This is a genomic window from Pseudomonas sp. D5(2026), from assembly GCF_057766845.1.
Genome location: NZ_CM173421.1, coordinates 4,666,752 through 4,721,059 on the forward strand (window position 1 = coordinate 4,666,752; position 54,308 = coordinate 4,721,059).

At 60.1% G+C, this 54,308-nt stretch carries 58 protein-coding genes and 4 pseudogenes (2 of these 62 cut by a window edge); 20 read left to right on the forward strand and 42 right to left on the reverse strand.

Annotation, left to right across the window (positions count from 1 at the left end):
• Both AC3B5Q_RS21570 and AC3B5Q_RS21575 read right to left on the reverse strand, forming a co-directional pair.
• On the reverse strand, positions 1–602 hold the 5' end (the start) of the coding sequence (locus AC3B5Q_RS21570; protein WP_021784101.1) for an MFS transporter. Its footprint begins 940 nt before the window's first position; the window shows 602 of its 1,542 coding nt (coding positions 1–602); its start codon is at positions 600–602; its stop codon lies off the left edge, out of view.
• A 135-nt stretch (positions 603–737) separates the two neighbouring features.
• Positions 738–1,643 carry a LysR family transcriptional regulator gene (locus AC3B5Q_RS21575; RefSeq protein ID WP_003251728.1) on the reverse strand — a complete coding sequence of 302 codons (906 nt, stop codon included), beginning with the start codon at positions 1,641–1,643 and terminating at the stop codon, positions 738–740.
• Positions 1,644–1,887: 244 nt separating this feature from the next.
• On the opposite strand from AC3B5Q_RS21575, the gene AC3B5Q_RS21580 reads away from it, so the two are divergent.
• Positions 1,888–2,340, forward strand: coding sequence for a universal stress protein (locus AC3B5Q_RS21580; protein ID WP_101196239.1), 453 nt, complete (start codon positions 1,888–1,890; stop codon positions 2,338–2,340).
• A gap of 71 nt (positions 2,341–2,411) precedes the next feature.
• Here AC3B5Q_RS21580 and AC3B5Q_RS21585 read toward each other — a convergent pair whose 3' ends face one another.
• Genes AC3B5Q_RS21585 through AC3B5Q_RS21600 form a run of 4 tightly spaced genes read right to left on the reverse strand, consistent with a single transcriptional unit; the run spans position 2,412 to position 7,176 of the window.
• Positions 2,412–3,272, reverse strand: a complete 861-nt coding sequence (locus AC3B5Q_RS21585) for an efflux RND transporter periplasmic adaptor subunit (RefSeq protein ID WP_021784099.1) — start codon at positions 3,270–3,272, stop codon at positions 2,412–2,414.
• Positions 3,273–3,282: 10 nt separating this feature from the next.
• Positions 3,283–3,483 (reverse strand): DUF1656 domain-containing protein, encoded by a 201-nt coding sequence (locus AC3B5Q_RS21590; RefSeq protein ID WP_003251718.1) that lies wholly within the window; start codon positions 3,481–3,483, stop codon positions 3,283–3,285.
• Entirely contained in the window at positions 3,473–5,650 is a 2,178-nt protein-coding gene (locus AC3B5Q_RS21595; RefSeq protein ID WP_021784098.1) for an FUSC family protein, read from the reverse strand. The genes AC3B5Q_RS21590 and AC3B5Q_RS21595 overlap by 11 nt, the downstream gene beginning before the upstream one ends.
• A complete protein-coding gene (locus AC3B5Q_RS21600) occupies positions 5,647–7,176 on the reverse strand; it encodes an efflux transporter outer membrane subunit (RefSeq protein WP_488392734.1) in 1,530 nt (509 codons plus the stop codon). Before AC3B5Q_RS21600 ends, AC3B5Q_RS21595 begins: the two co-directional genes overlap by 4 nt.
• A gap of 191 nt (positions 7,177–7,367) precedes the next feature.
• Here AC3B5Q_RS21600 and AC3B5Q_RS21605 point away from each other — a divergent pair, with 191 nt between their 5' ends.
• Entirely contained in the window at positions 7,368–8,315 is a 948-nt protein-coding gene (locus AC3B5Q_RS21605; RefSeq protein WP_003251712.1) for a LysR family transcriptional regulator, read from the forward strand.
• Between the two features lie 174 nt (positions 8,316–8,489).
• Positions 8,490–9,464: a 2-hydroxyacid dehydrogenase gene (locus AC3B5Q_RS21610; RefSeq protein WP_021784096.1), complete on the forward strand. Its 975-nt coding sequence runs from the start codon at positions 8,490–8,492 to the stop codon at positions 9,462–9,464.
• A gap of 117 nt (positions 9,465–9,581) precedes the next feature.
• Here the strand turns inward: AC3B5Q_RS21610 and AC3B5Q_RS21615 are convergent, their stop codons facing one another.
• Positions 9,582–10,484 carry a DMT family transporter gene (locus AC3B5Q_RS21615; protein WP_021784095.1) on the reverse strand — a complete coding sequence of 301 codons (903 nt, stop codon included), beginning with the start codon at positions 10,482–10,484 and terminating at the stop codon, positions 9,582–9,584.
• Between the two features lie 185 nt (positions 10,485–10,669).
• Between AC3B5Q_RS21615 and AC3B5Q_RS21620 the strand changes: the two genes are divergently transcribed.
• Positions 10,670–11,545, forward strand: coding sequence for a helix-turn-helix domain-containing protein (locus AC3B5Q_RS21620; RefSeq protein ID WP_021784094.1), 876 nt, complete (start codon positions 10,670–10,672; stop codon positions 11,543–11,545).
• Between the two features lie 30 nt (positions 11,546–11,575).
• Here the strand turns inward: AC3B5Q_RS21620 and AC3B5Q_RS21625 are convergent, their stop codons facing one another.
• The 6 genes from AC3B5Q_RS21625 to AC3B5Q_RS21650 form a co-directional block, all read right to left on the reverse strand.
• Entirely contained in the window at positions 11,576–13,966 is a 2,391-nt protein-coding gene (locus tag AC3B5Q_RS21625) for a TonB-dependent siderophore receptor (RefSeq protein WP_021784093.1), read from the reverse strand.
• A gap of 196 nt (positions 13,967–14,162) precedes the next feature.
• On the reverse strand, positions 14,163–15,143 hold the full coding sequence (locus AC3B5Q_RS21630; protein ID WP_101196241.1) for a FecR family protein: 981 nt from the start codon (positions 15,141–15,143) through the stop codon (positions 14,163–14,165).
• Positions 15,140–15,715 (reverse strand): RNA polymerase sigma factor, encoded by a 576-nt coding sequence (locus AC3B5Q_RS21635; protein ID WP_031322503.1) that lies wholly within the window; start codon positions 15,713–15,715, stop codon positions 15,140–15,142. The genes AC3B5Q_RS21630 and AC3B5Q_RS21635 overlap by 4 nt, the downstream gene beginning before the upstream one ends.
• Before the next feature lie 5 nt (positions 15,716–15,720).
• Entirely contained in the window at positions 15,721–16,047 is a 327-nt protein-coding gene (locus AC3B5Q_RS21640; protein WP_021784090.1) for a DUF3325 domain-containing protein, read from the reverse strand.
• Positions 16,047–17,624: a PepSY-associated TM helix domain-containing protein gene (locus AC3B5Q_RS21645; RefSeq protein WP_135192745.1), complete on the reverse strand. Its 1,578-nt coding sequence runs from the start codon at positions 17,622–17,624 to the stop codon at positions 16,047–16,049. The genes AC3B5Q_RS21640 and AC3B5Q_RS21645 overlap by 1 nt, the downstream gene beginning before the upstream one ends.
• Entirely contained in the window at positions 17,621–17,926 is a 306-nt protein-coding gene (locus AC3B5Q_RS21650) for a DUF3649 domain-containing protein (RefSeq protein WP_488392735.1), read from the reverse strand. Before AC3B5Q_RS21650 ends, AC3B5Q_RS21645 begins: the two co-directional genes overlap by 4 nt.
• Before the next feature lie 256 nt (positions 17,927–18,182).
• Between AC3B5Q_RS21650 and AC3B5Q_RS21655 the strand changes: the two genes are divergently transcribed.
• Positions 18,183–18,530, forward strand: coding sequence for an HPF/RaiA family ribosome-associated protein (locus AC3B5Q_RS21655; RefSeq protein WP_014592331.1), 348 nt, complete (start codon positions 18,183–18,185; stop codon positions 18,528–18,530).
• Between the two features lie 121 nt (positions 18,531–18,651).
• The gene (locus AC3B5Q_RS21660) at positions 18,652–18,942 is read left to right on the forward strand and encodes a DUF3509 domain-containing protein (protein ID WP_101196243.1); all 291 of its coding nucleotides are present in this window, start codon (positions 18,652–18,654) and stop codon (positions 18,940–18,942) included.
• 269 nt (positions 18,943–19,211) lie between these two features.
• On the opposite strand, the gene AC3B5Q_RS21665 is transcribed toward AC3B5Q_RS21660, so the two are convergent.
• The 13 genes and pseudogenes from AC3B5Q_RS21665 to AC3B5Q_RS21725 form a co-directional block, all read right to left on the reverse strand.
• Positions 19,212–19,661, reverse strand: a complete 450-nt coding sequence (locus AC3B5Q_RS21665; protein WP_488392736.1) for a DUF6386 family protein — start codon at positions 19,659–19,661, stop codon at positions 19,212–19,214.
• Positions 19,662–19,804: 143 nt separating this feature from the next.
• Positions 19,805–20,401: a hypothetical protein gene (locus tag AC3B5Q_RS21670; protein WP_021784084.1), complete on the reverse strand. Its 597-nt coding sequence runs from the start codon at positions 20,399–20,401 to the stop codon at positions 19,805–19,807.
• A gap of 252 nt (positions 20,402–20,653) precedes the next feature.
• On the reverse strand, positions 20,654–21,172 hold the full coding sequence (locus AC3B5Q_RS21675; protein WP_103469452.1) for an SMI1/KNR4 family protein: 519 nt from the start codon (positions 21,170–21,172) through the stop codon (positions 20,654–20,656).
• A gap of 378 nt (positions 21,173–21,550) precedes the next feature.
• Complete coding sequence (locus tag AC3B5Q_RS21680; protein WP_488392737.1) at positions 21,551–21,961, reverse strand: hypothetical protein; 411 nt, start codon at positions 21,959–21,961, stop codon at positions 21,551–21,553.
• Complete coding sequence (locus AC3B5Q_RS21685; RefSeq protein WP_488392738.1) at positions 21,958–22,113, reverse strand: hypothetical protein; 156 nt, start codon at positions 22,111–22,113, stop codon at positions 21,958–21,960. The genes AC3B5Q_RS21680 and AC3B5Q_RS21685 overlap by 4 nt, the downstream gene beginning before the upstream one ends.
• Positions 22,113–22,220, reverse strand: a pseudogene (locus AC3B5Q_RS21690) (RHS domain-containing protein); the annotation flags it as partial. The gene AC3B5Q_RS21685 and the pseudogene AC3B5Q_RS21690, both read right to left, overlap by 1 nt.
• Positions 22,221–22,358: 138 nt before the next feature.
• Positions 22,359–22,733, reverse strand: coding sequence for an immunity protein PIM1 family protein (locus tag AC3B5Q_RS21695; RefSeq protein ID WP_274101136.1), 375 nt, complete (start codon positions 22,731–22,733; stop codon positions 22,359–22,361).
• A gap of 758 nt (positions 22,734–23,491) precedes the next feature.
• Entirely contained in the window at positions 23,492–23,860 is a 369-nt protein-coding gene (locus AC3B5Q_RS21700) for a hypothetical protein (protein ID WP_135192690.1), read from the reverse strand.
• A 351-nt stretch (positions 23,861–24,211) separates the two neighbouring features.
• Positions 24,212–24,997, reverse strand: coding sequence for a hypothetical protein (locus AC3B5Q_RS21705; protein WP_101196266.1), 786 nt, complete (start codon positions 24,995–24,997; stop codon positions 24,212–24,214).
• A complete protein-coding gene (locus tag AC3B5Q_RS21710; protein ID WP_135192689.1) occupies positions 24,982–25,185 on the reverse strand; it encodes a hypothetical protein in 204 nt (67 codons plus the stop codon). Before AC3B5Q_RS21710 ends, AC3B5Q_RS21705 begins: the two co-directional genes overlap by 16 nt.
• Before the next feature lie 268 nt (positions 25,186–25,453).
• Positions 25,454–26,089 carry a hypothetical protein gene (locus AC3B5Q_RS21715; protein WP_028697470.1) on the reverse strand — a complete coding sequence of 212 codons (636 nt, stop codon included), beginning with the start codon at positions 26,087–26,089 and terminating at the stop codon, positions 25,454–25,456.
• A gap of 60 nt (positions 26,090–26,149) precedes the next feature.
• Positions 26,150–26,409: pseudogene (locus AC3B5Q_RS21720) on the reverse strand (hypothetical protein); the annotation flags it as partial.
• Positions 26,410–26,972: 563 nt separating this feature from the next.
• Positions 26,973–27,443, reverse strand: a complete 471-nt coding sequence (locus AC3B5Q_RS21725) for a phosphate-starvation-inducible protein PsiE (RefSeq protein WP_003251685.1) — start codon at positions 27,441–27,443, stop codon at positions 26,973–26,975.
• A 449-nt stretch (positions 27,444–27,892) separates the two neighbouring features.
• Here AC3B5Q_RS21725 and AC3B5Q_RS21730 point away from each other — a divergent pair.
• The 3 genes and pseudogenes from AC3B5Q_RS21730 to AC3B5Q_RS21740 all read left to right on the forward strand — a co-directional run bounded on the left by AC3B5Q_RS21730 (position 27,893) and on the right by AC3B5Q_RS21740 (position 29,476).
• Positions 27,893–28,134 (forward strand): annotated as a pseudogene (locus tag AC3B5Q_RS21730) (hypothetical protein).
• Between the two features lie 157 nt (positions 28,135–28,291).
• The gene (locus tag AC3B5Q_RS21735; protein WP_021784266.1) at positions 28,292–28,555 is read left to right on the forward strand and encodes a DUF3077 domain-containing protein; all 264 of its coding nucleotides are present in this window, start codon (positions 28,292–28,294) and stop codon (positions 28,553–28,555) included.
• Positions 28,556–29,212: 657 nt separating this feature from the next.
• Positions 29,213–29,476 (forward strand): YebG family protein, encoded by a 264-nt coding sequence (locus tag AC3B5Q_RS21740; protein WP_021784267.1) that lies wholly within the window; start codon positions 29,213–29,215, stop codon positions 29,474–29,476.
• 57 nt (positions 29,477–29,533) lie between these two features.
• Here AC3B5Q_RS21740 and AC3B5Q_RS21745 read toward each other — a convergent pair whose 3' ends face one another.
• Positions 29,534–30,553, reverse strand: a complete 1,020-nt coding sequence (locus AC3B5Q_RS21745; RefSeq protein ID WP_021784268.1) for a Leu/Phe/Val dehydrogenase — start codon at positions 30,551–30,553, stop codon at positions 29,534–29,536.
• Between the two features lie 124 nt (positions 30,554–30,677).
• Between AC3B5Q_RS21745 and AC3B5Q_RS21750 the strand changes: the two genes are divergently transcribed.
• Positions 30,678–31,484: a SirB1 family protein gene (locus AC3B5Q_RS21750; RefSeq protein WP_021784269.1), complete on the forward strand. Its 807-nt coding sequence runs from the start codon at positions 30,678–30,680 to the stop codon at positions 31,482–31,484.
• On the opposite strand, the gene maiA is transcribed toward AC3B5Q_RS21750, so the two are convergent.
• The 3 genes from maiA to hmgA are packed head-to-tail and all read right to left on the reverse strand — an operon-like array spanning position 31,478 to position 34,720.
• Positions 31,478–32,110, reverse strand: coding sequence for a maleylacetoacetate isomerase (gene maiA / locus AC3B5Q_RS21755; RefSeq protein WP_103463059.1), 633 nt, complete (start codon positions 32,108–32,110; stop codon positions 31,478–31,480). The two genes, AC3B5Q_RS21750 and maiA, sit on opposite strands and share 7 nt — an antisense overlap.
• A gap of 12 nt (positions 32,111–32,122) precedes the next feature.
• Positions 32,123–33,415, reverse strand: a complete 1,293-nt coding sequence (gene fahA / locus AC3B5Q_RS21760) for a fumarylacetoacetase (protein ID WP_021784271.1) — start codon at positions 33,413–33,415, stop codon at positions 32,123–32,125.
• 3 nt (positions 33,416–33,418) lie between these two features.
• Complete coding sequence (hmgA, locus tag AC3B5Q_RS21765) at positions 33,419–34,720, reverse strand: homogentisate 1,2-dioxygenase (RefSeq protein WP_021784272.1); 1,302 nt, start codon at positions 34,718–34,720, stop codon at positions 33,419–33,421.
• A 112-nt stretch (positions 34,721–34,832) separates the two neighbouring features.
• Here hmgA and AC3B5Q_RS21770 point away from each other — a divergent pair, with 112 nt between their 5' ends.
• Positions 34,833–35,666 (forward strand): IclR family transcriptional regulator, encoded by an 834-nt coding sequence (locus tag AC3B5Q_RS21770; RefSeq protein ID WP_021784273.1) that lies wholly within the window; start codon positions 34,833–34,835, stop codon positions 35,664–35,666.
• Here AC3B5Q_RS21770 and AC3B5Q_RS21775 read toward each other — a convergent pair.
• The 4 genes and pseudogenes from AC3B5Q_RS21775 to AC3B5Q_RS21790 all read right to left on the reverse strand — a co-directional run.
• Positions 35,597–36,013 (reverse strand): annotated as a pseudogene (locus tag AC3B5Q_RS21775) (hypothetical protein); the annotation flags it as partial. The gene AC3B5Q_RS21770 and the pseudogene AC3B5Q_RS21775 sit on opposite strands and share 70 nt — an antisense overlap.
• A 515-nt stretch (positions 36,014–36,528) precedes the next feature.
• Complete coding sequence (locus AC3B5Q_RS21780; RefSeq protein ID WP_021784275.1) at positions 36,529–37,434, reverse strand: alpha/beta fold hydrolase; 906 nt, start codon at positions 37,432–37,434, stop codon at positions 36,529–36,531.
• A gap of 176 nt (positions 37,435–37,610) precedes the next feature.
• Entirely contained in the window at positions 37,611–38,297 is a 687-nt protein-coding gene (locus AC3B5Q_RS21785) for an LrgB family protein (protein WP_021784276.1), read from the reverse strand.
• Positions 38,287–38,673, reverse strand: a complete 387-nt coding sequence (locus AC3B5Q_RS21790) for a CidA/LrgA family protein (RefSeq protein WP_021784277.1) — start codon at positions 38,671–38,673, stop codon at positions 38,287–38,289. The genes AC3B5Q_RS21785 and AC3B5Q_RS21790 overlap by 11 nt, the downstream gene beginning before the upstream one ends.
• Positions 38,674–38,770: 97 nt before the next feature.
• Between AC3B5Q_RS21790 and AC3B5Q_RS21795 the strand changes: the two genes are divergently transcribed.
• Positions 38,771–39,652, forward strand: a complete 882-nt coding sequence (locus AC3B5Q_RS21795; protein WP_021784278.1) for a LysR family transcriptional regulator — start codon at positions 38,771–38,773, stop codon at positions 39,650–39,652.
• Between the two features lie 21 nt (positions 39,653–39,673).
• Here AC3B5Q_RS21795 and AC3B5Q_RS21800 read toward each other — a convergent pair whose 3' ends face one another.
• On the reverse strand, positions 39,674–40,129 hold the full coding sequence (locus AC3B5Q_RS21800) for a flavodoxin (RefSeq protein WP_021784279.1): 456 nt from the start codon (positions 40,127–40,129) through the stop codon (positions 39,674–39,676).
• A 115-nt stretch (positions 40,130–40,244) separates the two neighbouring features.
• On the opposite strand from AC3B5Q_RS21800, the gene AC3B5Q_RS21805 reads away from it, so the two are divergent.
• Both AC3B5Q_RS21805 and AC3B5Q_RS21810 read left to right on the forward strand, forming a co-directional pair.
• A complete protein-coding gene (locus AC3B5Q_RS21805; RefSeq protein ID WP_021784280.1) occupies positions 40,245–40,673 on the forward strand; it encodes a PAS domain-containing protein in 429 nt (142 codons plus the stop codon).
• Between the two features lie 59 nt (positions 40,674–40,732).
• Positions 40,733–41,350, forward strand: coding sequence for a hypothetical protein (locus AC3B5Q_RS21810; RefSeq protein WP_021784281.1), 618 nt, complete (start codon positions 40,733–40,735; stop codon positions 41,348–41,350).
• On the opposite strand, the gene AC3B5Q_RS21815 is transcribed toward AC3B5Q_RS21810, so the two are convergent.
• On the reverse strand, positions 41,335–42,270 hold the full coding sequence (locus AC3B5Q_RS21815) for a MerR family transcriptional regulator (RefSeq protein ID WP_021784282.1): 936 nt from the start codon (positions 42,268–42,270) through the stop codon (positions 41,335–41,337). The genes AC3B5Q_RS21810 and AC3B5Q_RS21815 overlap by 16 nt on opposite strands.
• Positions 42,271–42,490: 220 nt before the next feature.
• Here AC3B5Q_RS21815 and AC3B5Q_RS21820 point away from each other — a divergent pair, with 220 nt between their 5' ends.
• The 4 genes from AC3B5Q_RS21820 to AC3B5Q_RS21835 are packed head-to-tail and all read left to right on the forward strand — an operon-like array spanning position 42,491 to position 44,463.
• Positions 42,491–43,051, forward strand: coding sequence for a putative antibiotic biosynthesis monooxygenase (locus tag AC3B5Q_RS21820; RefSeq protein ID WP_274119442.1), 561 nt, complete (start codon positions 42,491–42,493; stop codon positions 43,049–43,051).
• A gap of 33 nt (positions 43,052–43,084) precedes the next feature.
• Positions 43,085–43,822 carry a dihydromonapterin reductase gene (folM, locus tag AC3B5Q_RS21825; RefSeq protein WP_274119443.1) on the forward strand — a complete coding sequence of 246 codons (738 nt, stop codon included), beginning with the start codon at positions 43,085–43,087 and terminating at the stop codon, positions 43,820–43,822.
• A 9-nt stretch (positions 43,823–43,831) separates the two neighbouring features.
• Positions 43,832–44,125, forward strand: a complete 294-nt coding sequence (locus tag AC3B5Q_RS21830; RefSeq protein WP_003251648.1) for a DUF1244 domain-containing protein — start codon at positions 43,832–43,834, stop codon at positions 44,123–44,125.
• The gene (locus tag AC3B5Q_RS21835) at positions 44,122–44,463 is read left to right on the forward strand and encodes a HopJ type III effector protein (protein WP_003251646.1); all 342 of its coding nucleotides are present in this window, start codon (positions 44,122–44,124) and stop codon (positions 44,461–44,463) included. The genes AC3B5Q_RS21830 and AC3B5Q_RS21835 overlap by 4 nt, the downstream gene beginning before the upstream one ends.
• 44 nt (positions 44,464–44,507) lie before the next feature.
• Here AC3B5Q_RS21835 and AC3B5Q_RS21840 read toward each other — a convergent pair whose 3' ends face one another.
• Positions 44,508–45,416 carry an alpha/beta hydrolase family protein gene (locus AC3B5Q_RS21840; RefSeq protein WP_274119444.1) on the reverse strand — a complete coding sequence of 303 codons (909 nt, stop codon included), beginning with the start codon at positions 45,414–45,416 and terminating at the stop codon, positions 44,508–44,510.
• A 143-nt stretch (positions 45,417–45,559) separates the two neighbouring features.
• Positions 45,560–46,771, reverse strand: a complete 1,212-nt coding sequence (fabV, locus tag AC3B5Q_RS21845; RefSeq protein WP_003251642.1) for an enoyl-ACP reductase FabV — start codon at positions 46,769–46,771, stop codon at positions 45,560–45,562.
• Between the two features lie 301 nt (positions 46,772–47,072).
• Here fabV and AC3B5Q_RS21850 point away from each other — a divergent pair, with 301 nt between their 5' ends.
• Positions 47,073–48,251, forward strand: a complete 1,179-nt coding sequence (locus AC3B5Q_RS21850) for an acetyl-CoA C-acetyltransferase (RefSeq protein WP_274119445.1) — start codon at positions 47,073–47,075, stop codon at positions 48,249–48,251.
• 585 nt (positions 48,252–48,836) lie between these two features.
• Here the strand turns inward: AC3B5Q_RS21850 and AC3B5Q_RS21855 are convergent.
• The gene (locus AC3B5Q_RS21855) at positions 48,837–49,661 is read right to left on the reverse strand and encodes a 5-methyltetrahydropteroyltriglutamate--homocysteine methyltransferase (RefSeq protein ID WP_028698126.1); all 825 of its coding nucleotides are present in this window, start codon (positions 49,659–49,661) and stop codon (positions 48,837–48,839) included.
• 230 nt (positions 49,662–49,891) lie between these two features.
• On the opposite strand from AC3B5Q_RS21855, the gene AC3B5Q_RS21860 reads away from it, so the two are divergent.
• Positions 49,892–51,379 (forward strand): methylenetetrahydrofolate reductase C-terminal domain-containing protein, encoded by a 1,488-nt coding sequence (locus AC3B5Q_RS21860; RefSeq protein WP_021784289.1) that lies wholly within the window; start codon positions 49,892–49,894, stop codon positions 51,377–51,379.
• Here the strand turns inward: AC3B5Q_RS21860 and yjiA are convergent.
• From yjiA to AC3B5Q_RS21875, 3 genes are all read right to left on the reverse strand, one after another.
• Positions 51,339–52,316: a GTPase gene (yjiA, locus tag AC3B5Q_RS21865; protein WP_021784290.1), complete on the reverse strand. Its 978-nt coding sequence runs from the start codon at positions 52,314–52,316 to the stop codon at positions 51,339–51,341. The genes AC3B5Q_RS21860 and yjiA overlap by 41 nt on opposite strands.
• 77 nt (positions 52,317–52,393) lie before the next feature.
• Positions 52,394–52,591, reverse strand: a complete 198-nt coding sequence (locus tag AC3B5Q_RS21870; RefSeq protein WP_003251633.1) for a YbdD/YjiX family protein — start codon at positions 52,589–52,591, stop codon at positions 52,394–52,396.
• A 17-nt stretch (positions 52,592–52,608) separates the two neighbouring features.
• Positions 52,609–54,308 carry the 3' portion of a carbon starvation CstA family protein gene (locus AC3B5Q_RS21875; protein WP_021784291.1) on the reverse strand. Its footprint extends 367 nt past the window's final position, so only the last 1,700 of its 2,067 coding nucleotides appear in the window; its start codon lies off the right edge, out of view; it ends in the stop codon at positions 52,609–52,611.

Sequence of the window (54,308 nt, forward strand, 5' to 3'; positions counted from 1 at the left end):
CAGAAAATGGCCAGCAGCGAGGGCAGGATGATCTGCCAGAACGCCCATTGCCAACCGACGTATTCGGTCCATAGCCCCGCCAGTGGCGTGCCGAGGTTGGGGCCAAAGGTGGCGGTCAGGGCGTAGCAGGCCAAGCCATAGACCTTGATGCCTGGCGGCAAAAAGCGCAGGGCCACGCTCATCAGCATCGGCGGTAACGCGCCAGCGGCAAAGCCCTGCAGTATGCGCAGCAACATCAAGCTGTGCAGGTTGGGGGCGAAAGGTTGCAGCAAGCCAAGCACGGCGAACAGGCCGACAGCGCTCATGGTGAAGCGCCGCAGCGAGAAGGTCGTGGCCAGCCACGGCGCGAAAGCCATGGCCGATACCGAAGCGGCGCTGTATGCCGCCAGCAGCCAGGCCCCTTCGTCGGCTCCGATGCCCATGGCGCCGCGGATATCGGCCAGGGAAATCTTGGTTACCGACTCGTTGAGGCCGGCGCAAAGCACAGCCAGCAACACACCGAACAACCCGACCACGACCTGCAGGCCGAACGCAGCCTGCGCGGGGGCAGCCGGCGCGAGGGCGGCGGCAGTGGCGGCAGACGGGACGGACAGGGAACTCATGGACAGACATCTCCGGCAACAAATTTGCGACTGGAGCAAGTCTAAGAAGGTCGAATGCTTACGAAAACTGACTTGTCGGCAGTTTTATATTGCGTCAAACGCAATCGGGTAGCGGATGCGCACGTGCCACACGCCTTAAGGGTCCATCCTGCCGCACGCTTTCAACGTCTGCCGCAGCCAGCGATGGGCCGGGTCATTATCGAACCGCGGGTGCCACGCCTGCATGACGTTGACCTTTTCCAGTGGCACGGGGATCTCGAAAGACCGCAATGGCAGTTTCAGCCGGTTCACACTGTTCAGGATATTGGCGGGTATCGGCAAGATCAGGTCTGAGTCCGGCAGCGAAAACATCGCGGAGTGAAAACTCGTCGTGATCAGGGCCACCCGGCGCTCCACCTTGTAATTGGCCAGCGCCACGTCGATAGGCCCATTGGCGCGGCCACGGCGTGACACGCTGATGTGCGGGTAGGCGGCGAAGCGCTCAGGGGTTATCTCGTCATCGAAAACCGGGTGCCCTTCCCGCGCCAAGCCCACGAAGTAGGTGTTGAACAGGCTCTGAACCTTGATTTCGGGGCCCAGTTCAATGGCTGAGCTGATGATCAAGTCGATTTGCCCATTGCGCAGCACCGCATCATCGTCGCCGCTGCCCTCCGGCACAAAACGCAGCACCGTATGCGGTGCCTGGGCCAGCATCATGCGCAACAACTGAGCCCCATAAAGGGCGATGAACAGGTCATTGGTGCGGATGTTGAAGGCACGGTCCAGGTTCACCAGGTCGACATCGTCGCGACTGCGAAATACCTGCCCGGCCTGCTCCACCAGGCCATGCACCTGCTCGCGCAGGGCCAGTGCACGCGGCGTCGGCACCAGGCCACGGCCGGCCCGCACCAGGATCGGGTCACCCAGTGCTTCACGGATACGCCCCAAGGTCCGGCTCATGGCTGCCGGGCTCAGGTTCATGCGTTGCGCCGCGCCAACCACGCTGCCCTCGTCGAGCAAGGCATCGAGGGCGACAAGCAGGTTCATGTCCGGAAGTTGCATGGCCGTTTTCCGTTACAGCTGTGGGGAATGCGATGGTATCAGGTTGATGGATTGCACCGGACGCAATGCGCTTGTGCGTGGTGCGCCATTTATTCAGGGAAGGATTAGGTCAAAAATGCTGCATGGCAGGTTCGGTCCTTTCGCAGGTAAACCGGCTCCTTGGTTCAGGTGTTGCGTTGGCCTGTAGGAGCGGGTTTACCCGCGAAAAGGCCGCCCAAGCCCCCAAATACATCAAGGATCCCGCATGCCCAGCCCCGTCCTGATCGCCATCGACGCCTCCCCCGCATCCGCCGCCCTGCTTACCCTCGCCCGCCGCTACTGCCGCCCGGGCGAGCACGAACTGCACGTGCTGCTGGCCATCGATTCCACCTTCGCGGTGCACGAGCAACCCGCGCCCTACACCGCCGAGGAACTGGAAGAATACCCCGCCGCCTGCGTGGAACAGCAACATGCCGACCACGCCGTAGCCGAGGCCGTGCGCGAACTGCAGCAAGCCGGCTTCGCCAGCCAGGGCTGCATGGTGGCCGGGCTGCCGGTTGAAGCGATTATCGCCAAAGCGCAGGAACTGCGCTGCGAGCTGATCATCATGGGCCACCGACACCTGTCGCGGCTGGGGCGGTTGCTCGACCCCTCGATCAGCGCGAAGGTGATTGATCGGGTCAAAGTGCCGGTGTTGGTGGGACCGGCGAGTGCATGAACTGAGGGATGTGTCGCCGGTAGGATCGAGCACCGCGCGGGCGGCGCTCGATCAGCCTGGCGACCTGCATCTCAAGGCGAACTCGGCTTCACCACCACAGTACAGGTCGTCCCCGCCGCCAGCAAAAACCCTTCCGGCACGTCATCGATGTGAATGCGCACCGGCACCCGCTGTGCCAGCCGCACCCAGTTGAAGGTCGGGTTCACGTCGGCGATCAGCTCGCGGCTCTGTGGGTTGTCACGGTCGTAGATGCCGCGGGCAATGCTCTCCACATGCCCATTGAGGCGCTCGCCGCTCATCATCTGCAATTCGGCCTGGTCCCCCACCTTCACATGCGGCAGCTTGGTCTCCTCGAAGAACCCGTAAACCCAGAACGAATTCTCGTCGACCACCGCCATCACTGCTTCGCCGGTACGCGCATAGTCGCCCTTGTGGATATTCAGGTTGGTCACGTAGCCGTCCACCGTGGCCACGATGTGGGTGCGCTTGAGGTTCAGTTCGGCAGCAGCCAGTTCGGCCAGGGCCTGCTGGTAGTCAGCCTGGGCGGAGTTGGCGATGTTGCTGGCGTCGTCGCGGTTCTCCTTGGAGATCACCAGGTTGTCCATGTCGGCACGGCGCTTGGCATTGACCTTGCGCATTTCCCAGGTGGCCTTGCGCGAAGCGACCAGCGCCTTGGCCTGGTCGACCGCCAACTGATAGTGCTCAGGGTCGATCTGGATCAGCAGGTCGCCCTTCTTCACCCGCTGGTTGTCCTTGACCGGTACATCCACCACGTAGCCGGGCACGTCGGCAGCGACGTTGATGATGTCGGCACGCACACGGCCATCACGGGTCCATGGCGTGGTCATGTAGTGCAGCCACAACTGGCGACCGATGGCCACGGCAGCGACCAGCACCAGCAGGGTGGCGATCAGGCTGAAGAACTTTTTCATCGAAGGATTCTCACCAGTAGACAGACAGCGCCATGGCGCCGAACAAGCAGACGAACAGGCTCAGGCGCAGCAGCGCCGGGTGCCAGAAGAAGCGGTAGCCATCATGGCTGGCAATGAACCGGTCCAGGCCCCAGGCCAGGCCCAGGGCAAACAGGAACATCAAGGTCATGGTGGGCATGTACACGCCATGGAAGGCGATCTCACGGGGCATGGTGCAGTCCTTTCGCCGGTGCCAGTGGCGACTGTGGGTCCAGCAGGGAAGTACGGATGAAGTGCAGGTAGCTTTGCACGCGGCGCAGCACCGAGGTGTCGAAGTGCCGGGCGAATGGCTCGTCGGTGGCCTGCACGCGGGAGATGGCGTGGTCCACTGCCACCAGTGCGCGTTCGTGGTTGCTGGCGCTGGGCTGCAGGAACAGCCGGGTCAGTGCACGGCCCATGACACGGATTGCCTGGCGCCACGGCTGCGACTCGGCATAGGCCGGGTGCACCGGGGCGCGTGCTTGCTCCTTGCGCAGCTCGATGACGGCGTGGCCGATCTCCAGCACGGTGAACATCCAGCCCATCAGCTGGCTCTGCACCTGCGGCTTGCCGGCCGCCAGGCCATAGGCCTGGTGCAGCAGGTCGCGGGTGCGGCTTTCGAAGGCCGAGCCCAGACCGCGCAGGCGGCCGCTGATGGCGAACAGCACCTGCTCGCGCAACGCCTGCTCAAGGCGGCTCCACAGCCAGCGGCTGTTGGGCGGCAGGATGATCGCCCCGGCGGCGGCACAGACGAACATGCCAATCACCATGCCGATGTAGTCGTTTATGAAGGTGTACGGGTCATAAACGGTGAGGTTGTTCGGCACCGAGCCAATCGCGAAGAACACCAGTAGGCCGATGCCATAACCGGCATAGGCAGGGCGCGACGAAAGAAACGCGCCCAGCATGAACACGGGCGCCAGTACCATGCACAGCAGCGGAAAACCGTCGATCCAGGGGAACACGAAGAAGGTTTCGAAGAAGCCGACAAAAGCGCCGATGGCCGTGCCGCAAGCCATCTGGAACGACATGCGCTTAGGGTTGGGTGACGCTGCCGAAAGGCATACGGTGACCGTGGCGATCAGGGTCATCATGGCACCGCTGGGCCAATCGCTGAGCAGCCAGTAACTGCCCAGCAGCAACAGCACTGCCGAGGCCCGCACACCGGCCGCCAGCGATACTAGCCAGCTGGTCTGCGCCACGTAGGGCTCATCCCACTGCTCGCGTTCGTGCTTGTGCGCGGCCAGCGAGGCATGGGTTTCGGCGTAGCTCAACATCTCGTCTACGAAGCGGTACAGCAGTTCGAACGCGGTATGGAAATCAAGCAGGTCGGACTCGCTGGGGTCCGTTGCCAGGTACTCAGCCCGCAGCCCCCGCACCTGGGCCTGCAGGCCTTCCTTGTAGGCGGCCAGCTCCAGGGTCAGGCGCAGCGCATCGGCGTCAGTCAACGCCCGGCCCACATAGGGCTGCAGCAACTCCACCAAGGTGTTCAGGCCCGGTTCGATGGCACTGACGATCTGCAGCGGGCCACGGGCACGCAGGCGCTCCAGCAAGCGGTGCAAGGCATTGAAGCGCGTGGTGATGGCCATGAACTCGCTGTTCATGCGCACCAGCCGGCCACTGCGACGGCGCATGTGCGGGTCTTCGAAAGCGGTGACGTTGCGCAGGCTCTCAAGGCCTACTGCTTCTGCCACGAAGCGCACGTTGCTGCTCTCGAAGCGGTCCTTTTGGCTATCACCACGCAGGGCCTCCACCACCACCCCGGCAAACACGCCAAAGCGCTGGTACAGGGCGTTACGCATTGCGGCACTGGCCGACTGCGGCAGGATCGCGGCACTGACGAAGGTCGACACCAGAATACCCAGGGCGATTTCCAGCGCCCGCCATACCGCTGCCATGAACGCCTGGTCGGGGTGTTGCAGCACCGGCAGGCCGATCATCGCTGCGGTGTAGCCAGCCAGCACGAAACCATAGGCGCGGAAGGTGCGGTAGCGCATGGCACCGGCTGAGCACAGGCCCACCCACAGGGCCAGGCTGGGCAGAAACAGCTCGGTGTTCTGCGGGAAGATGGCGATCAGCGCCACCATCATCGCCGAGCCGGCCAGGGTGCCCAGCACCCGGTAGAAGCTCTTGGCGAACACATGCCCGCTTTGCGGCTGCATGACGATGAACACGGTGATCATGGCCGTGCGCGGTTGCGGCAGCTCCAGGCGCATGGCCAACCACAAGGTAATGAACGCGGCGGCCAGCACCTTGAAGATGTACACCCAGGTCACGCCGTCGGTGCGCGCCCAGGCAAAGAAGCCCCGGCGCCATTCCAGGCTTTGCAGCCAGCGCACGGGCAAACTGGAAGTGCTCATTCAGCGTTATCCGGCTTCTTGTCGAAAATGGCCAGGGTGGCCGGGGTCTTCGGCGCTGCCTGGCGTTCCTCTTTCGGCGCATCCTGACCGGCCTGCAGGCCACCACCCAGGGCGGTGACCAGCTCGGCATGGGCAATCAGGCGGGCGGCCTGCACCTGCTGCTGCACCTGCTGCTGGCGGAACAGCAAGGTCTGGGCGTTGAGCACGTTCAGATAGTCGGTGAGGCCACGCTGGAACGCGACCATGGCAATGTCATAGGTTTTCTGCGCGGCGGCGACCGATTCTGCCGCGAAGTGCGACTGCTCTTTCATCGACTCGCGACGGATCAACTGGTCGGAGATGTTCTTCAGTGCGCCGACCACCGTCTGGTTGTAGCGCGCCACGGCTACGTCGTAACCGGCCGAGGCCACCCCCAACTGCGAGCGCAGGCGCCCACCGTCAAAGATCGGCAAGCTGATGGCCGGGCCGACGTTGTAGTTGAACTTGCGCCCGGTCAGGAATTCCAGCGGGCCACCGCCGGTGGCCATGAAGCCCAGGCTGCCGACCAGGTCGACGTTGGGGAAGAAGCCGGCGTGAGCGACGTCGATGCCACGCGCCTGGGCAGCCACCTGCCAGCGGCTGGCAACCACATCAGGCCGCTGGCCAACCAGTTCGGCGGGCAGGTTCGAAGGCAGTTTCAGCGGCGCGGCCAAGGCCAGGGCCGGGCGCTGCAACTGCGCGCCTTCCCCCGGGCCCTTGCCGGCCAGTGCGGCCAGCTGGTTGCGGGTCAGGGCAATTTCTTCGTCGAGGCTGTCGAGCTGACGGTGGGTTTCCGGCAGCGGCGCTTCGGCCTGGCTGACTTCGAAATGCGTGCCGATACCGGCATCCAGGCGACGCTTGGCCAGGGCCAGGATCTGCTCCTGCTGTTCCAGTTCGGCCTTGACGATATCGCGCTGGGCAAAATGCAGGCTGAGCTGGATGTAGGCACGCACCACATTGTTCTGCAACTCCAGTTGCGCCTGGCGGGCTTCGGCCACGCTCATGTGCGCCTGGTCCACGGCCTGCTCGCTGGCATTGCGTTCACGGCCCCACAAGTCGAGGGCGTAGCTAAAGCCGATGGCAGCGTTGTTGTCCCAGGTGTTGGCACCGGACAGCGCGCCAGGGCCATAGAACTGATCTTCCGGCCAGTTGTGGCGCTTGAGCGTAGCTTGGCCGTTGGCCTGGAGCTTTTCAGCCGACTCGACCACGCCAGCCATGGCCTTGGCTTCGCGCACCCGCGCTGCGGCCATGGCCAGGCTTGGGCTACCGGCAACGGCCAGGGTAACCCAGCGGTCCAGCTGTGGGTCACCATAAGCGCGCCACCACTGCTGGTCGGGCCAGTGAGCGTCGGTCGCGGCTTCGCGAATGGCCGCGTCGGTGGTCAAGGTATTGGCTTGCAGCGTCTTGCTTTGCGGGGCGATGCCCCAGGTTCCGATACAGCCACTCAAGGTGAGGGCAAGGGCACAGGCACTGAACGCCTTGAGCGTTCTGATGATGCGACGCGGCACAGCTGCGATTTCCCGAGGAAGAAGTGAAGAGGCCGAGCAATTCTAGGGGGCGGCAGCACTGGCGATAAGCGCAGATTCCTGCGAATCTTTGTTACCAAAACGGCGATAATCCGCCTTTGGTCGAAGGCAACTTTTTCTCTTTTCTAGGTTACTTCGTGACACAATTTTGTCCTCTACCTCGAGAGTGACCCATGGACACCCTGCAAAACATGCGTGCTTTCAGTTGCGTAGCCCAATTAGGCAGCTTCACTGCCGCTGCGGCGCAACTGGATACGACCACCGCGAACGTGTCGCGGGCGGTCTCCAACCTGGAAGCCCATCTGCAAACAAGGCTGCTCAACCGTACCACCCGCCGCATTGCACTGACCGAAGCCGGCAAGCGCTACCTGATGCGTTGCGAACAGATTCTTACCTACGTCGAAGAAGCCGAGGCCGAAGCCAGCGACGCCCATGCGCGCCCGGCCGGGCAGTTGAAGGTGCATTCGATGACTGGGGTCGGCCAGCACTTTGTGGTCGATGCCATCGCCCGCTACCGCGAAACGCACCCGGACGTGACCTTCGACCTGACCATGGCCAACCGCGTGCCCGACCTGCTCGACGAGGGTTACGACGTCTCCATCGTGCTGGCCACCGAACTGCCCGACTCAGGGTTCGTTTCGCAGCGCCTGGGCATCACCTACAGCATTGTCTGTGCCTCGCCCGCCTACATCGCCCAGCATGGCGTGGCGCACAAGCCTGCCGACCTACTCAAGCACGCCTGCCTGCGCATGGTCAGCCCGGTCATACCGCTGGAGAAATGGCTGTTCGATGGCCCGGAAGGCCAAGAGATGGTCAACATCACCAGTTCGCCGTTCATGGTGAACACCGCCGATGCCATGAAGACTGCGATCCGCAGTGGCATGGGCGTAGGCGTGCTGCCGATCTATTCGGCTATCGAGGGCCTGCGGGACGGTAGCCTGGTAAGGGTGCTGCCCGAATATCGCCTGCAGGAGCTGAACCTGTATGCCATCTATCCATCGCGGCAGTATCTGGATGCCAAGATCAAGACCTGGGTAGAGTACCTGCGCAACTCGCTGCCAGAGATTCTTGCCGCGCATGAGGCAGACCTGAAAACCCATCAGGTGCTGATCGCCAACTAAAAAGCTGCTGCATTGCGGGGGCGGACAATGGTAGGTTGCTAACCATTGATTTCGCCTGTTCCGCCCCTTTCGCGGGCAAGCCCGCACCTGCAAGGCACCGCGCCCCCTGCAGGTGCGGGCTTGCCCGCGAAGGGGCCAGCACAGCCCAACCCCGCCTTGCAGAGAAGTTGCCCGATGAAAAAGACCGTCCTGGCCTTCAGCCGAATCACCCCGGCCATGGCCGAACGCCTGCAGCAAGACTTCAACGTGATCCTGCCCAACCCCAAGCTCGGCGACATCAGCGCCCAGTTCAACGAAGCCCTGCCCGAAGCCCATGGCCTGATTGGCGTTGGCCGCAAGCTCGGCCGCGTCCAGCTTGAGGGTGCGGCCAGGCTGGAGGTGGTGTCCAGCGTGTCGGTCGGCTATGACAACTACGACCTCGACTACTTCAACGAGCGCGGCATCGCACTGACCAACACGCCTGACGTGCTGACCGAAAGCACCGCCGACCTGGGCTTCTCGCTGATCATGGGCTGCGCCCGCCGCACCGCCGAGCTGGATGCCTGGACCAAGGCCGGCAACTGGCAGGCCACCGTAGGCCCGGCCCACTTCGGCAGTGATGTGCATGGCAAGACCCTGGGTATTGTCGGCATGGGCAACATTGGTGCAGCAGTGGCACGCCGTGGCCGCTTCGGCTTCAACATGCCGATCCTGTACAGCGGCAACAGCCGCAAGACCGCGCTGGAGCAGGAGCTGGGCGCGCAGTTCCGCAGCCTGGATCAGTTGCTGGCCGAAGCCGACTTCGTGGTCATCGTGGTGCCATTGTCCGAAGCCACCCGCAAACTGATCAGCAGCCGAGAGCTGAAGCTGATGAAGCCGAGTGCGTTCCTGATCAACATTGCCCGTGGGCCGGTGGTGGATGAAGCAGCGCTGATCGAGGCGCTACAGGACGGCACCATTCGCGGCGCAGGCCTGGACGTGTACGAGAAAGAACCACTGAGCGATTCGCCGCTGTTCAAGCTGCCCAACGCGCTGACCTTGCCGCACATTGGCTCGGCCACTGCCGAGACCCGTGAGGCCATGGCCAACCGGGCGATCGACAACCTGCGTGCGGCGCTGCTGGGCGAGCGGCCGCGGGACCTGGTGAACCCGCAGGTGTGGAAGAGCTGACCGTTTTGGAGTGCCTGTGCTGGCCTCTTCGCGGGTAAACCCGCTCCTACAAACGGTGTGCACTGCCCTGTAGGAGCGGGTTTACCCGCGAAAGGGCCGGCCCAGGCAACCCATCACCTATTTGGCGACCACAACACCCTCAGCCCCCCTGGCCCGGGGCTTGCGAAACACCAGCACATTCCCCGCCATCACCGCCACCAAGCCGAGCAAGGCCGGCGCCGTCCACTGGTAACCCTCTGCCACCGCCGACACATTCAACGCCACCAAGGGGAACAGTACCGTGCAGTAAGCTGCCCGCTCCGGCCCCATACGCCCGACTAGGGTCAGGTAGGCAGTGAAGGCAATCACCGACCCCGGCACCACCAGGTACAGCAGCGAACCGATGTAGCGCGCATTCCACTCCATGCTGAACGGCACGCCGCTGACCACACAGAACACCGCCAGCATCACCGCCCCATAGACCATGCCCCAGGCATTGGTAGTCATCGGCTTGAGCCCGGCCTTCTGCTGCATGCTCGACAGCATGTTGCCGGCCGAGAAGCACAGCGTGCCCAACAGGGCCAAGCCAAGGCCGTACAGGGTTTCGCGGCTGGCTGCGTGATGCGAGAGCTCCGGCCAGAACAGCAGGCCCAGGCCAAGCAGGCCCAAGGCACCACCGGCAAGTACATTGGTGGCGATTTTCTGGCCGAAGAAAATTCGGGCGTTAAGCGCGTTCCACAGTGTGGCGGTTGAGAACACCACCGCGATCAGGCCGCTGGCGATCCACTGGCTGGCGCTGAGGAAGCAGATGAAGTTGACGCAGAACAGGCACAGGCCCTGGGCCAGGCAGATCTGGTGGCCCCGGCGGTTCATGGGTTGCAGCCGACGGGTCAACAACAGGAAAGCAAACAGGATCAGGCCAGCCAGGGCGAAGCGGTAGACGATCGACACCGGGATCGCGACCACGCCTAGCTGGAGTTTCAGGGCGATCCAGGTGGTGCCCCAGATCAGGACGGTGAGCAGATAGAGTGACAGGTTCATGGCAGCAGTTCCTTGGGCCTTTGGAAATCGGTGCCCGGCGCTTCGCGGGTAAACCCGCTCCTACAGGGATCACCAGTGTTCTTTCGATCGGCCTCTGGCTGCTTGCATAAACTTGCGCTTTTCTTGCACCGGCAGATGTCACTCGCTCCAGTGCACAGTAGGATGGTTGGCAAGAGGACCCGCCAATGACGCCACTCAACCAGTTGCAAGTGTTCAACGCCATGCATGCCTCGCCCCACGCCAGGCTGGAGCTGAGCGCGCACCTGGGCGACGGCCTGGCGGCGGCGTTGTGGAGCAACCGTGACGATGCCCGCGACTACCAGGCACCCAGCCATCACACCCTGTCGTGCTACATCGCCGACGGCACCGGCACTTTCCGCCGCCAGCGCCCGGCCGACAAAGGTGCACCCGACAAGCTGTGCGTGATGCCGGCCGGGCAGGAATCGAACTGGGTCGTCAATGGCGCGATCCGCCTGGCGCACCTGTATGTCAGCGAGGCGCAGTTCGCCTTGGGCTGTGTGCGCCTGCTCGACCGGGAACCGCGCGAACTGCAACTGCAGGAAGCAACCTTTCTGGACGACCCGCAGCAGGCTGCACGCTTTCGTCAATTGATCCAGCTGGATTGGGGCGAACCCGGCGAGCGCCTGCAGGCCAGCAGCCTGGCGCACGAGATCGTTGACCATGCGCTGCTCAGCCAGGTCGGGTTGCGCCACGGCCTGCGCCTGAAAGGCGGGCTGGCGCCAAACCTGCGCCGGCAACTGGCAGACTACATCGAGGCACACCTGGACCAGCCCATCACCCTGGGCGAGCTGGCGCTGCGCTGCAACTTGTCCGAATACCACTTCGCGCGCATGTTCCGCGCCAGCTTTGGGCTCCCGCCGCACCAGTATCTGCTGGCACGGCGGCTGCACCGGGCATGCCAGCTGTTGCGGCTGGGCGTGTTACCCCTGGGGGAGATTGCCTTGTTGTGCGGGTTTGCCAGTGCCAGCCATTTCAGCAACCGGTTTCGGCAGGCCCTGGGTGCAACACCTGGCGAATACCGCAGCGCCTTTGTCATCTGAAACCGGGTCCGCTCTGCGGCCCCCGATGACCTAGAACTCGAAGGTGCTCGACAAACTTACCTGCCGCGCATCGCCGACCGCCACAAAGTACTGGTTCACCGCCGAGCTGTAATACACCTTGTCGAACAGGTTCTTCACGTTCAGTTGCAGGCGCACGTTGTGTTCGTCGAGTTGGGTCTCGTAGGTGGCAAACGCATCGGCAACGGTATAGCTTGGCAGGTCGAAGGTGTTGGTCGAGTTACCCGAACGCTCGCCTACATAACGTGCCCCGGCACCGAAGCGCAGCCGGTCCCCCCCGAACAGGCTGCCAAAGTCATACACCGCCGACAGCGAGCCACTGTGCCGGGCCACGTTCTGCAGGCGGTTGCCTTGAAGATCAGGGTCCTTGGTTACTTTGGCATCGGTCAGTGCATAGCTGCCGATCAGGCTCCAGCGCTCGCTGAGCTGGCCGGTCACGTCGAGCTCCACACCGCGTGAACTGACCTCACCCGCATTGCTGTAGACCGTCTCGCGGGTGATGGCGTCGATGTTCGAAACCAGCACATTGCGTTTGGTGATATCGAACAACGCCAGGGTGCCCGTGATACGGCCCGGCATGTCGAGCTTGGCGCCCAGCTCCCACGCCTTGCCCTCCTCAGGTGCCACCGAGGCGTCGAGCACAACATTGCCGGTCAGCGGCGCGATGGTCGAGTTGGGCTTGAACGACTCGCTGTAGCTGCCATAGAACGAGAGCTGGTCGTCGACTTTGTAAACGATACCGGCGTGAGGTACCCAGGCCTGGCCACTGCTGTCGGTATTGGCCTGGAACGGGCGACCGCGGCCAGCGTACTGGTCGTACTGCTGGAAGCGGGTTCCTGCTACAAGGATCCAGTGGTCATCGAGATGCAGCGCGTCCTGCACGAACAGCGCATCGGTGCGCAGCTTGTCGGTCTGGTCGCTGTCGCTGGCGCGTACGTTGGAACCCTCCACTTCCTGTCCGTAGACCGGGTCCAGATAACTGAACGTGGACTGCGGTGTCTGGCGGATCAGGTCACCGCGAAAGATCTTGCGGTCTTCATGGTCGATGCCGAACAGCAGGTCATGCTGCATCCCCGCCAGCTCGACATTGCCATTGAGGCTCAGGGTCACGAACTGGTCACGGCTCATGGCATTGTGGGTGCCGTCGATGCTGCGTGTCAGCGTGCCTTGGGTTTCGTTGACGCCGGTCACGCGAACCTGGCTGGCATCGTAGGTCTCACGATTGAAGCTGTAGCCGAAGTGCAGCTTCCAGTCATCGGCCAGTTGATGGTCGACTTCCAGGCGATACAGGTCGGAGCGCCCTTCCATGTCGTTGAACGGCTCGTCCAGTCGGCGTGTGGCGGGGATATTCAGCGGGTGGCCGTTGTTGCCGAACGCGGTGCCACGGTCGAAGGGGTAGAGAAATTCACGGTGCTCGTAGGCCAGCACCACCTGGGTGTCTTCGCCCAGCCAGGCCAGCGACGGCGCCACCAGCGATTCGCGGTGCACGCCGTAGTTGCGCCAGTAGTCTTCGTCTTCGTGGTCGACGATCAGGCGGTAGGCGAAGTTGCTGTCGCCCAGTGCGCCCGTGCTGTCGAGCCCGCCACCACTGCCGTTCTTGCCGCTGCCATAGGTCGAGCCGCGCACGGTCAGGGCGTTGTACTGCTGCAACTGCGGACGCTTGCTGACCACGTTGATGACCCCACCCGGGTCCTGGATACCGTACAGCAGCGAGGCAGGCCCCTTGAGCACTTCGACCCGCTCGGTGCTGGCATTGAGGTTGCGACCCTGCACCACGGGCATGCCATCGCGCATGATCGAGCCGTCGCGGTTGTCGCCGAAGCCACGTTTCATCACCGTGTCGGATGTGCCGCCGAAGTTGTTGCCCTGGGTAATGCCGCTGACGTTGGCCAGGGCGTCATCGAGGTTGCGCGGGGCCTGGTCGCGGATGACCTGGGCCGGTACCACGTTGATTGCCTGAGGGATGTCCTGGCTCGGTCCCTGCCCGCGCATGATCGAAGCGCTGGCCGGTGGCTGATAGCTGTAGTCGTCCAGTTGCGAGGTCACGGTGGTGGCCTGCAGGTTGAGGGCTCCGGAGGTGTCTGCAGGTTCGAGCGTCAAGGTACGTGCGTCGACGCGGCGCCAGGCCAGCCCAGCATTGCCCAGCAGTTGTTGCAGCGCCTGCTCGGCGCTGAACCGACCATTCAGCGCCGGCGCTTGCACGCCCGGCAGCTCGAGGGTGTAGACCACGCTCTGGCCAGCGGTACGGCTGAAGGCGTTCAGAGCCTGGGCCAAGGGTTGGGCCGGCTGGGCGAAGGTATAGGCCTGCAGCTGCTCGGCCGCGCTTGCCAAGGGGGCGACAGCGAAGGCCGGGAGCGCAGCAAGGCCGAACCAGAGAGGGACGCAACGCGGGGAGAACTTCATGGACGCTGACCTGTGAGGGGTGATTATTGCGAATCAATCGCACTTTCACTCATTACACGGATACCACGTGCTGTTACCTCACCTGTGCCTGGAAATATTTTTGCTGTGCCGGCCTCTTCGCGGGTAAACCCGCTCCTACAGGGGGCGCGCAACGCTGTAGGGGCGGGTTTACCCGTGAAGAGGCTGGCACAGGCAACTACCGAACCAGGGTCAAACGCCCCAACACGGTCTGCCGTGAGAAACCCATCACCTTGCCCAGCGAATCCAGCGCCAGCAGCGGCTCGGCCACCGGGAAGCTGCCGCTGACCTTGCGCTGCCCCAGGTCACCATCGAGCAACAGGATGCGCCCTGGGTAATAACGCCCAAGGTCTTCGATCACCTGCGCCAGCGGTACCTGGTAATAGTTCAGCCACCCCTGGCGCCAGGCCAGGCGGTTGTCACTGTCCACCGCCAAGGTGTCGCCTACCCTGCCTGCGCGGTAGGTCACCTGCTGGTTGGCTGTCAGTTCTCGCACCAAAGTGCCCTGCGCGGGGCTGACGCCCACACGCCCACTGCGCACCGTCACCTGGGCACCCTCGCCCTGCGCACGCACCTCGAACTGGGTGCCGAGCACCCGCACTTCACCGCCGGCAGCTTCCACCAGGAACGGCTCACCGGTATGGGTAACCTCGAAGAACGCCGCACCATGCAGCAACCGCACACGGCGCTCACCCTGGGCGAAATCGACCGCAATGGCGCTACCTGCATCAAGCGTCACCTGCGACTGATCGGCCAAGGTCACCTGGCGGATCTGCCCGGCACTGCTGTAGTCCGCCTGCAGGTCCTGCAACCAGTACCCCGGGTGCCAACCACCTGCGACGCCCACTGCCAGCACCAGGCAGGCTGCCAACGCCAGCCGTGCCACCCGCCGCCAGCCGCCACGCGCCGGTGGTCTGGCCATGGCATCGAGGTAGCGCTGCAGGGCGTCCTGTTCTTCGTCCGCCAGCCGCGCCGCCGGGGCGGCGCTTTTCTGCCACAGCACCTGGGCCTGTTCATAAGCTGCGCGGTGCGCGGGGTCGGCCAGCAACCAGCGCTTGAATGCCGCCCCTTCGGCTTGCCCGGGTTGCTCGTTGATCCGGCTGAGCCATTGCAGGGCGGCCTGAAACTGCGCCTCAGTGATCGGCGGTAAACGGCTCATCGACGGGCGCTCCCTGGCCGGCGTGGGGTGGACGCGGGCTCGGCAACACTCGCCTTGCACGCTTCAAGGGCGCGCATCATATGCTTTTCCACGGCGCTCTGTGACAGCTGCATGGCTTTGGCGATCTCGCTGTACTTGCAGCCGTGAATGCGGTTGAGCAGGAAGATCTGCCGGGTGCGCTCGGGCAAGGCACGCAAGGTGGCCTCGATACGCTGCAAGTCGTGGTCGACCTCCACGGCCTGCTCAGGGGCCTGGGCCAGGCTCGCCTCGCTCACCGGCACAGCCGCTTCGGCCACGCGTTCGCGGCTACTCTCGCTGCGCAGGTGGTCTATGGCCAGGTTGCCAGCGCAACGCAGCAGGTAAGTGTCCAGCGACTCGACCTTGACCTCGGGGCGACGCCAGAAACGCAGGAACAACTCCTGGACCAAGTCCGAAGCGGTGGCGCGGCAGCCGACCCGACGACTTACCAACGCCTCCATACGCGCACGCTGGGCCTGGAACACCTGGACGAAACGTGCACGCCCGCCTGCGCTGTCAGCGTCAGGCTCGATGATATCCCTTGGCTCGCTCACGGGGGTCACACGGCAAGCACGGCGAGCATCGGGCCCAGCACCACGCTGACGGCGGCCAGGCCCAGCAGCAGACGAGGCTGGTACGGCAGGCCGAACACCCACAGAGTTACCCCGGCCATCATCACCGCGGTCCACTCCACCAAGCCGAGGGCCCAGCCACGCTGGTGCACGCTGAACACCAGCGACAGCATCAACAGCAGCCAACCTGCAACACGCAACAGGTGCAAGTGGCGGGGGTGCGGCTTGCGCCCGAGCAAGTCGCTGAAGTGCTTTTCCATCGCCAGGCACAGCGCAACGAAGCCTGCAAAGGCGATCAGTGCGTTACCCAGCATCAGCTCACCCCCACCGTTTCAATGCTCGGCTTTTTTGTCGTACGCGCCGCGCGCTTGGCTACAGGCGTGGGGCTGGCCAGCATCTTGCGGGCCAGCCAAGCCAGAAACAGGCCGGTCCCCAGGGCTGTCAGGTCGAAGCCGGCCATGGCCCAGTCGCCCTCCAGTACCGAATGGTTCAAGCCCCGGTCCGTCGTCAGGCCATTGAGCAACGGCAGCAGGGCGAAGGCCAGCGCACCCAGCGCCAGTTGCTCGCCCCAGGCCTTGCGCCCGCTACGCAGCACGGCGTGCACCAGCGACAGGCCCCAGGCGATGAAGAAAGCATTCACCTCCCAGTCGGCCCGACCTTCGACAGCCATGGGCACCAGGCGGTTGGCCCAGAAGAAGCTCGCCACCGCCAGCAACAAGCCGCTCATGCTGGCCATATTGAGCACTTCGACCAGGCGCAGCTCACCTGGCACAGCTCCGCTCTTGGCGTGCTTAAGCTGGCGCTTGCCCAACCACATGACCAACCCGGTACCAATCACCGCAGTACCGGCCACGCCAAAGAAGAAATACAGCCAGCGCAGCCAAGGCCCGGCGAAGTTACCCATGTGCAGGCCGGCGAAACTGAAGGCGGTCATCATTAGCCCGCTCTCTGGCTTGCCCTGGCTCAACAGCGCACCACTGGCCCCATCGAATGTCCAGTTGGCGCTACGCCGATAAGCCACGTGGTCGGCTGCCGATTGCGTGAAGGTGACGCGGGCATTGCTGTCGCCCGGGTTCTGCACCTGGATGTTGCCGATACGCGCCCCCGGCTGCAGCTCCTGCACCTTGCCGTAAAGGCTCGGCAGCGCTACCAGCGGCGTGGCCACCTGGGCCGCCTTGGGCGCATCATTGCGGCCAAACAGGTCATTGAAGTATTTGCCGGTGTCACTGCCGTAGCTGGCCATGATGCCCGCCGGCATCACCATGTACATGAACAGCACCAGGCTGCTGTAGCTGATCATCAGGTGGAACGGCAGCACCAGCACGCCGATGGCGTTGTGCCCGTCCAGCCAGGAGCGCTGCCCCTTGCCAGGGCGGAAGGTGAAGAACTCCTTGAAGATCTTCTTGTGGGTAATGATGCCGGTGACCAACCCCAGCAGCATGATGAACGCGCAGAACGTCGATAGCCAACGGCCAACCGGGTAAGGCATCTGAAGCTGGAAGTGGAAGCGGTAGAAGAACTCACCACCGCGGCTGTCACGTGCTTCCACCGGCTGGCCGGTCTGGGTATCGAGGGTTTTTCTGACGAAGCCACGCGGGCCGCCACTGGGGTCGCGGTAGCCCACACTCAAGGCGGCCTCCCGTTCGTTCGGCATGCGAATGAACCAGGTACTCGAATGCCCTGCATTGTCCTGCAGGTAACGTTGAGCGACTGCCAGGCTATTGATCGGGTCCAAAGCATGGCTGCGTACTTCAGGCTGTGACCAATGAGTGATTTCTTCCTTGAAGTACGACAGCGTGCCGGTAAGGAAGATGGCGAACAACAGCCAGCCGAAGATCAGGCCAGTCCAGGTGTGCAGCCAGGCCATGGCCTGGCGGAAGCCTTCTTTCATGCGTTTTTCATCCAGTAGGCAACGCCGCTGATCACGCTCAGCAGCAGGCTTGGCGCCAATACGCCCAACCAGGCGCGAAAGGCGCTGCGGCAGGCAAAACACCAGATGAACGCCAGCAGGTAGAAGACGAACGACAGCAGCAGGCCGATGAGCGTGGCATCGACCTTTGGCAGTGGGGCCAGCAAGGCAATACAGACGCTCGCGAGGGACGCCAGCAGATAACCGCCCAGCAGCGCGGCGAAGCTACGGGATGTCACGGCCAGGTGATAGCTGAGCGGGAGGCCGGCGATTTTGCGCGTCATGACGGGGTCCGGGCGTTTTCGAGATTACAATAATAATGATTTCAATTCTCATAATCAAAGCTCAGGACTATCTACCTGCTTGACCGCGATAGCGGCGCGTCGCAGTCCGCCAATCTGCAACAAGAAATTTATTTTCCAAAAGGGCTTGAATTCGTCTCGCGCTTGCCTGACCTTAGAGTCAAGAGGCGCAGAAATTCCAAGGGTCTCAAGGGCCTAGGCGCGTCTCCATGCGAGCAAGCTGAATAAGGATTGAATCATGCAAATCCAGGTCAACAGCAGCAACGATTTCGACGGTAACGCCCGGCTCGACCAGTGGGTCCGCAGCACACTGCAGAACTCGCTGGAACGTTACGAAGAAGACCTCACCCGCATCGAGGTTCACCTGCGCGACGAGAACGGCGTCAAGCCCGGACCGCATGACAAACGCTGCCAGATGGAGGCTCGCCCGAAAGGCCACCAACCGATTTCCGTGACCCACACCGCCAGTTCTCTGGACCAGGCAGTCGACGGTGCCGCCACCAAGCTCAATCACGCGCTGGAGCACTTCTACGGCAAGCTGCGCAGCAAGCGCGGCGCCTTGGAACTGAGTGACCCAGACGCCTGATCGGCATAGCAAAACGCCCGGCCTGGAGCCGGGCGTTTTCGTTTGTGCCGATCAATGGCGCTGAACCAACGTGCGAACGTCCCGGTCAACCTCTGCATTCACTCAACGCAGAAGCAAGACCATGAATAACCCATTCGAACGAATCAGTGCTGCATTCGCCCCCGAATACCGGGTGAACCTGAGCATTACCAACCTTGACGGCAGCATCATGCTGACCCTGTCCGACGACGCCGGCGTGGTCGCCAAGCGCCTCATCACCCAGGCCCAACGCAACGACCCGGTGCGCCTGCAGCGGGTGATCGACAGCATCCGCCTGGGCCTTGCGATCGAACTCAGCCAGAACCCCCTGCAAGTGCTGGCCGCGCTGACCCGTGACGCCCGCCACGAACCGCGCCATTTGGTTGCCAAATGAGGGCTATTTGCCCTTCTCCACTGCCTTGCCGTTGGCGTCCAGCACCTTGGTTGAGGGGTAGCGGTACTGGGTGAGCGTTTCCACCGCTTCGGTGCACACCAGGTAAACCTGCTCATGCGGATTTAATTTGTTTTATGAACCAATTCAACAAATAATTATGCAACTCCCGCCAACCTTTGAGCCAGACTGACGTCTTTCGTCAACTACTCATATCCCAGCTGTTAAAGAGCACTTTCCTAAAACCCAAAAACCTCAAACCACTTCAGGAACTAAATAGCAAGCCTTATCGAGTCTGTAAGATCATTACTAAACTTGCTACTGGACGAGAAAGCCAAGCAGATCACTCCACTCTCGACCTTGTAACTCATATAATAGCTACCTGCTTCGAGACTAAGAAACTCGCCTTGTATTGTACTCGAGCCATCAGGCTCCAGCCCCCCTCCGGAAGTATCTTCACCTGCACCTACGAACACTCGCCCGGAAGGAACCTTCAAGTAAATCCCCCCGCTCGGATCTAATAGACTGTCTTCAACTTTCACTTTATACCTACCATCCTCACCTAAATTTAAAAAAGCGATATTACCCTCATTCATCTCAGAAATTTCATCACTTTGAATACTCCACCAATCAAATGAATCACTCACTCTATGGCGAATTGCCTTCAAATCAAATATCGCTAAAGTCGCCGTATCTGTAACCACAGAAAACTCGACACTCATGAATCACCCCCATATTATCAGGCTCACCCCAACCTCATAACTGATCAAATAACGGGCTGCATCAATATTACAAAAACACCCCGGCACTTATCCCGAACCCGTGATTACCGAACATTAGCCGTCACGATTTAGCGACCTAGAACTTACCGCTCATCATAAACATATATTCTCTCTTCACCACGCAAAGTAAATAAGCCAACAAGATTCTTTTCCTCAAAAACTGGATATATCTTGATGCCAGGCAAACTGTTAGACGAAAACGTCAGAATCTCCTGGAGACGCCCTTCACTCCACTCGTAACCTAGCGTCCAAAATTCCGAGTCAAAATCAATCCTGCAAGCTTTACGTACCTCCCCTTGCTCTATATCAATTACCTTGAGCCACAAACGTTCGCCGTGCCGATTCATTTTAAGTGAATACGCTCGCCTATCATCATAGAAAAAATATTCGAACCCATGGATTTCACCCTTTGCATTGTAGACATCTACCTTATTTAACTGCCCCTCCACATAATAATATTTGTTTATATTTTTTTTACTTACAGGCTCCTTTGCGGACAGCCTGCTGGGTTTTATACCCGACATTTCCAACTCATAAGGAATAAAAGAAATACCGCCCCCTTTCGACCACTTAACACTCGAAGCTTTGGCACAATTCGTATCAGAAGCCAAAACAAAGGAAGCGTCCTCAGCTTTCTTGACAACCTCATCTTTAAAACGCTTCAAATCTTCTATCAGCATAGATCTACCTAATCGTTTTAAATGAAACACCCTCAAACAGCGACTGCTTACGCTCGAAAAATGCGTTCAGGAACCCCTTTCGGCCATTGGTTACGGAAAGCTTATCAAATATATATTACTTATATCCTTTGCCGAGCACGCCCGTACCTTTGTGAGCCGCAGCGGTTGTATCCGGTAGCCAAATCCCATTACGCTTATCATTTATATCAATGTCACATTGTGGGTCAACGTGCCACTCCATCACCACCCGCCTCAATTTTCTTCCACCATTTCAACCTCATCGGGCAGCGACGCTAAAATCAAAGAATAAAACTCATCAATACCTTGTGCCACTTTATAAAGGTGACCGCTATCACCTTGCTCCGCTATATCATATTTATTAATAGAGTCAGAGTCATGTAAGTGGGTCCTATCCCAATAATAAACCCCTTCTCGCCCGGACTCAGTAACAATCACGTAAGGATTCCCTCCCCCATCTTCCCCAATCGCCAAAACGCCATCAACAAATGCCAGCTCAGAAATGAACTCATGATTAAAGCTAATAAGATCATTACATTCCTCTCCAGGTATAACCCCAAACAGACGATCAAAACTCACGCGCCCGTCTTGAACAGACTTCAACGGCAACTGCCCAAAGTCAGGCTCAGTCAAATAAAAACCATTCATGCGTGCCAATATATTTCTATACGCAACAGGCAAGGCAACATTAACTGCTGCCTCAAGTGAGTTTATCTCAGCATCAGTCAAACCAGCTTTGTAAACTACAGGCATTTTTCTATCCTATTAACAGCTTCATTTCATATTTTTAACACCACCCGACAACGTAAGCCTGTTGTGTTTTTCTAGGCGCTTCCGGTATCGTCTTCATATTTTCCTGATGATGCCAAGCATTTTCTCTAATAGTTTGCCTTGGCCTCTCGAGCGACAGTGGCCAAGCAGGCCCACTCCAGCTTCGCCAAATTCAGCTTATTAGCATCAAACTGCAAAACAACATCAGAAACCGAATCATATTAAAAATTTAACGGCATTTTTTAGCCACAAAACTCAACAAGTCACCGCATGCTCTATCATTCACCCAAACGCGTACATCCTCTACAGTCACCATACGTCAAGCCCCTTAATACATCCGAAAATGCCCAAAACACAAACTCACATATCATCCCGACCTTCAACAAAACAAATACCAATCACAGACTTATCCTGAAGTGACTCAGCTACCCGATTCGACACGACAATGCGTGACATGCTTTCCAGCGCGCGAAAAATCGAATGAGTTGGTTCGATATCCTGCAGAACGATCCTACTGAATTTTTTAGGCCCGCCAGGCAATGACTTTATTAACGGCTTATAAATGCACTCTTCCATATCAAAAGCGCCTTCTGATGCCAAATAATTCACTGCATAATAATCATTATGCACATCGCCATTGATCACAACACGTGCAGGGACAAACTGAATCTCATCTTCAAGCCCCATGCCAAGAAAAATATTGACAAGGTCAGACGTTATAATGTCTGGCCCATCACTGAAAAGATAGTCATACTTCCTAAATGCGCTCAAGCTGACTTTTTCTTGAGTGAAAGCTGAACCGGCAAATCAGAGCCCGAAATTAATTTACACTCTTGAAAACTCAGGTGATCTATGCTGAATACATGATCATAGGAAAGCCAATATTTTTCAGGATAATTATCAACAGGCTCAATCAGCTTCATTAACATGCTCCCCATGGCCAATAAGTCGCTTGCCAAACGAACTTACCATCACTGTCCGTCAGCTCCAACGGCGTACCGATCTGATCCGTATGAAAGTAGCAGGCCTTTGCCCAGGCGTCTCCCCACCATAAAAGGCAGGCAATAACTCGGAAAGCACGAAAATATCATCTAACCAGAATCACGCTAGCCTGCTCCTCCACACTCCGATGTTCAACGAAAAAAACGCGTAAAGTCTCAAAAACTCGTTAATTAGGAAATTCTCCAGCACAATAAATATCAAATAACTTTTCCACCCATTCAATACTGCATAACTTAGATATCGACTCAGCCACCAACCCTATATCATCCGAAATGTATCCTGCAGCATCCGGATTAAGAACCAACCCATATATTTTCTTAAAGACATACTCTCGAATCTCATTTACAGCCTTTTCATCGCTTTCAGATGAGTACTCAAGGTTTTTTAATTCCTCAAATGCATCGCTCCATACGGAGTCGAAGACATCGTCATCACGCCTATCTAATGCTTCATTCCAATCATTCACACTTGATACAACATCTTCAAAAAAACCATCTTGCTGAATCTTGCACTTCAGATCATCCAAAGAGCCAATTCTCATCCAAGCCCACCCTCTCTAAGCCAATTTCCTGCATTAATACCTAAATGCGCAGCCAGTCATCCTCAAAAAGCCGCTACAAAAGCATTACAAAAGCCCGCCGAGCAACGGAACATCGTAGGCCTTGCACTTTACAATCTTCTTTGAGGACATCGCCTCTTTTATTTTAACCTCATTCCCAGCCAACCCACCCAACTTAGCAGCACAATGTATCAATACAGCGGGATATGAGTAGTCACCTGGTGACAAGACAACGTCACTTATAGTCCTATCTGTCGGCACGATAGCGGCTAACATTTGGGGGACATAGAACTCCTCCAGAACAAGCCGAATATGAGTACAAACTTCACCCACCAGAACAGGAGCCGGCGTCCTTATCGCTCCTCCAAACTCACCACTGAACCGTTTACTCTGCTCACCTGACGAGATGAAAGAAAAACAGCCATCACTTAATAAATTACTTTTGTAAGGAGGCGTGAATTTTGACGCGTACTCAAAGAGCCCCCCCCAAAAACTATCCCAGCAAGCACATAAGAATCTACGCGCGCGAGATAATCCAAGAACAGCTCAGCCACATTCTTTTTATTATATTTAAATTTCAGCTTATTCTTTGACACCACCACACCACCAAACTTTGAGGCAACGCCCCTTAGCTCTTCTTGCAAAACACTTTCAAAATACAACCGAACCTCTGAACTCATAACTCACCGATACCTAAAGACGTAAAATATTGCATCGTGCAGGGCTCCTTTGTCACCAAGTTATTTACCGCGAGCATTTTCATTATCAAGCTTCAACTTAGCTACCGTACCACTATATGATTCAACGGTCCCACTTCCAAGATGCTGCGTGGTATTCAACTTGATCAATCCGCGCCAACGGCGCATAACTACCCCAATCTGTGCCTGTCTTAGCGCTACCATGTCAAATAGTTTCAGAGGCGTAAGGCCAGTCTCGATTTTAACCCCGTCCGGCTCGTACCCATTATAAAAAACATCAAGTTCAGTAGAGTGTGGAAGTTCTGCAGGCCAGCGAACAGATACATCATTCGACGCAAAAAACCGCCCAGAAAGATTATACTTTGCATGTACGGCGCTCAGCTCTTTCAGCGCAATTTCAATATCACTCATTGCACTCTCCAATATTTATCCGCATGAACCATTCAATACGCTTCTAATTCACCGTCCGGCTTGCGTTCCAGCGACGCGGGCTGGTCAAGCGCGTCTGTCACAACGATCAAAAACGCTCGATCTGTGCGTCGTCATTGCACTATAAGTACTTGGATTTGAAGTTCACTTCGATAATCATCGATGTGGTATATCGGTAAATTGGGGCGACTACAGCCCCGCAATCGCTCCTTCCATTTTTAACGATCACCCGCTCATGACACATTATTGAAACATACCTTTACAGAAAGCAGGAGCAACTGCACCTACGACATCACGCCGAAATAGCAGCCACCAAACTTTACTCTACATAACTCAAAACCGCTTTCTGCCTTCCATTTTTTTCCACGAAATTAGAATACCTGCCTCACCCAGAGACTTATTTACGTCTTCAAGCTGATCAGCCTCTACATACCACAACCACGTAGAAGAAGTTAAAGCTTCGAGTTTTCCTCGCCCCACACTCTCACCAATCCAGTCTTTCAGCACCACGCCCCCAACGTCGATCTCTAAATGCTTATTACTTATTACGTTAACGGGATAGACCATTCGCAATAGATGCTCTTTATAGCGCTCTCGCCCCTGAAATCTGCCGGGAACTTCCTTCTTGAACGCCGACGAATTTTCATACGAATACATCGTGACCATATTATTGCCAGCCGCATAACTAAATGCTTTACTTACTTTTTCGCACTTATAGATCATCCCATACGGCACAGCAATATCAGCACACACGTCTTTAATAAAACTTATCATGCCCTTTAATTCAATAAGATCACCAGAGCACTGACCATCAAAATGATAAAAGCCGCCAAAATCATTCGTAGTGTAACCGAAGGATGCAGACCATGGGATAGCACCTGCTGCCTCGTTGTATACCCTAAAAGCCGTAGCAATACCGTTGTTTATTTTCTCTTCGAGCTCGGCTATTTCTACCATTACTAAATCATGGTCACCGACATGATCCCCATCGTTCAAGTATTTAAGATAAGCCGCACCCGTTATCGACAAATGCAGACAAGCAAAATAGTGTTTGGCAAATTTCAGAGCCAGTCTAGGGGTGACGCCCTCAATACCGTACAAAGCTAACGAAATGGACATAAAATGACCCATATTCCAGTAATAAAATCATCAAACATATCCTTCATATCAGAGGCACTATATGGATGCTCTGACACCAAGATCTCGTTTTGCTTACCAAGAGGCAAGTTACTCATTGCCGTTTCATTACGCGATGTAAGCGCAGGAAGCTCTTTGCCCATACCTGCATTGGATACAAGTCCGATCATGAACTTCCCGTTAACATCAGCAGCCATAACATCTGGACGTTGAGTTAAAACACCTCGTCGGCCATCCAAGTTCAGTTAGTTCAGGCGCCCATCCGGTAGGCGCACATGATCTGTCAGGTAGTTGAGCGGGTCGTATTCACAGTCCAGTGCACTACCCTAGGTCAGCTCCTATGGAAGTCATTCGAGCAGGTCAGCACGTGGTTTATTGCGGATTACTGAGTAATTGTTCGGAGTCCCCCTAGCCCCTTGCATAAGACCCTTACAACCTTCAAATATCGCTCAATTCAGCCCATGTATCATACGAATAATTATCATCAACTTTTTCAAACGAAACACCCTTCAAGCCAGTTGCCGCTGACTTGAACCTCTCACTACAAAACAATTCCAAGGTTTCTTGGCATCTAAAAATATCCGACTGCAGCTCCGGGGAAACCACAAACCTACTTATAGCATCAATATTCATACCCCCCGTATAAATGTTACTTTCAATTTCGAGACCGGTTTCCAGATCCTTGGATGTTTCGAACACCGACTCAACCTTATCCATAGCCGCTAAACTTTCACCAGGAAGAAAAATGAAAAAGTCCCCTTGCCTACACTGCTCCTTATAGGTTATTTGCAAGGGAATAGCCTTATACTTCCCTCCAACCTTATCGCAAACCGCTAAAAATTCCCTGGAAACAAAAGTATCACCGATGCTGTAGTAATCAAACTCCAGATCCGACAACTCCATTTCTAGCCCGGACAATTGCAAAACATATTGTTTCGCTATATTTAATTCCAGCGGATTTGACTCAAACGGATCCCATTCAAATTCATTACAATTAAAAAAACCTGACAACACGATTGGACAGCCACTTTCCTGTGGGTTGTAGCGCAAAACGTAATAATTGGAACCACTCACAAAGGCCTCCCAGTGATCGCATCCACTACAAACGTATTATTTTCAGGCTTTCTCTCGCGGAACGCTGAATAGCTGGCCGTGTTCGTCGTAGCGGTATTGGGTGAGCGTTTCCACCGCTTCGTTGTTCACCACGTGCTTGAGGTTGGTCAGGCGACCCAGCGGGTTGTCGCAGTGCAGGTGCACACGGGTGCCACCGGTAGCGCTGATGTCGGTCAGCGTGCCGTCGGGCATGCGGCTGAAGAGCAGAAAGTGGCCGAGGACGTTCTCGATACGTTACGGCGCAATTCGGTGTCGGTGTCTGACACTTCGCCGAAGAAGAACAGGGTTGGTAGATGCGATACCCCGGTTGCAGGGTCACGAACGGGACTTCGCGGCCCTGGTCAGTGGCTTTAACGTGGCGATCGCCACCGTGGCCACCAGCGTAATCCCCAGGGCGGCCCCGATCAGGACGCCCCCCCAGCGCGCTGGTGTGCGATATCTCGTCGCCGAACCTGGCCGCTTCGAACATGAAGGATAACCCCTGTTCGCCAAGTTCGGACAGGCTCGCGACAGCGTCATGACCTGCCCTGATCATCAGCATCTCCCTGAAAACGCACGTCAGGTTTCAATCCACGTGCTAGGTTGCCATCCTTGAGAGCTGCCGAGTAAATAGGCTTGTGGGTCACGGTGTCAACCGTGTGCAGGCCTTGGACCTTGTGGGTTACACGCCACCTGGCGCGATATTAAAAAGCCACAAGCCAGAGAATCTCCGGGCTTTGGGAACGGGGCGCGGCACTTTGGGGTGACGCGCGCTCTGTCGATTTTCAGAAGCCTCGGTAATAGAAATCGAAGCTACCCACGTCCTGGTGGCATTTCCATGCCCCTGGACCTGGCCAACTGAGGGCTACTTGCCCTCCTCCACTGCCTTGCCATTGGCGTCCAGCACCTTGGTCGAGGGGTAGCGGTACGAAGCGTAGCGCACCACCAGGATCGAGAACGCCAGCAGCAGGATGCCGCCGCACAGGTACAGCAGCCCTTCGTCCGGTGCCTTGTGGTGCGAAACATCGCCGATCAGCAGGCGAGTGAGCGCGGTGATTGCCACGTACAGCAGGAAGCGGATCGGCATGTGGTTGGTCTTGAAGTAGATCCCCACCATCGCCCCCAGCTCCAGGTAGATGAACAACAGCAGGATGTCATCGACACTGATCCCGCCCTTGCCCAGCATGTCCAGGAACGTCACGACTGCCGCGTAGGCGGTGATGGCGCCAATGCCGAACAGCGCCAGGTAATGGAACGCCTCAACGCACAGGTTGCCCAGCGAGTCGGCCGAGCCGTGCAGGCCCTTGCGCAGTTTTTCTGCCCATTTGATGTTCACGATGTTCCATTCCCCGATACGTCTTTAAGGATGATGCGTCGCTGATGTGACGCTTGTGCCATGCAGTTAAAGGGCCAAGCCCCTGTCTTGGAAGGCGACCGATTGCCGCAAGGCACCTTGAGGCATGGCGCATTGCAGAAATGCACGGCCGTGCTTGGGGAAAAATCAGATTTAGCCCCTTCCTTGTAGGGCATTTCCCAAAGATACTCCCTGCCATTGTGGCGTTCGGGCATGCGCACTAGTCTGGGGTCGTCGCTGCCAGTCAGCGATCGGCTTTGACAGGCCGCCCTGAACTAACCACATGGCTTTGCCTTTATGGCAGCTGTCATGGGGCACCTCGTGTGCGCCGGCTTTTGGTTCTGTTCACCGGTCTGTCAACCCATGTACAGCTGCCGCCTCATTGTTTGACAGCAGGAGGTGGTGGCCCCAACTTTGAACAGGCCTTCACCATGCTGAAAATAGTTCCCGATCCACCCCATACCCCCATTCCCTCGAAGACACCCTGATCCAGGCCACCGACTACGCGTTGTGCGCAGCTACCGTGGTGCATCAGGCGTTGCTGCTTCAGCCCAAGTCACCGGTTTCGATCCTGATGATGACCTCGATGCATGAACTGGAGGCGCTGCGGGCTCTGCTTGAGTCGGCACTGGTTCAGGTGCAGATGCCCGCTGAGCACAGGACTTCGCACTAAGGCTGGTTAATGCGCCGGGAGGGCCGGCCTCTTCGCGGGCTCCCACAGGATCACCACAGTCTTGAAGACTTGCACAGTACCTGTGGGAGCCTGTGGGAGCGGGCATGCCCGCGAAAGGGTCGGCCCAGGCACTAGAGAAACTTCAGGGGATTGAACAATGACAACAGAAGACACCCAATTCACCGTCGGCAAGACCACTTTCTATCAAGGCGAAAACAGCACCCATCCACTGTTCCGCATCGAGCCCGGCATCCCCTGCAGGGACGCCCGCGAGCAGTCGTCGGAATTGATGGGCTATGTGCGGGAGTTGACCATCACAGGCCTGATGGAGGAGAGGCCCATGATGATCTGGGCGGCCCATTATCTGAGTGCCATGGCCAAGGCGCTGATGGATGATGCCGAGTTGGGTATGAAGCCGTGAGGATTTCGCTTCAGGTTTGGTGAAGGCCTCTATGTGTTTGCCGCAGCAGTTTCAGCGCCTGTGAGATCGAGCGCCGCCCGCGCGGCGCATCGCGAGCAAGCTCGCTCCTACATTTGTTTCGGGCCAGTATCGCCTGTGCCTACGCGCGCGACCGCCCTGTTTGTCCCCCACGATATCGAGGTGAGCGCCAAGGGGACGTGCGCGTCTGCGCCAGGAATAATTGGCCCGAAACAAATGTAGGAGCGAGCTTGCTCGCGATGCGCCGCGCGGGCGGCGCTCGATCTACGCAACACCGCAAAAACCAAGGCAGGCGCCTTGCCGCCCTGACACAATCGGCCGTAGCCCCCCACAGAAAAGCTTGACCGCCAACAAAGCATCTACATCTACAGCGCATGCCTTGAGCCAGACTGCTTTCCTTGCGATCACGTGCCTGACGCAAAATCCAGCCGTTAACGCCCCCGTAGGAGCGGGTTCACCCGCGAATAGGCCGGACCTGCCGGCCAATATCCCCCCGCCATTCACCGTCGCAGCCGCCACCGCATTCGCCCGGTCTATACCACGCTACAATTTCTGCTTGCGCACCAACCAGCATTGCCATTACTGTATATAGATACAGTAAATCGCAACACAACCAGCAAAAAGGCATAGAGGTGATGAATGGCCGTCGAAGTGGTGTACCGCAGCAGCCGCGACCCGGAGCGCTTGTTCATGGATAAGGCCGAAGCAGACCGTCACGACAAAATGCTCGAACTGGCCGAGCGCCTGGCAGAAGTACTGCACAAGGCGGTGCCGTCGCTGACTGAGCAGCAGGTCGAGGAAGCCGGTATCTACATGGCAAAGAACCGTGACGTGTTCGCCCGGGCGTTCAAAAGCCAGCCGGATGCGTTGGCCGAGTTGCTTGAGGATGCTGCTGCCGAGTGATCTGAAGGTGCGGGAGCGGGTTTGCCCGCGAAGTGGTCAGCAACACCATCATCAACTTCAGCCATATAACAACCGCTCCGCCAACATCTGCGCCACCCTTGCCGGCGAACGCTTTTCCGCCTGCGCATGGCCAAACACTTCAGTCAGCCGTGAAGGGATCCGCGCCAGGTGCGCAGTAATTGTGCGCTGGTCTTCGCCACGGTGGGTGAGTGCCACATAGATCAGCCCACCGGCATTGATCACGTAGTCAGGTGCATACAATATGCCGCGCGACTCCAGTTGGTCTGCCACCTGCAAGGTAGTCAGCTGGTTGTTGGCTGCCCCCGCCACTGCCGCACAACGCAGTTGCATCACACTCTGCCCGTTCAGTACCGGGCCCACGCCGCAGGGTGCAAAAATATCGCAAGGGGTACTGATCAACGCATCGTTGGTCACCGGTTTGGCATCGAACTGCTCCATCGCCAGCCGCACCCGCCCCGGGTCCAGGTCGCTGACCAGCAGTTCCGCGCCCACCGCATGCAATTGCTCCGCCAGTGCATAACCGACATTGCCCAACCCCTGCACCGCTACCCGCAAGCCTCTCAGGTCATCGCTGCCCAGCCGGAACGAGGTAGTGGCACGTATGCCTGCGAATACCCCCATCGCCGCATGCGGCGATGGGTCGCCCGAGGCAGTGGTGCTGGTCACATAGGGAGTGCTGTGGGCAATGCAGTCCATGTCCAAGGTGGAGGTGCCACTGTCCACGGCAATGATGAAGCGCCCATTCAAGGTATCGATGAAGCGGCCAAAGGCTTCGAACAGCGCGGCGCGGTTTTCCACATGGGGGTTGCGCATGATCACCGCTTTGCCACCCCCCATCGGCAAGCCGGCCAGTGCTGCCTTGTAGCTCATGCCCTGAGCCAGGCGAATAGCGTCGGTCATGGCGCTTTCGTCATCGGCGTAAGGCAGGTAACGGCACCCACCCATGGCCGGGCCCAACTGCTCACTGTGGATTGCCACAACGGCTTTCAGGCCCGTAGGCGGGTCATTGAACAAGTGCAGTGACTGGGTACGGGTGCTTTGCATCAGCGCGAACATCGACCGGCTCCCCTACGAGGTGCTCCTTTCAGTATAGGCACGGCCTCGGCGTTGACGCCGCCGCCGGACCACTGGACGAAACCGCGCGCCACGGCTAATACTCAAGCGTGTGTGGAGATGCCCCATGAAGCCACGTCAAGCCTGCCTGGCCTGCCTGGAACGCGAGCCTGTCGACCTGCTGGAAGCCGCATTGTGGATTGCCGCCGAGCACGACCCTGGTGTCGAGCCCGCGGCCAGCCTTGCTGCGCTGCACGACCTGCAGCGCGAGATAAGCGCCAACCTGCCGATGCTTCCACTATGCGAACTGGCCCAGCCACTGCTGCGCCAGCTCAATGCGCTGGGCTTTCAGCAAGATGAATACCACCCCTTGCGCCCGCATGCAGCAATGATGGACAAGGTACTGCAGCGCCGCCGGGGCCAACCCCTGACACTGGCCATCCTCGCTCTGGAACTGGCCAGGCGCCTGTCCATACCGCTGGAGGGTGTGGGCTTCCCTGGCCATTTCCTGCTGCGCGTGCCGGGTGCAGACCACCTGCTCGACCCCTGCGGCGGCCGGCGCCTGTACCCCAGCGACTGCCGAGAGTTGCTGGCGCGCCAGTTCGGCCCGCACCAGGCGCTGACAGCAGAGCACCTGCGCAGCGCCAGCCCGCTGCAAATGCTGCAACGCCTGTCACGCAACCTGCGCCAGCTGCACATCAGTAACGACAACCACTTGGCGGCGTTGATCGATGCAGAGCGGATCATGCTGTTGGGCCCGGTGCAGGTGAGCGACTACATGACCCGCGCCTCGCTCTACCATCATCTGGATTGCCCGCAGGCCGAACGCTTCGACCTGGAGCATGCGTTGCTACTGACGGAAGACCCGGTCCAGCGCCTGAAGCTGTCCGAGCGAATCGGCAAGCTTCCGGCGGCGAACCGCTCACTTCACTGAGCCGGGCTGTCCGGCTGCTGGGCGGGGTGGGCCTTGGCGAACGCCGGGTGCGCGGCCGCCAGTGCGGCAACCCGCAGGATGCGTGGAAAGCTGCCGAGGTCGATGTTGAAGCGTTCGGCCGCGTACAACTGCGGGATCAGATACACATCCGCCAACCCAGGTGTTTCACCAAAGCAGAAACCGTGATCGCCAATCAGTTGCTCCACTGCCGCGAGCCCTTGGCTGATCCAGTGGCCGATCCACTGGTTGACCTGCCCCTCGTCCTGACCGGCCTGGCGCAGCCGGTTGAGTACGCTGACGTTGTGCAGCGGATGAATGTCGCAGCCAATGATGGCCGCCACACCCCGTACCTTGGCCCGTGCCTCGGCTGTGGCTGGCAGCAACGCAGGCTGTGGATAAACCTCTTCCAGGTACTCGATGATCGCCGGCGACTGCACCAGCACCTCACCACCGTCGGTGCGCAAGGCCGGTACGCGGCCCTGCGGGTTGACGGCTACATAGCCCTCGCCGCGCTGCTCACCCTGCAGCAGGTTGACCGGCAGGGACTGGTAAGCCAGCCCCTTCAGTGCCAGGGCAATGCGCACCCGGTAGGACGAGGTGGAACGGTAATAGGTGTACAGCTCCATACCCCTGCCTCCTCAGTTGGCTGCGATGACCGTGCCGCGGCATTCACCGAAACCGATGCTGGCCACGCCGTCACGTGTGCAGCGGGCACGCAGGATGATTTCGTCGCCGTCTTCGAGGAATTTACGCACCTCGCCGCTGGCCAGCTCGACCGGCAGTTTGCCGCCTTCGGTGATCTCCAGCAGGCTACCGAACGAACCCGGCGTGGCGCCCGACAGCGTGCCCGAACCGAACAGGTCACCCGGCTGCAACTGGCAGCCGTTGACGCTGTGGTGCGCCACCAACTGCGCCACGGTCCAGTACATGCTGCGGGTGTTGCTCAGGGTCAGGCGGTGCGGGGCAATGCCCTGCTCGCGCATGCGCTCGGTCAGCAGCAGCACTTCGAGTTCGATATCGAATGCACCGCTGGCCTGGTCGCGCTTATCCAGCAGGTACGACAGTGGCTGGGGGTCGCCTTCCGGGCGGGCCGGCTGGGCGCAGCGGAACGGCTCCAACGCTTCGGCGGTGACGACCCAGGGCGAAATGGTGGTGATGAAGCTCTTGGACAGGAACGGCCCCAGTGGCTGGTATTCCCAAGCCTGGATATCGCGCGCCGACCAGTCGTTGAGCAGGCACAGGCCGGCTACGTGCTCGGCGGCATCGCCTATCGGAATTGCCTGGCCCATGTCATTGCCCTGGCCAATCCAGATACCCAGCTCCAGCTCGTAGTCCAGGCGAGCGCAAGGGCCGAAGCTCGGCTCGGTGTGCCCGGCCGGCAGGGTCTGGCCCTTGGGCCGGCGTACGTCGGTGCCGGACGGGCGGATGGTGGAGGCGCGGCCGTGATAACCGATCGGCACGTACTTGTAGTTGGGCAACAGTGGGTTGTCGGGGCGGAACAGCTTACCCACGTTCTTCGCATGCTCGATGCCAACGTAGAAATCGGTGTAGTCACCGATCTGCGCCGGCACATGCAACTGGCAGTCGCTGGCCGGGAACAACGCCGGATTCAAGGCCGCCTGGTGTTCGCTGTGCTCACCAAGCAGCACCTGCAAACGCTCGCGCAGGGCTACGCGGGCATTGCGGCCCAAAGCGAAGAATGCGTTCAAAGACCCGCCGCGGGTGGCTTCAACGGCGGCCTTGGCCGCCCCATCGAACAGACCAGCGGCCAGCACCGCCTCCAGGTCGAGGATCGCGTCGCCGATCGCCACGCCGCAGCGCCTGGCTTCACCCGGCCGGCTGAAGATGCCCAATGGCAGGTTCTGCAGCGGGAAGTCGCTGTGCCCGTTGGCGTGCTCGACCCAACTACGGGCATTGGCAGTGTGGTTCATGGGTTATCTCCGGTTCGGGTTGAAGGTGCTCGGCAAGGTCGCCCAGCAACTATCGTAGTCGGCCTGCAATTGCGGGCACTCAAGGGCTTGCAGGCTCGGGCGCAACACCTGGCTGGTCTCGAACATGAAGGCCATGGTGTTGTCGATCTTGTGCGGCGCCAGATCGGCGGCAATGGCCTTTTCACAGGTTTCGGCGTCGGGGCCATGGGCACTCATCACCCCGTGCAACGAGGCACCACCCGGCAGGAAGCCCTCGGCCTTGGCGTCGTAGGCGCCATTGATCAGGCCCATGAACTCGTTCATCAGGTTGCGGTGGAACCATGGCGGACGGAAGGTGTTCTCGGCCACCATCCAGCGTGGCGGGAAAATCACGAAGTCCATGTTGGCCATGCCATGCACGCTGGTGGGCGAGGTGAGCACAGTGAAGATCGAGGGATCCGGGTGGTCGAAGCTGACCGTGCCGATGGTGTTGAAGCGGCGCAGGTCATACTTGTACGGCACGTTGCTGCCATGCCAGGCCACAACGTCCAGAGGCGAGTGCTGCAGCTCGCAGGCCCAGTGTTCCCCCAGGAACTTCTGTACCAGTTGCACCGGGCCTTCGGCTTCTTCGTAGCGGGCCACGGGCGTGAGGAAGTCGCGGGGGTTGGCCAGGCCGTTGCTGCCGATCGGGCCCAGGTCCGGCAGGCGCAGCGGCGCACCGTGGTTTTCCGCGATATAGCCACGTGCCTGGCCGTCGAGCAGTTCGACGCGGAACTTCATGCCACGTGGGATCACCGCAATTTCCAGCGGTTCGACCTCCATCAGGCCCAGTTCGGTGGCGATGCGCAGGCGGCCCTGTTCCGGCACCAATAGCAGCTCACCGTCGGCGTTGAAGAACACCCGTTCCATGGACCGGTTGGCGCAGTAGATGTAGATGCTCACGCCAGCCGGTTTTTCCGCGGCGGCGTTGGCAGCCATGGGCAGCCAACCTTCGATGAAATCGGTCGGTTCAGCAGCAATCGGCTGCGGGCTCCAGCGCAGGCGGTTGGGGTTGATGCTACCCAGGGGCCCGCCGAGCGGCTGGCGCGCCAGGCGCTCGAAGCGTGGGTGCAAGGCAGAAGGCCGAATGCGGTATAGCCAGGTACGGCGCAGCTCGCTACGGGTCATGGTGAACGCCGTGCCCGACAGCAGCTCGGCATACAGGCCATACGGGGCCTTCTGCGGGGAGTTCTGCCCGACAGGCAGCGCCCCAGGCAATGCTTCGCTGGCGAATTCGTTGCCGAAGCCGCTCAGGTAGTGAAGGTCGGGCGACGTGTCGCGGTTCATCGATGCCTCCGGATTTTGTTTTTATCGTAATCAGATTACGAATAACGTAATTTGCTCCGCTCAAGGCGTCAAGCTATAAAGGCGACACGATAAATCCGGAACCTCCCCTCCCATGGCCAAAGCCAACTCCCCCACCGACACCGGCAAGCAGAAGGTCCGCTCGGCGGAAGTCGGCACCGACATCCTCAAGGCCCTCGCCGAACTCTCACCCTCGACTTCACTATCGCGCCTGGCCGAACACGTGCAGATGCCTGCGAGCAAAGTGCATCGCTACCTGCAGGCGCTGATTGCCAGTGGTTTTGCCGAACAGGATGCGGCCACCAACCATTACGGGCTGGGGCGTGAAGCATTGCGGGTGGGGCTGGCGGCGCTGGGCAGCATCGATGTACTCAAGGTGGCGGGGATGCCGTTGTCGCAGTTGCGAGATGAACTCAACGAAAGTTGCTTCATCGCCGTGTGGGGCAACCAGGGGGCCACGGTGGTAAGCATTGAACCTGCCGTGCGCGCGGTCACCGTGGTGACCCAGATCGGTTCGGTGCTGCCGTTGCTCAGCTCGTCCACCGGGCTGGTATTCGCCGCTTACCTGCCCGAGCGAGAAACCCAGGAACTGCGCGACAGGGAACTGGCCGCTTTGCAACAAACCGCCAGTGACTACCACACACTGCTGGCCGGCATCCGCGAACAGGGCCTGCACCATGTGCATGGCCTGCTGATGCCGGGGGTGGATGCGCTGTCGGCGCCGGTATTCAACGCCATGGGGCAGATCGCCGCGGTGATGACCGTGGTCGGGCCGACGTCGATCTTCCATGCCGATGAACATGGGCCGGCGGCGCAGCGCCTGCTCACGGCCGCACGAACCGTGAGCTGGCGCATGGGTTACGCGGGCAACCCACACTGCGCTTCGACGTCTAGCGTTTCCTCCTCGACCAGCCAGAGCAGTTCCTGAGAGAAACCGTCATAAAGGGCGGGCGCCACCTCGCTCACCAAATCGCCGTAGTCATCGCATAGCCGCCCGATCACACGCGAGAAGGCCGTGGGCTGCGACACCTCTGCCCGGGAAAGCACGGTGATGTATTTCTGCGCGGCACCGAGCCGTACCAAGCCCCCCGTGGAAGCCACCGTTCCTGCCACCCCAGCCGCGAACGACAGCAAGGCGGCAGAACGGTCGCCATCGCTCCACGCGATGGCCCCGGTGACGAAGGACCTGGCCGCACAGAACAGCCCGACGGCCATGGCCGCCAGCGGAAACGGCACGCTGAGGATGCCGGCCAGTACGATCTCCCACTCCACCAGGTGCGAGATATCCTGGCCGGTAGCCGAAGTAATGCGGGCAAAGCCGGAAAAGGTGTAATACGTGGGGTGCCCTTTGATGATGGTCTGCTTTCAGCAAAGGCAGGGACGAGTTCACGGACAGCGCGCGCGTTCAGTATCGAACCAGTAACCGCTGGCCAGGCTGTAGATCAGAAAATCCGCAGGTGCGTCCGGGTTCTGTTCGAGTGAACGGATGAGAAAGGCAATAGCGCAGGGAAACTTACCAGCACTTGGCACTGTTGCCCGAAACGTAAAGGTGAATGTCGACAGAAGCTATTTTTCCAGACGGATCAAGCGCTTATTCTTAACTCACTGGCCGGCTTGAAGGGCTCTCCCCCCCGCCTTTCAAGCCTGCTAGGTTCACCGACGTAGATTTTGAAGCTCCTTGATCTGACGTCTCGATTGGCCGCTGCGGCTTGCAGCGGCCTTTTTTTTGATGTCTGAAAATGCATCCTGCCCGTCAGGTGGCTGTCACTCTCATCAGCGCAAAGGCCTCGTCATGACCACGCCACTTTCGGCGGGTAATAGCTCAGCGGCCGCTCACGAAAGGCCAGGTAGTGGCGCAGTACCTGCACTGGCGCTTCCGTATGCGGGTAATGGCCAATGCCCAGTAACTGCACGGTGTCCGGCTCCGGCACCAGTTGCCGGTAGCGCTCAAGCATGTGCGCGCCGGAAAGCGGGTCGACAATGCCATTGATCAAGCGCAGCGGCACGCCTTTACGTTGCATCGCCCCTACCCAGCGTTCGCGGTGCAACCTGCGCTCCGGCATGTAGCCCACCAGCTTGTGCAGGATGCGCGTGCCCCGGTTGGCAGCGATCAGGCTCCAGAAGTCATCCAGCGCGCTTTCACTGGGATGGGTGCAGGGGCCGTAGACCTGCATCACATTGCGCACCAGGTCGTCACGCCCGAACGAGCGCCCGACCAGCCAGCCAAACCGGCTGAGCAGCAACTTCTGGATCAGTAGCATGCGGCAGCTTTCGGGGAACAGCCCGCTGTTGAGGAACACACAGCTGCCAATGTCGGCACGCTGCTCATGGTGTCGCGCCAGCAGTTCCTGAGCCACGCTGCCGCCGTAGTCGTGGGCCAACAGATGCACTGGCTGCGCGACCTGCAGATGGGCAAGCAATGCCTGCTGCAGGTCTGCCTGCTCCATCAGGCTGTAAGTGTGATCGACGGGCTTGTCCGAATCACCAAAGCCAAGCATGTCGCAAGCGATCACCCGGAAACGTTGGCTCAGAGGGCCCCACAGGTAGTGCCAGTCCCAACTGGCGGTGGGGAAACCGTGTAACAGAAGCAGAGGCTCTCCTTGCCCTGCGGTCCAGTAGCGGATGCTCTGGCCCCGGAAGATGAAACTCTGTGCCCGGGTACGCCAGACGCACAATGGAATCTCGGCCATAGGCATCAGAAGGGTCCCGGTGTTGTGGTGTTGGCGGAATAGGGCAAGGCTGCGTTCATTGCATGTCACCTCGGCACTTACATGTGCTCTCTATGTCGAGGCAAAGTCTAGCCAGCAGCCCATTGGCTGGAACTTGCGTTGCCAGCCAGCTTGATGACTGAGCGAGTCAGTGGCACGAACGGTCAGAGGAGCAAGGCCAACAAGGGGGCCGCGAACAGGTTGAGTAGCCCGGTCAGGACCATCACCAGACCGGCCACCGAGCCTTCCTCACGGCCCACTTCCTGCGCCCGGCTAACCCCGGCACCATGCGCGCCAACACCGAACAGCGCACCTCGTGCCAGCGGCGTACGCAGCGGCAACCAACGCAACAGCACACCGCCGAACATGGCACCGAGCACGCCGGTGAACATCACGAACACCGCGGTCAGTTCTGGCACCCCACCCAGGTCGTGGGCCAAGGGCATGGCAAATGGCGTGGTGATCGAGCGCGGCACCAGCGACAGGCTGGTTGCGCTGTCCAGCGCCAACAGGTGCGCCAGCCCCCAGGAGCTGGCGATCGAGGCACTGCTGCCAGCGACCATGCCCACCATCAAGGCCGGCCAGTGGCGCGCCAGCATGGCCCGCTGCTGCCAGATCGGCACCGCGAAGGCTACGGTCACCGGGCCGAGCACGCTCATCAACCAGTGGGTGTTGCGCGCATACTCGGCATAGGCTGTATGCAGTGGCACGGCCACAGCCAACAGCAACACCGGCACCAGGATCAACGGTGACAGCAGGTAGCGTTTGCTACGCCGGTACAACCAGCGGCTGCCCAGGTAAGCCAGCAAGGTCAAGGCCAACCAGAACAGCGGCATGGGTTCAAGGCTCATGGCGCAACCTCCAGCGGCACACCAGCTCAACGGTCATGGCGGTCACTATCATCACCATCAGCGTGCTCACGGCGATCACCAGCAAGATGCGCCAGCCCTCATCACGGATCAGTGAGCCATAGTCGAGCAGGCTCATCAGCGCTGGGATGAAGAACAACAGCATCTCAGCCATCAGCCAGCCAGCACCCAATTGCAGCATGGCCGGTTTGAGCACACCCGAAGCGAACAGTATCAACAGCAGTGCCAGGCCCATCACACCACCGGGGATCGGCCAGCCCAGCCAACTGGCAATCTGGCCACCTAACAGGAACAGCGCACAGAGAACCGCCAGCTCGACAAGCAGGCGCAGGGCTTTTTTCAATAATGCAGATTTCATGGCGGGGTTCCTCGACAGGCCCTCATTTTAAGATTTGGCTGCCTAGGCCAGAAGCGAATTGTTAGACTGCTCACCATTCCAAAATGGAATCCTAAGCATGGAATTCAAACAACTGCGCAGCTTCATCGAAGTGGTCCACCGTGGCGGTTTTACCCAGGCGGCACAGACCCTGCACATCAGCCAGTCGGCCGTGAGCAAGCAAGTGGCCCAGCTTGAGCAAGATGTGGGCCAGCCGCTGCTGGAGCGCCAGGCTTCGCAACTGCACTTGACCGCTGCCGGCCGCATCGTGCTGGAGCGTGGCGAAGCCTTGCTGCGTCAGCGCCAGGCGCTGCTCAACGAGCTGGACGATCTCAGCCAGATGGAGCGTGGCGAACTACGCCTGGGCTTGCCGATGCTTGGCAGCGACACGTTGTTCGCCGGCTTGTTCGCCGAGTACCGGCGGCGTCATCCGAACATCGCCATCCAGCTGCTGGAAGGCGGCAGCCGCAGCATCGAACAGGCGGTCAGAAGTGGCGAACTGGAACTGGGCGGCTGTTTGACGCCTACCGACGAGGCATTCGACTACCAGCCTTTCTGCAACGAACGGCTGGATGCGTTGCTGCCGGCTGGCCATGCCTTGGCGGGCCTGGACGCTGTGGCCCTGGAGCAACTGGCCGATACACCTTTTCTGCTGTACCAGCGCAGTTTTGTGCTCAACGACCGGCTGCTGAAGGCGTGCCAGCAGCAGGGTTTCACCCCCAAGGAAGGCGGACGCAGCGGGCAGGCGGATTTTTTGGCAGCGCTGGTTGCAGCGGGCCAGGGCGTGGTGATGCTGCCCCGGGTAGTGGCAAAAGCGCTGGAGCGCCCCGGGGTGGTGCGTGTGCCGTTGAATACGCAGGAAGATTTGCGCTGGGACATCGCGTTTATCTGGCGACGCGGCGCCTACCTGTCACGGGCAGCGCAGGCGTGGCTGGCCTTGTTGCGCGAGCCGCACAGCTAACACGCCTGCACAGGTGCCGGTTCAGGCTTTCAGTGCGCTCGCCAACTCAGCCAGCCAAGGCTCGGCATCCGCTTCCGGGGTCACCGTCTCGCTCGCATCCAGGCGCAGCATTGGCTGCACTTCGCGCACGCCCAGTTCGGCGAACAGCTCACGCATCTGCTCGCCACCACCGCAATAGGTATCGCCATAACTGGAGTCGCCCAGCGCGATCACCGCGCCAGGCAAGCCACGCCAGGCTGCGGGCAGTGTGTCACGAATGGTGCTGTACAGCGGCATGAGGTTGTCCGGCAGCTCACCCATACCGGTGGTCGAGGTCACGGCCAGCAAGGCGTCGGGGGCGAAACCCTGAAGATCCTGAAGGGTGGCACGCGCAGCATGCCAAGCCTCGAAACCCGCCGCCTTGAGCAGCGATTCAGCGTGACGGGCGACTTCTTCGGCGGTGCCATAGACCGAGCCGGAAATAATGGCGACTTTCATCGAGTAGAGGATTCCGAAACTGAGTGAAAAAGTAGGATACTAGCATTCAACGCTGGCAAAAGGCCGCCCTTACCAAAGTCGCCATCTTCCGTTTTCCTTCACCTATGGCCCGGACATGATCAACGCGCAATTGCTGCAATCGATGGTCGATGCGTCCAATGACGGCATCGTGGTTGCCGAACAGGAAGGCGACGACACCATCCTAATCTACGTGAACGCCGCTTTCGAATGCCTCACTGGCTACAGCCGTGACGAGATTCTCTATCAGGATTGCCGGTTTCTGCAGGCTGACGACCGTGACCAGCTTGGCCGCGCACGTATCCGCAAGGCCATGGCCGAGGGCCGCCCATGCCGCGAAGTGCTGCGTAACTATCGCAAGGATGGCAGCGCCTTCTGGAACGAGCTGTCGATCACGCCGGTGAGGAGCGACTTCGACCAGCGCACATACTTCATCGGCATTCAGAAAGACGTCAGCCGCCAGGTCGAACTGGAACGGGAGCTGGCAGCACTGCGCGCTCGTCCGAAACCCGACGAACGCGCCTGAACCAAGTTCGCCACGCACGGTCAATTCCGTTGAAGAAATCGCCACCACCGAGTTCGATCATGCAAGCAGACGCGCTCCTGACCCAGGACGAGCTGGATTTCATACAGAATATGCAGCACTCGCCGCAACTGAACCTGGCTGACACCATGTCGAGCCTGCTGGTCAATGGCGACCGCCGCATACAAAGCTTGCTCACCCGGTTGGTGGCTAATGAGCAGGTGACCTTACAGGCCCAGTTCAACAACCAGCAGATCAGTTTCCCGCTGCAACTGGTAGAGGACGAGTTCCACGCCCTGCACCTTCAGCTGGGCTCACCGGAAATCTACGAAGACGGCCCCATGCTGCGCCCATGGCGTCTGTCGATGGACCAGCCGAGCGCACTGCTTGATGCCCATGACGAGGCAAGCGGCCTGTGGGTACGCGAAATTTCCTTCAAAGGTGTACTGCTGGAAGTCCGTGATTTGCCAACAGCACCCGCCCGCTTCGAGCTGCGCTTCGCCCCGGGCGGCATCACCCCGATCGAACTGCATGGTGTGTTGGGCCGGCGCATCGGCACGGACCTGGCTGCCTACGACCTCGGCCAAAGCCCAGCCGAAGAAATCGAACGCCTGCGCGACTACATCCTCCAGGCCCACCGCCGCGCCCACCCCGAGCTGCACACTCAGGTATCGAGCTGACGGGCCAGAAACTGCCGCAAGCGCTGGCGCATCACACTGCCCTGCGCGCCCAGGCAGGCTACAGGGCTGCCAGCCAGGTTGTCCTGTACCGCTTCCGCCGCTTCACCGGCCAGTAACAATGGGCATTCCAGCATCGATGCCAGGCGCTTGAAGTGCCGGGCGAGTTCTGCTGTGGGCGATTGATGGGAAAACAGCACCAGGGCGTCCGGCTTCAGCCGTTCGCAGACCAGCGCAAGCTCTTGCAGCGGCTGCCCGTTCGCCAACGGGATCACGCGTGTTTCATCGTTACCCAGGATCAGGCTGGTTACCAGCAACTCAAGCTCATGGCACTGCCCCGGCAATGGCGCCAATAGCACGGTGCGGTTACACGGTACACGGGCCAGCTGCAAGCGGGCGAAAACCCGACCGCGCAGGAACTGGTCATAGAACAGCCATTCGCTGGCCTGCCCGTAGCCGCCTTGCCGGACTACCATGTCATGCCACACTGGCATGAACACATCGGCGAACACCTGGTCCAGGGTGCTGGCCGCGAACACCTCGTCATAAAGGCGATTCAGGCCCGCCACGTCGAAGTGCTGTACCGCCAGGCGAATCTGGTTTTGCCAGCGCAGGCAGGCGTCCACCGCGCCGCCAGCCTGCCCGGAGAGGGCATCGCCGCGAGCCAGAATACTGCCGACCTTGCTGATCGCCACGCCGCGCTCCAGCCACCCAAGGATACGGCGGATTTCATTGATATCAGCCTGGGAATACAGGCGGTGACCACTGTCGGTGCGGATGGGCTGAATCAGTCCATAACGGCGTTCCCAGGCACGAAGGGTCACGGCGTTGACACCGGTCAAGCGTGACACTTCACGAATCGGAAATAACTCCTGCTGCTCGAAGCTTGCATCGATCAACGGTTTACGTCCCTGTTCGCTCATCTGCACAAAATACCCTGAGTGCGAAAAAACCGAACGTATAGCTTACTACGACTGTGCTGTTCTGTTGATGCCACCGTTTGCCAGCAGATAGTTTGCCGAAGATCGCAACTGCGCGATAATGTGCGCCCGATTCTTGCATGCACGACTGCGTCGCCCACCACCCCGGGCCACACAGCCAAAGGGCCAGCTACCCGCCAGCCCCGTTGCCAGGAGATACACGATGTCTACCCCACCCGTTACCCTCATGGTGTCGCGCCGCGCCGCCCATGGCCGCTACCAGGACCTGCTGGCCTGGCTGCACGAAGGCGAACAGCTGGCCACCGACTTCCCTGGCTACCTCGGCTCGGGCATCCTTGCCCCGCCCAAGGATGGCGACGAATTTCAGATCATCTTCCGCTTCAGCGACGAGCCGACCCTGCATGCCTGGGAGCACTCCGCCTCTCGCCGCGCATGGTTACAACGCGGCAACGGCCTGTTCGAGCGCCCCAAAGAGGCGCGCGTTAGCGGTATCGACGACTGGTTTGGCACCAACAAGGTGCAAAAACCGCCACGCTGGAAGCAGGCCGTGGCTATCTGGCTGGCGTTTTTCCCAGTCTCGCTGGCCTTCAACCTGTTGTTCGGCCATTGGTTGACGGCTCTCGACCTCGTGCCCCGGGTACTGCTCAGCACCCTGGCCCTGACGCCGGTGATGGTGTACCTGTTCATCCCGCTGTCCACCCGCCTGCTATCCAGTTGGCTGCAGCCCTCCCCGGCCACTGCCGGCGCATTGCGCAGCCGCTGAGGCCAGGCCATACAACAGGGAAACAGTTCGGGTATGCTGGGTGGCAACCAACGGACAGACAAGTTGACCACCCCGAACATGAACAGCCCCATTCTCGTTACCGGAGCCAGCCAGCGTGTCGGGCTGGCCCTGGCCCTCGAACTGGCACAGGCCGGCCATACGGTGGTCAGTGCCAGCCGCAGCATCCAGCCACAGGCAGCCCACCCCAACATCGTGCAGTTTCAGGCCGACCTGTGCCACGCGGGCGACCGCCAGGCGCTGATCGATCACCTGCACGACCGTTACGACGGACTGCGCGCCATCATCCACAACGCCTCGCTATGGCTCGACGACGGCCTCGACAACCTCGAGACCATGTTCCGCCTGCACGTCGAAGCGCCCTACCACCTCAACCTGGCCTTGGGTGACCTGCTGGCCAAGGTGGAAAAGGCCGACATCATCCACATCTGCGACGAAACCTCTTCGCGCGGCAGTAAAAGCCACATCGGCTATGCCGCCACCAAAGCCGCACTGCAGAACATGGTGCTGTCATTCGCTGAAAAATATGCGCCCAAGGTGCGTGTGAACGGTATCCTGCCCGGGCTGCTGATCCTCAAGGAAGGGGGTGACGAAGCCTACCGCCAGCAAACCCTGAAAAAGGCCCTGCTGGAATTCGAACCCGGCGCCGGCCCGCTGATCGAGACCGTCAAGTACCTGCTCGCCAGCCAGTACAGCACCGGCAGCCAGGTGGTCATCAACGGTGGCCGCCACCTGAAGAACCGCATGACTTGAGAGAAGACCATGACCCCACAACAACAGCTCGAGCTCGAGGCCGCCGCGTTCCGGCGCCTGGTCGAACACCTGCAAAAGCGCACCGACGTACAGAACATCGACCTGATGAACCTGTCCGGTTTCTGCCGCAACTGCCTGTCCAAGTGGTACAAGGCCGCCGCTGATGAGCGTCAGCTGGACCTGAGCCTGGATGATGCCCGCGAAGCGGTGTACGGCATGCCCTACGCCGAGTGGAAAGCCCAATACCAGAAAGAAGCCAGCGCCGAACAACAAGCGGCGTTCGAAAAAGGAAAAACCTCGTGACTGACCTGAATACCCTCCGCGCAAGCCTGGCCAGCGGCCAACATGTATTTGCCGATACCTTGGCGTTCATTGCCGACAACTACAGCTACCAGCCGCAGGCCTTCAACAACGGCGGCGTGGAGAATGCGGCAGGGCAGAACGAAGGTTCGTGCAAAACCCTGGGCCTGGCCTTGCTTGAAGGGCTGAGCGACCAGGAAGCGCTGCTGGCCTTCGGCGAGCACTACCGTGATGTGGTGGCCACGCCTGAGGGTAGCGACCATGGCAACATCCGTGCGCTGATCAAACACGGTCTGGCGGGTGTGAAGTTTGCTGCGCAGCCGCTTGCGCGCAAGGCTTGATATTGCCGGGGCCGCTTTGCGGCCCCACTGTCCTGAGCCCACCATCAATCGATAATGGTGCCAGGCCCCCCACCTTCCAACCTCCCCTGCCGCAACCACTGCAAGGCCACCGGCCACAGGTTTTCGCGAAACCGGTCATGGAAGAACGCGAAATGGCCAATTTCCTCGACCGAGATATCCACAGGTGCAATGCGCAAGTGCTGGCGCTCGGCACTTTGCAGATAACCCAATAAACGCTCGGTTGCCGCTACGGTCCCGAAAGGGTCGTCAGTGAGACTGATGGCCAGCGTCGCCGCACGTACCTGGGCGAACGGTAGCGCCGCCAACGCCCGCCCGCTGGGGCGGTGCTCATAACGCGGGGTACGTGTGGTCCAGTCAAGCACCACGCCGGATGGCGTGTCCTCCAGCCAACCCAGGCGCTTGCCGGGAAAGTAGCCGAATACCTGGGTCAACAGCGGCATGACCACATGCCACTTGCCGAACAGCTGCCAGCGCTGTTTGGCCGCGTAGTCGCGCCAGTAGGCGAACTGCGCGCCAACCATGACGACCCGACGGATCTGGCCAGCCGACGGTGCCAGGCCTACTGCACAACCGCCGAAACTGTGCCCCACCACGTCCACCGGCTGATCTGGGAAATGCGCTGCCGCATGCGCCAGCATGGCTTCGAAATCCAGCCGGCCCCAGTCGCTCCAGGAGGCCTGGAAACCACGCAGCGACGCCGGCCGGGATTCGCCGATGCCACGGTAGTCGTAGGTCAGCACATCGCAGCCGTGGGCGAACAGGTAGTCGGCAAAGCGGGCGTAATAGCGGCAGCGTACCGACGTGGCAGCGTTGATGATCACCAGCGGGCGCTGGGGGTCAGGTTGGGCGTGGCGCCAGCAGAAGCCGCCGAGGCTGTATCCGTCGGCCGCGGGGTGGCGAAATGGGGTAGCGGGTTGGATGAGGCTACTCATGGCGCATTTCCTGTTGTTGTGCGCCAAAACTAGCAAAGATTTTGTAGCCTGTACTGGCCTCTTCGCGGGCGAACCCGCTCCTACAGGGGGAGAACCTGTGGGAGCGGGCTTGCCCGCGAAGAGGCCGGTACAGGCTTACCCGATTACAGCTCGACGCAGTCGAACTTCACATCGGTGGCCACGTCTTCGTCGTAGTTGACGTCAGCGCGCTCGAAGCCGAACAGGTTGAGGAACTGCTTCTTGTAACCGGCGTAGTCGGTCAGCTCGAACAGGTTCTCGGTGGTCACCTGTGGCCACAGGGCCTTGCAGGCGTTCTGCACGTCGTCACGCAGCTCCCAGTCATCCAGACGCAGGCGACCCTTCTCGTCGACTTCTGCCGGCGCACCGTCGGTACGGTACATACGGTCGCGGTACATGCGGTCAAGCTGGTCCTGGGTGCCTTCGTGAACACCTTTCTCCTGCATGATCTTGAAGACCATCGACAGGTACAGTGGCATCACCGGGATGGCCGAGCTGGCCTGGGTAACCACCGACTTGAGCACCGCCACATTGGCGCCGCCTTTCACTTCACCGGCCAGCTTCTGGTTCAGACGCAGGGCGGTTTCGTCCAGGTCCTGCTTGGCCTGGCCCAGTGCACCGTGCCAGTAGATCGGCCAGGTGATATCGCTGCCGATATAGCTGAAGGCCACGGTGCGAGCGCCTTCGGCAAGTACATTGGCGCCAGCCAGCGCATCGATCCACAGCTGCCAGTCCTGGCCACCCATGACGGTGACGGTGTCGGCAATTTCCTGCTCGGTGGCCGGCTCGATGCTGGCCTCGATGATGGTGTCCTTGTTGGTGTCGATGGCGGTCGACTTGTATGGCTGGCCGATCGGCTTGAGTGCCGAGCGGATGACTTCACCGGTCTGCGGCAGCTTGCGCACGGGCGAAGCCAGCGAGTAGATGACCAGGTCGACCTTGCCACCCATTTCGTTCTTGATCAGCTCGATGACCTTGGCGCGGGCTTCGTCGGAGAAGGCGTCACCGTTGATCGACTTGCTGTACAGGCCCTCGGCCTTGGCGAACTTGTCGAAGGCGGCAGCATTGTACCAGCCAGCAGTGCCGGCCTTGGTCTCGGTGCCTGGTTTTTCGAAGAACACGCCCAGGGTGTCGGCCTTGAAGCCGAAGGCCGCCGTGATGCGGGCAGCCAGGCCGTAGCCGCTGGAAGCACCGATGACCAGGACCTTCTTCGGGCCATCCTCGCGTACGCCCAGCTTGCGGGTGGCTTCGATCTGGTCACGGACGTTGAGCTCGCAGCCCTTCGGGTGAGTCGTGGTGCAGATGAAACCGCGAACCTTAGGATGAATGATGGCCAATGTCTGTACCTCGTCAGGTTTATGCCGGGGAAGCGCCGCTTGGGGCGATTCCGATTGATCAGAGGGTGAGACTACCCCCGCAGGTTATCCGACACATATTACGGGGTGATCAGAGGGATGCAAAACCAGAGTTCTTATGTGCAGGAGGCTCACAGCTGCACGGAATCCAGATTGGCTGGTTAGAACCTTCGCGACCCATTGATTTGTTTTTCACATCAATCCGAAAGAAAAACAAACTTAACAAATAAGCCAAACACGCCGATGCTGGCGGCACTACGCCCATTGCACGGAGAACAACAACATGAACGACGTGGTGATCGTCGCCGCAACCCGTACCGCCATCGGCAGCTTCCAGGGCGCCCTGGCCACAGTGCCTGCGGTCGACCTCGGCGCCGCCGTGATCAAGCAACTGCTGAAACAAACCGGGCTGGACCCGGCGCAGGTCGATGAAGTCATCCTCGGCCAAGTGCTCACTGCCGGTGCCGGTCAGAACCCGGCACGCCAGGCGGCGATCAAGGCTGGCCTGCCCTTCAGCGTACCGGCTCTGACCCTGAACAAGGTCTGCGGCTCGGGCCTCAAGGCCCTGCACCTGGCCGCCCAGGCGATCCGCTGCGGCGATGCCGAGGTGGTGATTGCCGGTGGCCAGGAAAACATGAGCCTTGCCCCCTACGTGATGCCCTCGGCCCGTACCGGGCAGCGCATGGGCCATGGCCAACTGATCGACAGCATGATCACGGACGGCCTGTGGGATGCCTTCAATGACTACCACATGGGCATCACTGCCGAAAATCTTGTGGACAAGTACGGCCTCAGCCGTGAGCAGCAGGATGCCTTTGCTGCCGAGTCGCAGCGCAAGGCAGTGGCGGCGATTGAGGCCGGCCGTTTCGACGCTGAAATCACCCCCATCGTGCTGCCGCAGAAAAAGGGAGAGCCCAAGGTTTTTGCCCGTGACGAGCAACCACGCCCGGACACCACCGCCGAGTCTCTGGGCAAACTGCGCCCGGCCTTCAAGAAGGACGGCAGCGTTACCGCAGGCAATGCCTCCAGCCTGAACGACGGCGCCGCCGCCGTGCTTTTGATGAGCGCAGCGAAGGCCGAGGCGTTGGGCCTGCCGGTGCTGGCGAAGATCGCCGCCTATGCCAGTGCCGGGGTAGACCCCGCGATCATGGGTATCGGTCCGGTTTCGGCGACCCAACGTTGCCTGGACAAGGCCGGTTGGCAACTGGCCGAACTGGACCTGATCGAAGCCAACGAAGCCTTTGCCGCCCAGGCGCTGGCCGTGGGCAATGCGCTGGCATGGGATGCCGAGCGGGTTAACGTCAATGGAGGGGCGATTGCCCTGGGCCACCCGATTGGTGCTTCCGGGTGCAGGGTGCTGGTGACCCTGCTGCACGAAATGATCAAACGGGATGCCCGGAAAGGCCTGGCGACCTTGTGCATTGGCGGTGGGCAAGGGGTGGCGTTGGCCATCGAGCGCTGATTGATTCAAGCAGACCCGGCCTCTTCGCGGGTGAACCCGCTCCTACACTGATCGGTGACGGACACACATCGGTGATCGGGCGCAGGCCGTTGTAGGAGCGGGTTTACCCGCGAAAGGGCCGGGCCTGCTGGCCAATTTCCACCAGCCGTTCACTGGTGCAGCCGCCATCGTATTCGCGGGTAAACCCGCTCCTACACTGGTCGGTGGTGGACACACATCGGTGATTGCACGCAGGCCGTTGTAGGAGCGGGTTTACCCGCGAAGAGGCCGGGCCTGCTGGCCAATTTCCGCCAGCCGTTCACTGGTGCAGCCGCCATCGTATTCGCGGGTAAACCCGCTCCTACACTGATCGGTGACGGACACACATCGGTGATTGCACGCAGGCCGTTGTAGGAGCGGGTTTACCCGCGAAAGGGCTGGACCTGCTGGCCAATTTCCACCAGCCGTTCACTGTTGCAGCCGCCACCGTATTCGCGGGTAAACCCGCTCCTACACTGGTCGGTGGTGGACACACATCGGTGATCGGGCGCAGGCCGTTGTAGGAGCGGGTTTACCCGCGAAGAGGACGGCACAGGCAGCAATTGATCAAGCCGCGACTCGGTCCTGCTCCAGCGAAGCGGCCAGCACCGCCACTTCCTGGCACTTCTGCACGGCCAGGTCCACTGGGCTTTCCAGCAACGAACAGGCCGGCGCCAACCACAGCCGCTCACCCAGGCGCTCATGGGCCTCGTGCAGCAGCCCCAAGGTTTTGCCCAGATCGCAAGGCGAAGCGTTGCGACCGTCGACCAGGCCCAGCGACAGTACCTTGTAGGCAGGCAGGCGGTCGAGAATGGTCTGGTACTGCTCGGGCGCCTGAACCAGGTCGACGTGCAGGCCATCGACCGGCAGGTTGGCGGCCAGGCCGAGGTTGCCTTCGAGGCCACCGAAGTACGTGGCGATCAGCTTCTTCAACGGTGCGCGTTGAAGGATGTTGTAGACGCGTTCATAGGCATTCTTCCAGTCCTGAGGCAGGTCCTGGGCGAGGATTGGCTCATCGATCTGCACCCATTCAACGCCCAGGGCGGCCAGGCGGTTGAGGAGTTGGTCATACACGGGCAGCAGGCGGTCAAGCAGCTCCAGTTTGTCGAAGTCACCGTCCAAGGACTGACCCTGCCACAGGTAGGTCAAGGGGCCGATCACTACCGGCTTGACTGCATGACCCAGAGCCTTGGCGTGCTCCACTTCTTCGAACAGTGGTTCCCAGTTCAGCACGAACGGCTGATCGCCAGCACTAAGCACGTGGCTGTCCCAGGCGAAGTCGCCGACCGGCAACAGCTCGATGCCGGCGTCTTTCTGCACCTGCCAATGGCGGGCACGCAGCTCGCGGTCACGGCCGATGTGTGGAAAGCCCAGGTTATGTGCCAGTGCCATGTCTTGTCCCTTCAGCATGCTTGAATGAATGAGGGGGATTCTCCAGCTGGTGGGGGTATTGAGACAAACTCATTAAATTTGAGATGAACCCAAGAAATCTTCATGATCATGCTGTCATGAACTTCGCGCTCCCATGTCTCATTCAGATCACCACCTTGCGCATCCGGACATGACCCGACTCGCCTTCTGTCGCACAATGCCACCCTGACCACACCAGGTGCCCGGCCAACATGAGCCTGCTGAAAACCGCCCTGCGCGAAAAGAACTTCGTCTGCGTCATGGAGTTCGTCCCCAAACCTTCCGCAGAACGCTTTGCCGCCATGGAAGCGATCATGGCCCGTGCGCACCTGTGCGGCTGGCCTATGACCGTGGCCATCGGTGATCGTGTCGGCAGCCCGCTGGACATGTCACCGCTGGACGCCCTCGCCTCGTTCAGCAACCCGGTGCCTGCCCTGCCGCATTTTTCAGGCAAGGATCGCGAACGCCACCACCTGCTCGCCCAACTGCAGCGCATGGACGCCGCCGGCCTCGACCAGCTGTTACTGCTGACTGGCGACCGCCTGCCCGGCCATGAACCTGGCCAGCGCCCGGTGCGTTATCTGGAATCGGTCGCCGCCCTGCAGATTGCCCGCCAGGCCTGCCCGCACTGGCTGCTGGGCGCGGCGCTGAACCCGTTCAAGTACCACGAGGAAGAAGGCGGCGCCCAGTATTTCAAGGCCGAGAAAAAGCTGGCAGCGGGGGCTGACTTCTTCACCTTGCAGCTGGGCTTCGATGCCGCCAAGCACCAGGAAGCCATACACTGGATGTACCGCCAGGCCTCACCCAAGCCCATGCTGGCCTGCCTCATGAGCCTCACCCACGGGCGCGCGACGATGCTCGACCACGTGGCCGGCGTCACTGTCACGCCCTCCATGCGCGACATGCTTGAAGCGGAGACGGCGCAGTCCAAGGCCTTTGCCCAGGCACGCAGTGTTGACCGCCTGGCCCTGCAGATTATCGGTACAAAGCTGATGGGTTACGCCGGAGTGCACCTGTCAGGGGTTCACACACTCGAACAGCTGCTGGCCCTGGAGGCCCGTATCGAGCACTGGCAAACCCAGCTTCAGTCCCTGGAGCAATGGACACCGGCCTGGCACGCCAGCTGGCAGATGCCCGGCCTGCCAGCGGTAACCTTCCATCCGCCACAGGCGGGCTGGCGCCTGGGCGAGTCACGGGTCGATGCCTCTTTCAAGGAAAAAGCCCGCTATCACCTGATGCATGGCATGCATTCACTGCTGTTCAGCCGGCGCAACGGCCTGAGCAAAGCCTTCGGTTGGGCAGTGCGCCAGCCTCTGTGGGCAACACGCGCTGGCGCACAAGTGCTGCACACGCTGGAGCGCAGTGTGAAGCGCCCGCTGGTGGGTTGCGACACCTGCGGCCGTTGCCGCCTGGAAGACACCTTGTACACCTGCCCGGAAACCTGCCCTAAAGGCCTGGCCAATGGCCCTTGCGGCGGAACCGCCCTGAACCGCTGCGAGTTCGGCGACCGCGAGTGCATCCACAGCATCAAATACCGCACCGCCAAAGCCGTGCGGCAAACCGCTGTGCTGACCGAGCGCCTGATCCCGTGCATCGAGGTCGAAACCCGCCACCGCAGCTCATGGCCGCAGTGGTTCGCAGGGCAGGCACCGCAGCGGCTCAGCCCGCAGCCATTGCCTCGAAGCCAGCCCGAATCGTAGCCTCGGGCAGTTCATCGGCAATGAACACCATCACGCTCTCGCGCGCTTCGCCTGCGGCCCACTCGGCGTCCCAGTCGAAGCCATAAAGCTTGAGCACGCCCTGGAACACCAGCTTGCGCTCCTCGCCGGCAATGTTCAGCACGCCCTTGTAGCGCAGCAGCTGTTTGCCGTGGGTTTCCAGCAGCTCGTTCATGAAGCTGCTAAGGCGGTCGATATCCAGCGGGGCTTCGGTACGCAGCACCATCGTGGAAATGCGGTCCGGGGTGGCAGGCTTGAGCACGGGTCGCAACATCGGTTTCAGGTTTACCCCAAGGTCAGGGTTGAGGTTGAAACCGCGTACATCCAGTAGTTCAGCCAGGTCGATGCAGCCGTGTTCGACCACTCGGATCGCAGCCCTGCTATTGATGCGGGCCAGGCGTTCGCGCAGGGCTTCAACCGCAGCTGGCTCGACCAGGTCGGTCTTGCTCAGCAGCAGACGATCGGCAAAGCCGACCTGGGCCTGAGCAATGGTCTGGGTCAAGTGCAGTTCGGCATGCGCGGCATCGACGAGGGTGATGATGCCATCGAGGATGTAGCGCTCACGCAGCTCCTCGTCGATGAAGAACGTTTGCGCTACCGGCGCAGGGTCGGCAAGGCCGGTGCATTCGATCACCAGGCGATCGAAGGCAATCTCCCCGGCATCCAGGCGTTCAAGCAGCAGGTAAAGAGCGCGGGTCAGGTCGCCATGGATGCTGCAGCATACACAACCGTTGGCCAAGGTCATTACCTGTACCGGCTGATCACCCAGCAGTTGGCTGTCGATGCCCGCCTCGCTGAATTCGTTTTCAATCACAGCGAGCTTCAGGCCATGCTCGGCCTTTAGCATGTGCCTGAGCAAGGTGGTCTTGCCGGCACCGAGGAAGCCAGTGAGGACGGTTACGGGAATGGGCGTCTGCACGCAAAAATACTCCTGAATCTGAAATGACTGTGGGAGCCGGTTACCCAGGCTCCCACAGGTTTACACGTACCGCAGGCTCAACAGCACTTGGGCCCGGATTTGCCACCGTAACGTGCTTCCTGGCGTTCGCGGAAGAACGCCTCGTAGCTCATCACCGGCTTGTCCGGATGCGTTTTCTGCATGTGTTCGACATAGTTGTCGTAGTCGGGCATGCCGACCATCAGGCGGGCTGCCTGCCCCAGGTATTTTCCCAGTCGACCCAAGTCGTTGAACATGATTGCAGTCCTCTCGATTACGCGTCAGGCAGCGCCTGGAACGGGGTTTCCTTGTCGCTGCGCTCCTTGCGGCCCAAGGCGACGTAGCCGACCTTGATGGCGAAGAACAGGATGCTGAAGACCACCAGCAGGAACAAGATCGTCAGGCCCGCGTTGGTGTATGCGTTGAAGATCACGTGCTGCATCTGCCCGATGTCCTTGGCCGGGGCCAGTACCTGGCCGGCGTCCAGCGCAGTGCTGTACTTCTTGGCCAGGGCCAGGAAGCCCACAGCCGGGTTCGGGTCAAACAGCTTGATCAGGCCTGCAGCCGTGGTGCAGATCAACAGCCACACAGCCGGCAGCAGGGTGACCCAGATGTATTGCTGACGCTTCATCTTGATCAACACCACAGTACCGAGCATCAAGGCGATACCGGCCAGCATCTGGTTGGAGATACCAAACAGCGGCCACAGGGTGTTGATGCCACCCAGCGGGTCGATTACCCCTTGGTACAGCAGATAGCCCCAGAGTGCCACGCAGCCAGCGGTGGCGAGCAGGTTGGCCCCCCACGAATCGGTGCGTTTGAGCGCCGGCACGAAGCTGCCCAGCAGGTCTTGCAACATGAAGCGCCCGGCACGGGTGCCGGCGTCCACCGCGGTAAGGATGAACAGCGCCTCGAACAGGATCGCGAAGTGGTACCAGAAGGCCATGGTGTTTTCACCTGGCAACACCTGGTGAAGGATCTGCGCGATACCGACCGCCAGGGTTGGCGCACCGCCGGCACGGGCCAGGACGGTGTGCTCGCCAATGTCACGGGCGACCGCTTCGAGCTGCTCAGGTGTAATCAGGAAGCCCCAACTGCTGACCGTCTGCGCTACCGACACAACATCGGAACCGACCACGGCAGCCGGGCTGTTCATGGCAAAGTACACGCCCGGCTCGATCACCGAGGCCGCAACCATGGCCATGATGGCGACGAACGATTCCATCAGCATGCCGCCGTAGCCGATGTAGCGGGCGTTGGTTTCGTTATCCAGCAGCTTCGGCGTGGTCCCCGAGGAAATCAGCGCGTGGAAGCCGGACACCGCACCACAGGCAATGGTGATGAACAGGAACGGGAACAGGGCACCCTTCCACACCGGGCCCGTGCCGTCGGTGAACTGGGTCAGCGCCGGCATTTTCAGCTCGGGCGCGATGATCAGGATACCGATGGCCAGGCCAAGGATCGTGCCGATCTTGAGGAAGGTCGACAGGTAGTCACGCGGCGCCAGTACCAGCCATACCGGCAGCACGGCGGCGACAAAACCGTAGCCCACCAGCATCCAGGTGATCTGCACGCCAGTGAACGTGAACGCCGGGCCCCACACCGGATCCGCAGCGATCACGCCTCCCAGCCAGATGGAGGCCAGCAGCAGTACCACGCCAACGACCGAGATTTCGCCAATACGGCCCGGACGGATGTAGCGCATGTAGATGCCCATGAACATCGCGATCGGGATGGTCGCCATCACCGTGAACATGCCCCATGGGCTTTCGGCCAGTGCCTTGACCACGATCAGCGCCAGCACCGCAAGGATGATGATCATGATCAGGAAGCAGCCGAACAGGGCGATGGTACCGGGGATTCTGCCCATCTCCTCGCGCACCATGTCGCCCAGTGAGCGGCCATTGCGGCGGGTAGACATGAACAGGACCATGAAGTCCTGCACCGCACCGGCCAGCACCACGCCGGCAATCA

What these genes read in the sequence shown, in the direction of transcription:
- maiA (WP_103463059.1), bottom strand. Translation starts at nt 32,110, where the DNA reads ATGGAGCTGTACACCTATTACCGTTCCACCTCGTCCTACCGGGTGCGC.
- AC3B5Q_RS21595 (WP_021784098.1), bottom strand. Translation starts at nt 5,650, where the DNA reads ATGAGCACTTCCAGTTTGCCCGTGCGCTGGCTGCAAAGCCTGGAATGG.
- folM (WP_274119443.1), top strand. Translation starts at nt 43,085, where the DNA reads ATGCTGGGTGGCAACCAACGGACAGACAAGTTGACCACCCCGAACATG.
- AC3B5Q_RS21735 (WP_021784266.1), top strand. Translation starts at nt 28,292, where the DNA reads ATGACAACAGAAGACACCCAATTCACCGTCGGCAAGACCACTTTCTAT.
- fahA (WP_021784271.1), bottom strand. Translation starts at nt 33,415, where the DNA reads ATGAACCACACTGCCAATGCCCGTAGTTGGGTCGAGCACGCCAACGGG.
- AC3B5Q_RS21660 (WP_101196243.1), top strand. Translation starts at nt 18,652, where the DNA reads ATGAATAACCCATTCGAACGAATCAGTGCTGCATTCGCCCCCGAATAC.
- AC3B5Q_RS21785 (WP_021784276.1), bottom strand. Translation starts at nt 38,297, where the DNA reads ATGAGCCTTGAACCCATGCCGCTGTTCTGGTTGGCCTTGACCTTGCTG.
- AC3B5Q_RS21745 (WP_021784268.1), bottom strand. Translation starts at nt 30,553, where the DNA reads ATGTTCGCGCTGATGCAAAGCACCCGTACCCAGTCACTGCACTTGTTC.
- AC3B5Q_RS21630 (WP_101196241.1), bottom strand. Translation starts at nt 15,143, where the DNA reads ATGAGCCGTTTACCGCCGATCACTGAGGCGCAGTTTCAGGCCGCCCTG.
- AC3B5Q_RS21610 (WP_021784096.1), top strand. Translation starts at nt 8,490, where the DNA reads ATGAAAAAGACCGTCCTGGCCTTCAGCCGAATCACCCCGGCCATGGCC.
- AC3B5Q_RS21820 (WP_274119442.1), top strand. Translation starts at nt 42,491, where the DNA reads ATGTCTACCCCACCCGTTACCCTCATGGTGTCGCGCCGCGCCGCCCAT.
- AC3B5Q_RS21580 (WP_101196239.1), top strand. Translation starts at nt 1,888, where the DNA reads ATGCCCAGCCCCGTCCTGATCGCCATCGACGCCTCCCCCGCATCCGCC.
- AC3B5Q_RS21665 (WP_488392736.1), bottom strand. Translation starts at nt 19,661, where the DNA reads ATGAGTGTCGAGTTTTCTGTGGTTACAGATACGGCGACTTTAGCGATA.
- AC3B5Q_RS21620 (WP_021784094.1), top strand. Translation starts at nt 10,670, where the DNA reads ATGACGCCACTCAACCAGTTGCAAGTGTTCAACGCCATGCATGCCTCG.
- AC3B5Q_RS21655 (WP_014592331.1), top strand. Translation starts at nt 18,183, where the DNA reads ATGCAAATCCAGGTCAACAGCAGCAACGATTTCGACGGTAACGCCCGG.
- AC3B5Q_RS21810 (WP_021784281.1), top strand. Translation starts at nt 40,733, where the DNA reads ATGCAAGCAGACGCGCTCCTGACCCAGGACGAGCTGGATTTCATACAG.
- AC3B5Q_RS21705 (WP_101196266.1), bottom strand. Translation starts at nt 24,997, where the DNA reads ATGTCCATTTCGTTAGCTTTGTACGGTATTGAGGGCGTCACCCCTAGA.
- AC3B5Q_RS21840 (WP_274119444.1), bottom strand. Translation starts at nt 45,416, where the DNA reads ATGAGTAGCCTCATCCAACCCGCTACCCCATTTCGCCACCCCGCGGCC.
- AC3B5Q_RS21770 (WP_021784273.1), top strand. Translation starts at nt 34,833, where the DNA reads ATGGCCAAAGCCAACTCCCCCACCGACACCGGCAAGCAGAAGGTCCGC.
- AC3B5Q_RS21670 (WP_021784084.1), bottom strand. Translation starts at nt 20,401, where the DNA reads ATGCTGATAGAAGATTTGAAGCGTTTTAAAGATGAGGTTGTCAAGAAA.
- hmgA (WP_021784272.1), bottom strand. Translation starts at nt 34,720, where the DNA reads ATGAACCGCGACACGTCGCCCGACCTTCACTACCTGAGCGGCTTCGGC.
- AC3B5Q_RS21750 (WP_021784269.1), top strand. Translation starts at nt 30,678, where the DNA reads ATGAAGCCACGTCAAGCCTGCCTGGCCTGCCTGGAACGCGAGCCTGTC.
- AC3B5Q_RS21700 (WP_135192690.1), bottom strand. Translation starts at nt 23,860, where the DNA reads ATGAGTGATATTGAAATTGCGCTGAAAGAGCTGAGCGCCGTACATGCA.
- AC3B5Q_RS21590 (WP_003251718.1), bottom strand. Translation starts at nt 3,483, where the DNA reads ATGCCCCGTGAGATCGCCTTCCATGGCGTGTACATGCCCACCATGACC.
- AC3B5Q_RS21695 (WP_274101136.1), bottom strand. Translation starts at nt 22,733, where the DNA reads ATGAGAATTGGCTCTTTGGATGATCTGAAGTGCAAGATTCAGCAAGAT.
- AC3B5Q_RS21855 (WP_028698126.1), bottom strand. Translation starts at nt 49,661, where the DNA reads ATGGCACTGGCACATAACCTGGGCTTTCCACACATCGGCCGTGACCGC.
- AC3B5Q_RS21740 (WP_021784267.1), top strand. Translation starts at nt 29,213, where the DNA reads ATGGCCGTCGAAGTGGTGTACCGCAGCAGCCGCGACCCGGAGCGCTTG.
- AC3B5Q_RS21645 (WP_135192745.1), bottom strand. Translation starts at nt 17,624, where the DNA reads ATGAAAGAAGGCTTCCGCCAGGCCATGGCCTGGCTGCACACCTGGACT.
- AC3B5Q_RS21795 (WP_021784278.1), top strand. Translation starts at nt 38,771, where the DNA reads ATGGAATTCAAACAACTGCGCAGCTTCATCGAAGTGGTCCACCGTGGC.
- AC3B5Q_RS21800 (WP_021784279.1), bottom strand. Translation starts at nt 40,129, where the DNA reads ATGAAAGTCGCCATTATTTCCGGCTCGGTCTATGGCACCGCCGAAGAA.
- AC3B5Q_RS21575 (WP_003251728.1), bottom strand. Translation starts at nt 1,643, where the DNA reads ATGCAACTTCCGGACATGAACCTGCTTGTCGCCCTCGATGCCTTGCTC.
- AC3B5Q_RS21710 (WP_135192689.1), bottom strand. Translation starts at nt 25,185, where the DNA reads ATGATCGGACTTGTATCCAATGCAGGTATGGGCAAAGAGCTTCCTGCG.
- AC3B5Q_RS21605 (WP_003251712.1), top strand. Translation starts at nt 7,368, where the DNA reads ATGGACACCCTGCAAAACATGCGTGCTTTCAGTTGCGTAGCCCAATTA.
- AC3B5Q_RS21650 (WP_488392735.1), bottom strand. Translation starts at nt 17,926, where the DNA reads ATGACGCGCAAAATCGCCGGCCTCCCGCTCAGCTATCACCTGGCCGTG.
- AC3B5Q_RS21615 (WP_021784095.1), bottom strand. Translation starts at nt 10,484, where the DNA reads ATGAACCTGTCACTCTATCTGCTCACCGTCCTGATCTGGGGCACCACC.
- AC3B5Q_RS21625 (WP_021784093.1), bottom strand. Translation starts at nt 13,966, where the DNA reads ATGAAGTTCTCCCCGCGTTGCGTCCCTCTCTGGTTCGGCCTTGCTGCG.
- AC3B5Q_RS21805 (WP_021784280.1), top strand. Translation starts at nt 40,245, where the DNA reads ATGATCAACGCGCAATTGCTGCAATCGATGGTCGATGCGTCCAATGAC.
- AC3B5Q_RS21850 (WP_274119445.1), top strand. Translation starts at nt 47,073, where the DNA reads ATGAACGACGTGGTGATCGTCGCCGCAACCCGTACCGCCATCGGCAGC.
- AC3B5Q_RS21790 (WP_021784277.1), bottom strand. Translation starts at nt 38,673, where the DNA reads ATGAAATCTGCATTATTGAAAAAAGCCCTGCGCCTGCTTGTCGAGCTG.
- AC3B5Q_RS21685 (WP_488392738.1), bottom strand. Translation starts at nt 22,113, where the DNA reads ATGAAGCTGATTGAGCCTGTTGATAATTATCCTGAAAAATATTGGCTT.
- AC3B5Q_RS21860 (WP_021784289.1), top strand. Translation starts at nt 49,892, where the DNA reads ATGAGCCTGCTGAAAACCGCCCTGCGCGAAAAGAACTTCGTCTGCGTC.
- AC3B5Q_RS21640 (WP_021784090.1), bottom strand. Translation starts at nt 16,047, where the DNA reads ATGCTGGGTAACGCACTGATCGCCTTTGCAGGCTTCGTTGCGCTGTGC.
- AC3B5Q_RS21675 (WP_103469452.1), bottom strand. Translation starts at nt 21,172, where the DNA reads ATGCCTGTAGTTTACAAAGCTGGTTTGACTGATGCTGAGATAAACTCA.
- AC3B5Q_RS21870 (WP_003251633.1), bottom strand. Translation starts at nt 52,591, where the DNA reads ATGTTCAACGACTTGGGTCGACTGGGAAAATACCTGGGGCAGGCAGCC.
- AC3B5Q_RS21830 (WP_003251648.1), top strand. Translation starts at nt 43,832, where the DNA reads ATGACCCCACAACAACAGCTCGAGCTCGAGGCCGCCGCGTTCCGGCGC.
- AC3B5Q_RS21780 (WP_021784275.1), bottom strand. Translation starts at nt 37,434, where the DNA reads ATGCCTATGGCCGAGATTCCATTGTGCGTCTGGCGTACCCGGGCACAG.
- AC3B5Q_RS21815 (WP_021784282.1), bottom strand. Translation starts at nt 42,270, where the DNA reads ATGAGCGAACAGGGACGTAAACCGTTGATCGATGCAAGCTTCGAGCAG.
- AC3B5Q_RS21585 (WP_021784099.1), bottom strand. Translation starts at nt 3,272, where the DNA reads ATGAAAAAGTTCTTCAGCCTGATCGCCACCCTGCTGGTGCTGGTCGCT.